Raw genomic sequence first — 57,671 nt, forward strand, 5'->3', positions numbered from 1 at the left:
GAGTAAGTCATGGTTATTTATTGTGGTAATCGTTTAGTTGATTTATTTTATAACATTTTTGTGGTCAGGTGACTATATAGTATATTCGATTAAAATCTGTTAAGTGAAGCTGCCTGACTCAAGTAAATTAACCTCCGATATAGTCGGGGCGGTTCAGTTTTGACTTTATCAGGCAACTTGGCATATACCGCAATATCTTCAATAATACCTTTTAGCTGCTGAGCAATGAAATAAGAGGTTAGGACGGTTGTATAGTAATTAAGCCACTGAATGAAGATTCTGGCACGTACTTCTTATCTTTAAAGGGATTGAAGCGATGTTGTTATTGCAAAATGTTCTACCCATTCTCCATTAGCTAACCTGTCAGACTCTATGCAAAATGGAACAACCCAAAGTCGCAAATCGTTGTCTAGCTTAAAGTAAGGTAGGGGCAGGGCAAAACCCTTATGCCTAGGATAAATCAGCATCAACTCACCATTACCAGATAGATACTTATGCCCGTAGGCAAACATTTGATAAATATCACTTTGGCTCAGATCAAAGTTTTTTTCGCTATTAGAGCTATTAATTAACTTCCATTTTGTGTCCATTACGTAGCGGTGCTCACCACGATGATCAATCAGTAAATCGGGTTTTAAATAGAAGCGGTTTTTATCTGTATCAGACAGCTTGTCTCTAGCTTCAATCATATACTTACTAGAGGCTTGAGTTTTAAGCTGCCATGGAGACGTAACCAGTTTTTTAAGACAAGCGGCAACGTGTTCTTCGAATAAACGTTCCATTGGAAACAGTAGAGAGATACCTCTGTGTGAGCCTTTTTGGAAGTGAGGGTTCATTTTTTCCAAAATGAGCTCACACCAAGGTTTTATAGTTTGATAGTTATGCAGGGTTTTGCTGTTCGACCATTTAGCCATTAGCCTCATAGGATTAGCAAGGCTTTTAACTGGGCTTAAAATATGTGATAGCTCATTTGCTAGACGCCAGTTTTCAGGACTACGACAGTTATCTTGGATGTAATCTAGTGCAGATTTTATAAGGCGATTTTCTAAACGATTAGGATGATAGATATCATGTCTTATATGAAAAAGGTGGGCACGCTCAGCAGGTTGACGCTGCTGAGCAGTCACGTTTAACTGACCACGTATAAACCTACTTTCTTCTTCCACTCTTAGATAGTCAAACCTTAAGCCTGAAGCAACCAATCCGTTTAGTTGAGTTAAGAATTGATTATAAATCCATTCATGTATAGGCAAGTTCATGCGGGTGAGCTGAGCTGCATGAGCTTCCTTGTAGGGAAGGTTCAGCGCTGAGCACAGCATCTTACACAATACAGCTCTGCAATTCTGTGGGTCATACTCTGAATTACCTATCTTAGGTAAGACTTCTATACCTTCACCAGCAGGACTCTGTAGATACCCTACATAAGAATGCAGCCTCAGGCAGTCAGGTTTTTCAAAGCTAATAAATCTACCAGAATTTGGCTGCTCGCTTAAGCTCACCAGCCACTTAAAAGTATCGGGCTTTATGACCGCTAAATCTGGAGTAGGACTAACCGATGTGTCAGTAGTGAGCCTAGCGTACTCTCTGACCTGAATATGTTTTAGCATTACTCAGCCTGTAGATCAGCAGAGACAATTCCTGCATAGGCTTTGGCACGATTAAAAGCCTCATTATTGATACGATAACGTCTGTCCATAATTTGGTCGGTCACACTATCATGAAACAGCGATTTAACATCGGGTGTTAAGTTATCAACTTGAATGAATCTATCATTGCTATCTTTTGCAGGGTCGTTAAGTACCCAGCCAATACGTTCCCAATCTGAAAAGAAGTACTCTTGTAGTAGAGGGATAATACGGTTCTCAAATATATTGGCGAGCTCCTCTTCTCTTTCCTCATCTGATTGTAGTTCCATAAGTGACCAGAAGTAAGCATGACCTATAGTGTGCTCTCGATCTAATAATACTTCGATACGTTGATTTATCACTTCAAGTATTTCAGAAACTGGAACATTATGAACTTTAACTTCCTTCAAGTGCGAAGGTTCTGGTAGCAACTCAATGAATTCAAACCTACGGCGGAGTGCGAAGTCAATTTGCGCCAACGATTTATCCGCAGTGTTCATCGTACCAAGTACGTATAGGTTTGAGGGTACTGAGAACTTCTCCTTAGAGTAGGGCAACGTAATTTCGCGTGCATCGCTCCCATCTTTACGTTTATCAGGTTCTAATAATGTAATCAGCTCACCAAATATACGCGAAATATTACCTCTGTTTATCTCGTCGATTATGATTAAATGAGGTTTATTAACTGAGCTTTCAGTTGAATGTACAGTAAGTAGCTCTTTAAGTTTGTCTCGGTTAATCGTACTGTCTTTAAGGTTGTACAAAGTCATTTGCGACAGGGATTTTTCAAACAGCTTTTCTTTAGGAAGGCTTGTTTCATACACTCGTAGCCATTTAACCTTTCTTGACTGTTGATAGCCAATACGATCAGGCAAGTCTAGAAATTCATAGTTTCCAGTGACCTCTGCTATTGCGCGAAATTTATGGTTGCCATCAGAGATGATCACTAGGTCGCCAGCTTTAATCACGTTCTTAAAGCTATTAACGGCAGTTGCTAGATAATTGTAAGGGTCATCCGAAAGAGAGATGTTACGGGTAGACTCAAACTTTGAAACGACCTGCTTTCTATTCTCGCAACCCGTAAAGTTGATATCTTCGCCCCAGCCTAGAAGGATATAGTTATTCTCAATACACTCATTGAAAATATCTTCACCCTCATCTTCTAGTGTATTACCAAGGGACAACTTCCAAATTTTCTTACCATCAATATTAACTGACTGCGTTGATCCAGTTCTTTCTTTCGCATTGGTATCGGCTAAACTGCATATACTCTTAAAAATACCTGGTATAACGTCATAGCTGATCATTGATTGGTTGTCAGGTCCTTTATTGACGGTAGGTCTAATGCCCTCAATAAAGTCTTCATAGGCAAAGCTTTGATGAAAGGTTGTGAATGCAATGCGCCCTTTACTAGTTAGCTCATCATACTTTTGCTTCAGCAGGATACGCTTTTCATCATCTGGGAGGTCAAAAGAATGCCATGACGCATACCAAGCAGGATCAACACACTCTACAGCAAGCTTTGTAGTTCTATAGGTTTTACCTGTGCCAGGAGGGCCGTATAAAATACGGTTCAACGGCTGTGATATAGGTTCATCCTTTATTGTGTACTCGCTAGCTTTAGACGACACTATTTTAGGACTATCATTACCTTTTTGATTTGATAACCATGCTTCATATGAAATTTGATAGAAGGGCTTACTACTATTCTTAGCTACTCTTTCTAACGTTTTTATATAATCTTCCCAACTCTCTTTTGGATTATCAATATTATTTTCTGCTAGCCAATCTCGAGTTTGTTTATCTATTGGGAGGTAGCGCGATGGATTAAAGTAAAATATATTCTGGGTGAGTTTAGTAAAACCTGTATGTTTAATTTTTAGCGCAGAGTTAAATGTCTCGGATGTTATTTCAGATTTTAGAACTTGTTCAAAAAGCTCCCACAATAAAGGTATAGTATCTGGATCACGTTCAAATCCATATGGGAACAACCAGGCACTCTGCGCCTGTGCTGTAGGAACGCCATCAAGATCTTTAATCGCTTGTACATTTAGCTCTATTTTTGCAATCAACCTATTAAAAATATTAATTCTATTCTGCAGGTTTTGATATTTCATTAGTAATGATACAAAAGTAAAAGGGTCCATTACTTTTACCTTTTCTGGCTCACCCTTTTTAATTCGATCGTTAAGGCCATTCTCAACTCCAATATCATCTAATATATCAACCAGGTCTTCTTGCCGATCTTTATATTCTAGCAACCATTTTGCAAGAGCCGCAAAGGCGGGTATCCATGTGAACTGTTTCTGCTGGTTTTGATTTGACACTATTCCTATACTCTTATAATTGGCACTCACAAAGTCTAAGTCTTCTATCGCCTCTACCAGCTCATCTCGCATTGTCCACTCAAATAAATTGCTAGAGTCATATCTGCCTGTCATGACAATTCTCCAATAGATTTGACTACCGTCATTACTGACGATTTGGAATCTATTTAACTCTTTTTGGGCCTGCTTGCCGAACTGAGTGATAGCGCCATTGAAAGTATTGTGATGTAGATTGTACTTGTCACCAAGAGCTTTGCAGGTAGACTTATGACCAGGTTCTAAATAAAAAGCTATTAAGGCATCTATATAGCTACGCTTCATTATGTCTTTACTAGAAAGGATTTGTTTCCATTCATCTTTGGTAACAAAGGCTGGGGATTCGTAGTCGCCTTCTGTGACTGTTATTGTTTCCATTGATAATTCCGTTAGCATTTAATAGTTTATAGTGAAAGTTGGTGTTGTTTATTAAGGATGTAGCACACAAGATTGAGCTCTTTAAACATTGAAGCTTTCTCTTGATAACTATTACTCATTCAAATAAAACTCAGCCATGCTATCGAGCTGCGTCTTAACTTCTCTCCAATGAGGCATGACCTGAGTGAGCAGTCGCCAGAATCGGTCACTGTGATTGTATTCAGCAATATGACACAGCTCATGCAAGATCACGTAGTCGATACATTCTTTGGGGGATTTAACCAAATGCGGATTGAGGACTAAGTTGCCTTGAGTGGAGCAGCTGCCCCATTGTTTTTTCATCGATAGTATTTTAAAGGTAGGGGAGCTATTTACCCAAATAGCTTGAGGCAATACGGCAGCAAGGCGCTCTGCGAATATCGTTTTGGCCTTGATGTGATACCAGCTATCTAACAGTGACTTAACTTTAGTGGCTCGATCGCTTCCGTCACTGGCATTACTGTCATCATGAGTTAAGGTAACCGTGAGCTTGCCACGAATGAGCTTCACACCAGCGACTTGCTCAGGGTCGACAATCACTTTGAGTACGTATCTGCGACCCAAATAGAACTGGGTTTCGCCACTGACATAGCGTCTGGGTAGCACGTCACTTTTTTGCTTGACAAAGTCTTGTAAGTGCTGCCATATCCAGCGAGCACGTTTTTTTACCGAGTTATGTATAAAATCATCTGTCACTTGCATCGGTACAGTGACCACCACCCGCTGATCAGGATGCACCTTAATACGTAGCTTACGAGATTTGTCTTTCCGTATCACCTCATAGCTTATTTTGTCTTGTCCATAGTGCAAATGGTGCAGCAGACCATCAGCTTTGGTAAGCCTGCTATCTTCGATAGGCTGCTTGTCATTGTTTGCTGTAGTGTGCTCTAAGCGACTTGCCATGATTAGTTGCCTCTAGAGATACCATGGCGAGTGATATCTATTACTTTATCAGATAGCTTTTTAGCATTATCGGTACCGATGGCTTTGAACAATAGCTTTAGCAGTCCAACCCTGATATCTTTTTCCATTTGTGACGGATTCAGTGAGTTCTCAGCCACCGCTTTATTAACGACTTCATCGATATCATAGGCACAGCTGACAAGTGATTCATTGTCTAAGTCGTTTTCTTCTAGGAAGCTTGCAGCAAATAAGTGTTTGAATAACCCAAAGTAGGCTTGTGCATGCTTATTATGTTTGCCTGACTCATCGATAAACTCATTAGGAACCTCAGGCACTTTGCGAGCTTTGACGTCTTGCTCGAAGTCAGCAAACATCATGTACTGCTTGACTGGTGCATCGAACATGGCCTTAGCATCTTCAATGGCTTTTTTGAGAAGCTTGGAGAAATGCTCTTGCGCATAGGGATCATCAGCCAAATCTTGCTCAATCATCTTAGTGACACGGCTGGTGATCTTATCGGTTTGGTTACGTGCTTCATCATCACTCAGCGCTTCAGGCTTAATGTCTTTGCCCATATTGCCGACTAGGTAAGCACCTTTAGGTTCTCTGACTTCTATGCCTGCGATATGTTTGTTGAGTAGGGTGCGAATATCGTCTTCAAACTCATCAAAGTTAATAGTCTCATTGGCATCTTCACGCACTTGCTTACGCAGCTCAACGAAGGCCTTTAAGTCCTTTTTATAACGATCTCGCTTACCGTCAAAGAAGCTGTCTTCAAAGTATGAAGCAGACTGTAGTGCGACTTTCATGACGTTAGCAAACTCAGTTAAAGCGGCATAAAAGTCATCACGCTTTTTAAGGCGCGTATCGATGAATACACCCTCTCTTTCTTCTATTTTAGGCGATAGAGATTGGCGAAGTGATGGACCATGTTGCTTGTTTGCGACATCAGAGAAAATGCCCCAAACCTTTTTGTGAAGCATCGGCAGTTTTTTGTACTCAGAGTCCATGGCATGGTACATACCAGCCAAGTCTTCAATGTCAAAGCCACCTTGGGTGCGCTCAGCAAGATCTTGGTATTTTTCAATAGTGATATCTAGCTCTTTTAAGATACCTCGATAATCAATCAAGTAACCAAACTGCTTTTTACTATGCAAACGGTTAACGCGAGCAATGGCTTGAATCAGGTTATGACTCTTTAAAGGCTTGTCGATATACAGAACGGTGTTTTTGGGCTCATCAAAGCCCGTCAACAGCTTATCCACCACGATCATAATGTCGGGGCCATCGTCTTGACTAAAGGCATCGATAATGTCCTTAGTATATTGGGTATCGTCCATACCGTATTTGGGAGCGACGTTATCCTGCCACCAGTTTTGTACGATGTCTTTACTCTCGGCATCGACGACTTCATGCCCTTCACGAGTATCAGGAGGTGACATAGCCACTACTGAGCTGACCTTACCAATGGTATCTAAGGCTTGCTTATAGCGAATGGCAGACACTTTTGAGTCACAAGCCAGCTGACCTTTTAGGCCTTGTTGTTTGAAGTTCTGAAAATGATCGGAGATATCATGAGCGATCAGCTCAATACGGCCTTCAACTTGATAGACCTGTCCTTTTTTAGAGAACTTACGTTTGAGATCCGCTTTTTGATCGCTCGTCAGCTTTTGGGTAATGCGGTCAAACCATTTATCGATAGCGACATCATTGGTATTGAGCTCAGGGATGCGTTCTTCGTAGAGTAGGGGCGTGACGGTTTTATCGGCTACGGCTTGCTGCATGGTGTAGGAGTGAATGATGGTACCAAATTTGTTTTCGGTCTTATCATCTTTTAATAGTGGTGTACCAGTGAAAGCGATAAAAGCCGCATTCGGCAGTGCTTGCTGCATACGGATGTTGTTTTCACCGTTTTGGCTACGATGCCCTTCATCGACTAAGACGATGATGTTGCTACTTGGGTTATAAAAGTCATCGTATTGCGCCGCCGCGCCAAATTTATTAATGATAGAAAATATAATACGCTCGTTGGTCTTGCCAATCTTTTTCGCTAAGTCTCGCCCTGATAGCGCTTTGGCTAGGCGACGATCTATATCGCTTAGGGCACCTGCTGATATAAAGGTACGTGCGATTTGGTTCTCTAAATCCACACGGTCAGTGACCACAAACACACGGCATTTAGCCAACTCCTCAAGCCAAATAAGTGCCTTGGATAAGAACACCATAGTGTACGATTTGCCACTACCTGTGGTATGCCAAATTACGCCACCCTCACGGCTTCCTTGCTCGTCAAAATTACTGATTCGCTTAACTAGGGCTTTAATACCAAAGACTTGCTGATAACGCGCTACGATTTTACCTGCTTTACTATCAAACAGCGTGTAGTAACGGGTCATGTCCAGCAGTCGATCTGGGCGCAGTAAGCTTATGATTAGCCTGTCTTGATCGGTCACGGCTAACTCGCCAGCAGCAAGCAGCGACTGATATTCATGCTTATCATAAGCGCTACGCTGAGCAAATAGATGGTCGATTTGAGCGTCATCTAAGCGCTGGTTTTTTAGCCGATAAAACTCAGGCTCGCTGATTTCTTCTTCAATCCACTTCGACCAAAACTTTTCAGGGGTGCCACAGGTAGCGTATAAACCCTCATGACCATTCACAGCAAGCAGCAGCTGACTATAAGCAAACAGATGCGGAATGTACTTTTGACCTTGATTGCGGATGTGCTGCGAGATGGCTTGCGCATTGGTCGATTGATGCGGATTGTTTGAGTCGGGGCGCTTGGCTTCTATGACCACCAGTGGTAGCCCATTCACAAAGCAGACAATATCAGGTATGACATTACCCGTCGCATCAGCGTTTTGTACGACCATCTCTTCGGTCACGTGATAGTCATTGTTTCCAATATGCTGCCAATCGATGAGTTGAATAGTTGGTGAGGCCTTTTTACCATCGATAAATTCGGTGACGTTGACGCCATAGAGTAGGGCATCATACAGCATCTCGTTAGCTCGCGTTAGCCCTAGGTTCATCGCAGGGTTTAGCTCGCTAATGATCTTATCGATGGCGCTATCTGACAGGTGGTGCTGTTGACCTTCAAAGGGGAAGGTTTGACGGGTTAGGTACTCACGTAATACAGGCAATAGCATGACTTGGTTGCTGCTATTGGTTGCCGAGTACGCTGGGGCTCTTGCGCCTTTAGGACTACGCAGCTTTAAACACTGCTCAGGTGAAAGATAGCGATAGCCCAAATTCATTAGTAGGGTAAGGGCAGGAATCTTTGAGCTGAATTCTTCTCTGAAGTTGATGCGGGGATTGGTCATATCTGCCCGTCTCGATTACATTGTTCATAATCTAATTTGATTACATCCGATAAGGGTGTGAATCTTGGATTCAAAACAACTTCTCTTTCCCCAGCTCTTATCCAAAAAATATCAGAATTACTTACAGTAGTTGTGATAACAACTCGATCTTTTTTATTAAATCCATAACGGTTAAAAGCAAATTCTTTTGCTGTATCGAAGTCAGTAGTCCAAGACTGCCTATTCCTATAGCTATTATCTTCAAATGATTTTAAAGAACATCCTCTATATACAGTTATCTCAGCTGGTTGTTCAGAATAATCATCTACAGGTGAAGATATTATTACTATAGGAAACCAACCACTTTTGCCACGCTTTTCATGTTCATAGATATCTTTATATGCGTCTAGCTTTTTCGAGATATTCAACTGTTCAAAGCAGCTAAACATTGCGTTTATAAATTCATTTTGTTTATGAGTTCCATCTTCATAAAAAGTCACATCTTTGCTAAATGAAGAAGATGTTTTTGAAGCGATTAGCATATTAATAAGCAATCCATTTGCTGTTGCCTTAAATCTGTCATTAAAACTATCGTACTTCTTAAAGAAATGATCCATCTCAATCTGCATCTCATTTTTTAAGCAATTTAGTACTGACGATGGAAACGTAACTATAATCATTTGACACTACCCCTAAATAAAGAAAAACCGCCAAGGTTGCGCGTTGCCTAAAGGCACTAAGCGTGACGGTTACGTTAAACAAAGAACAAGTAGCAGAACCTATTATTGTAAGTCCCTAAAAAACTCGTAAATCAAAATTATTCAATTAAAAGTAACCATTTGATTCATAACTGCGAAAATCTTTCAACAGTGGTATAGGTGTATAGAATTTTTTAGTTTGTGTGGCTGCGGTTATTCCAAATATCTATAGCTGCTTGTTCAAGTTTGTCGTATGACCCATCTACTAAAGGTGTTCTGATACTTGATTTTTCATGACTCCAGTCGAGAGTTTTTCCAGTTTCACGATCTTTTCTTTTTAGTTTATCTCCTACCCCAAGGCTCATTGAAAATAGATCTAAGAAACGTCTAGGACCAACCCCAATAAAAGGCTCGAAGTTAACTTTGTTATAATCGTGCTCATTATCTATTGATTTAAGAGTAATTGAATCATTGTAAAATTCAAGAGCCTTACTTTTAGGGTAAGGTTCAACATAAACAACGCGCTCAACGCCACTGGCTATAATATGCTTGGCACAGTTGTGACAGGGGAAAGTCGTACAGTATAGACTAGCACTTTTAGTGGAGATACCTTCTCTACTACAAGATAAAATTGCTTCCATTTCTGCATGAACCACTCTACCAAACTCTGTTAAGTCACCTATCGTACTTTCTATAAGGATCTTTTTTAATTCTTTTTCATAGTCATTAATTGATTGGAGCTGTTCAAATTTAACTTCAATTTTGTTGATTATATCTTGAACCATATCTAACTGTGTTTTTTTATTCGAGTCAATCCCGCGAGTATAATCCTTTCCTTCAGGCGCATCATCCACTTTACCAGTTTTAGAAACTATTTCTGACCAATAAAGTCCACCACCAGCTTTTGGTACATCGTTAGCACCAGTCGCTATAATCTGTTTGTTTTTCGCTACGACCGCACCAACTTGACGAGATAAGTCGCCTGACCTTACAGAACTATTAAAGGCCATAAACATGGCGTATTCATCAAAGGTTGGCGTTAAGTAGGGACTTGAGAAAATAAGGTCTAGAAAACGTTGTAACGTATTATTAATTAGATCTTGATTACTACCCAAATAAACATAAAAATCTGACAAATGATAGGTGTCGCGAGTTCTTTGACCATGTCTAAATCCTTCGCTTTCATCTATGTCAATCAGGCGTTGAGCACTACCTTCTACGACACAACCTCTCCTATCTTTGAGGTACTCAAGTCTTCGTTCTTCATCAGCATAGATACCTAAAAGATAAAAACCATCACTATAAACTTTGCGTAGAAACTCTACTTCTTCAGGATGTTTTAATGAATCTATAATAAAGGCCATCTTCTTATTTTTGTCACGCGCTTTCTCTATCAGAGTTACTGCACCAGCAGCTAAAATTGCATTATTACTGTTCTTTCTTAGCTCATCACCTGCTTTGATATAGCTATTGATACGCTCTTCTTCATTTTCAAAATCTATGTGGTTTTCTAAATTAATTAATGAAGAAAGCTTAATCTTTTCTGCCGTATAACCAAATTTTAAAAGTCGATGGACTAATGGTTCAGTAACAAGGCTTGAGTCAGTACCAACGGCACTTACAACACCAATAACTAAATCACTATCATCTATACTTATTTTCCCAGTTAAATAATCAGTCAAAGAACTATTGATATTTTTTGAGGTTGAAGTAGGAGAGTCTAGAGAAGCAGTAAAACTTTGCGAGGATATAGGCTGCTCAACTGTCTGTGTGATTGTATTTGATTGAGTTTCATCATTTATTACTATTACATCATAAGCTTTAAAAAACCCATTTGTTTCTTGAAGTTTAAACGATACTGGTGTGTCTTCATCTAGTTCTTCATAAACCAAGTTACTAGACTTACTTAAGCTACTCGGATATAAAGCATAGTCTCTAGCGTGGTTTTCATCTATCTTTCTAATATAGCCCCAAGATTCATCTTTATTGATGACTTTGATCGTGCTAGTTACTCTATCGCTCATAGCTAAATCCTTTTGATCAAAAAAACTTTCCATAAAGTATTATCTATATTAATAAAATAAGCAAACCTTTGTTTATATTAAACCACCACCCGAACCTTACCCGTCAACAACACCTGCATCAGCGCCTTCTTCTCTTGCTGCAAATCAGCCAATTGCTGCTCAAGCAACTCAATTTCTTTATCGGCGGTGGTTAACACAGTGGCGATTTTTTGTTGTTCTTTAAGATTTGGAATTTTTATTACTAGTTCAGATATAACGCCCCAATCTGCTCTAGGCATTTTTGATCCTGATGATTTATTTGCCTCAGATACAAACTTATCGGTTTGTACAAAATGGAATAAATACTCATCAAGTAATTTAGAGGTAGTCTTAAACACCCATATCTCAGTCGAACAAACTCCTTCAAAATCTGGTCTAGCATACTTTCTTAGATATGGACGTAGCTTGCCAAACAACACACTTCCAACTTCAAAGTGGTTTTTTATACTTGCTAATTCGCTAGCATTTGCACTTCCAATTATTCGTCCTGAAGCTTGATCTAAATGCTCTAGCTCAATACAAGGCAGACACTGATTAGCCTTTAATGGGTTATATTTTTTAGATGACAATTTAGCAACTTCTCCAAATATAACTTGTTTCCACTCACTCTCAAACCTTTTCCTCGACTCATCAAGCAACCGCTTTTTACCCGTTAGTAACTGCTGCATCAAGGCTTTTTTCTGCTGGGTACTATTCTCAATTAAACGCTCGGTCGTGCTAATCGCTTTATCCCAAGTCGATAGGATGTTGGCGATTTTTTGCTGTTCGGGTAGGGGTGGTACTGGTACTTTTAAAGCTCTTAAAACAGTTAAATTAAGTGCTGATTGAGAACTTCCTGAAGATGAGATGCCAAATCTGTTTTTAGCAATATCTGATTGCAGATAGTGGTAAAGAAATTCATAGTTTTTAGCACGTATACGCCCTAAGTTTCTATGAATATTAGCGTTGTCCAGTTGCTTTGGAACAATAGCAATACGACCAATTGTTCCTACCAATGATATTAAAATATCGTTGGTCTTGATTTTAGAGCGTCTGTATTGTTCATCTAATTCTTTCGAAATACGATGAACACTTTCGAGGTCGCTTAGATTTAACAATAAGTCTTTAATTTGAAGTAATGGAACACCATCAGCAACATAATCACCAGGTTTCAAAACTCCATATGTAATAGGGGCATCTTTCTCACATAAAGATTCTAAAGTTGAGTAATCCCATCCATTAGGCACCATAACCCAACTCCTTTAAAAACTCTGCCATCTCAGTCTCTAAACTCTCCAATTCAGCTTTTAACTCAAGACGCTCAGCACGCACCGCGACCAGATCAATCTCCGCTTCTTCCTCAAAGGTATCGACATAGCGTGGAATGTTGAGGTTAAAGTCATTCTCTTTTATCTCATCAAAGCTCGCTAGATAAGCATATTTATCGACGCTTTCTCGCGCCTTATAGGTTTCAATGACTTTAGCAATATTGGCATCAGTAAGCTGGTTTTGGTTTTTACCGGATTTAAACTCATTGCTGGCATCGATAAACAGTACTTTGTCGTCAGACTTATTCTTTTTAAATAGTAATATCGCCGCTGGAATCCCCGTACCAAAGAAAAGCTTTTCAGGTAAGCCAATCACCGTATCAAGCAGGTTTTCTTCGATGAGTTGCTGACGGATTTTACCCTCAGATGAGCCACGGAATAGCACACCATGTGGTACTACCACACCCATGCGACCCGTGTCATTCTTCAATGTCTCAATCATGTGGGTGATAAACGCATAATCCCCTTTGGTCTTAGGCGGTACACCACGATGATAGCGACCATGCGGATCATCCGTTGCATCTTCATGACCCCATTTACTAAGCGAGAAGGGCGGGTTGGCTGTGACCACATCGAAGCGTAATAGATTGCCTTTGTCATCGAGTAACAACGGATGGCGCAGGGTATCGCCCCATTCAATGCGGTGGTTGTCTTCCCCGTGCAAAAACATATTCATCTTTGCCAGTGCCCATGTCGAGCCAATCGCTTCTTGTCCAAACAGCTCATAATTTCTGCTACCAGAGTTTTTACGTGCCATTGCCCCGCATTTGATGAGCAAAGAACCTGAACCACAGGCTGGGTCACATATCGCATCACCAGCGACAGGATTTAGGATAGTCGCGAGCAGGGTAGACACCTCAGGCGGGGTGTAGAACTCGCCCGCACTAGCGCCCGCATCGGCCGCGAAGTGCTTGATCAGATACTCATAGGCATTACCAATCACATCAAGGCTACCGACACGCGACGGGCTGAGGTTCATCACCTCTTTGCCGTAGTCTTCAAGCAAATGCCGCAGTAGCTCGTTTTTCTTCTTCTCATTACCCAAGCGGTCGGTGTTAAAGCTGATGTCTTGAAACACGTTTTTCAGCTTATTACCGTTGGCTTCCTCTATCGCATGTAGCGCCTCATCGATACGCTGACCATTGCCCGGCTGATGACGCTGCTCGTATAGATCCCAAAAGCTGGCACCATCGGGCAACACAAAGCGCTGGTTGCTCATCAGCTCTTTGACCAAATCGGCATCGCCATACTCATCCAGCAGGCTGTTGTATTCATCACGGTACACGTCCGACAGATACTTCAAAAACAGCATGGTCAAAATAAAGTCTTTATAAGTATCGGCGCTGATCACACCACGAAAGGTATCGCAGGCATCCCAAACGGCTTTGTTAATCTCAGATTGACTGATAGGGGTGGTATTGGTTGCAGCCATGTAAGTGTCTTTCCTTAATTGAGTTTTTGATTATTCTTTATTAAATTATTGGTTTAATGCTTCATAGCAGCTGTCTATGTTCATGGTAACTTTAGCAAGTGGTCGGTAATCTTGATCAGAGTAGGAATAAACCAATGTGTAATTGTTCGCCAACATAAAGTCGTTAGGTATGTAGTAATCAATACAAGCTATTTGAAGTGCTTCCATTGAGGATAATTCTTGTATAACTGCTTTTCTCTCAGTGGCATCAAACGGTACTGTGTAAATGGCCTCAAAATTACCAAAGTGCGGGGTCATCATAGCGCTTTCAATTTGTATATAGCTATTTATGTTCATTGGCAAAGATTGAGCGTACTGATTGGTTGATAAGCGAAAAAACTCCGCCGCTAACTTAGTATCTGTATAAACATAGTCTGCGTCTACAATACCAGCATATTTTAATAAATCATCTAGCTCTGATTCAGCATGGCCCACATTAGAAACAGTTGCAAACAGCATAGCTAATAGAATTTTTTTCATTTTACCTAATGAACTCCAAACCATTATAAATAGTCCACTAGCTGGCGCAAATGGCTACAAAAAAGAGGCAGTTTGAGACGATATTTTATTAATGTTGAGCAAAGCATTACCAAACTGATCATTGGTTCAATGGTAAGCTTCCATAAAGGATTGGTCTAACATAAGAGGATAATCCCAATTATTATTGTAATAGATACTATCAGAAACATTCTTTAAATTAACCTATGTATCTAAATCAGTCATTTAGCCTTTTTAGTAGATAGTATATTGCTCAATAAGTTTTTAAATCTTAGTCTGAGACTTTACCACTAAGCATTGCAAGCACCTTATCCTCTCCTAGCTGATCAATCAATGCCTGAAGCTGAACGGAAGGATCAGTTTTTGTTTGCCCATCCGCCCTAAACTCTGCCGTATCTCTACCTTCACGCAAAGCATCTAAATAGTCCGCCCATTTCTGCATCATCTCCGCACGATCATCAATATACTCAAATCGACCATATGCGGCTCCATTAGGATCTTTAGTCGTATGACCCAATGCCATCTCTACAAGCACAAGTGGATACTTGAGCTGCTCTTGCAGTATGGTCTTTGCTGTTGCTCTAAAGCCATGAGCGCAATGTATGTCTTTATAGCCCAAATCCTTTAAACGCTTATTAGCAGTAGCGTCAGATATGATCTGATGCTTTTTTGCCGTCTGGCTAAAAAATACGTATTCAGTATGACCGTTGATTTTATGCTGCTCACCTAATATGTTAACAGCTTGACGAGATAGGGGAACCACCATGTCCTTGACCATATTTACCTTGCCTTGACCTTTCAATGGCTTTAACTGCCACCTGCCAGCCTTTAGATCTAAATCAGTCCAGCGCATGCGCCTTAGATCACCGTTACGAACAAAGAGAAGCGCTAATAGCCTAAGGGAATTAATGGTGTTTGGATCACCTTCTATTCTTTCAATATCCCGCAGTAGCTTAGCAAGCTCTTTGGGCTTGGTAATAGCAGGACGATGACCGTAGCTCGATTTAGCCAATTGGCTTTTGATTAATGCCGCAGGATTACTACTACAAAACCCGCGAGCACCAGCATAGACAAATACATCGCTGGCAATGCCAGCGCAGCGTTCAGCCTTATCCGTAGGCTTGCCATCTTTATTCAAAGTCTTAGCTTGGATGTCCAAAAAAACTTCAAGCATTCTAGGAGAGCTAATCTCGCTGATTGGCTCATTGCCAATATAGGAGCAAATCAGCTCCAACCGACCTTTCTTACGAATAAGGGTGTTATTCTTCTGAGTCTTATCTAGACTGTCAAAATACTCCCAAGCAAAGTGATCAAAAGAGTTTTTAGTTTTACTAATAACACTTTTCTTTATTTCTTCACGATGAACTTTAGGGTCAATACCTTTGCTTAATAGGTCTTCATATTCACGCCAAACTTCACAGGCACGAGCATACGAGATACTTGGATATATACCGATGGAAATAATACTTTGCTTAGGATTTGAAGGCGGGTAGTAGCGATACATCCATGACTTAGTCTCAGTAGGACGTACCATTAAGAATAGTTTGGGGTGGTTTTTGACAGCAACGAAGTACTTCTTATCTTCAGGCTTATGGCTGCTGATACTTCGGTCTGAACTGATCGCTTTTCTTTCCATAGCCTAGATCTCCATGAGTAGACTCAAAACTCGGTATACTTGACAGTATACTCAAAGTGCATGGATTAGGATAGATTCATAGGACAGTATAAGACGCCAGATACAACAAAGCCCCTGATATCAGGGGCTTTAGCTGTTCTATAAGATAGTATAGGACTATGTAATGGTACCCGGAGCCGGACTTGAACCGGCACGATCTTTCGATCGAGGGATTTTAAATCCCTTGTGTCTACCAATTTCACCACCCGGGCAAAACTTGTTTTATCTAAAATGTAAGCTAGCTGATAGACCATCTAGTTACTAGATAAGTGGTCGCTATTATAAGCTGTTGTGCTAATAATGCAAGCCTAAATTAACGTAAAGTTAATAAATAATTGGAGGCTGGAGTCGGAATCGAACCGGCGTTAACGGAGTTGCAGTCCGCTGCATGACCACTCTGCCATCCAGCCAATCAAGGTGGACTATATTAGCAAAAATAATTTAAATTACAAGTCATTTTTTAGCTAAAAACAGGTTATTTACTAGCGCAAGCCAATTTAATCATTATTTACAGATATTTGAGCGGTTATTACCTTATCAATAAGTGCTCATTTGATAATAAGACATGAATGCTGCAAAACTTTTTATGAGCTTTGCAGCTAAATTTGTCTAATAATCTGTCTATAAGATGTCTTTGTTATTGCGTTTGGCTTTTTTGACGTCACGATAAGTTGCAGTACAAATCAAAACCAGTACACCAAGCGTAATCGCAGGCCAAATTAAAATATATAAGCCATAAATAAAGACGTTGTCCATGATATCTCCTTATAGTATTTATAAATATGGTATTTAAAAGCAATCAACGGTCAGCTATCTATCTACCGACCATCGTTGCCCAACCATCATTACCTAAGATGATCTATACTTTCGCATTTGATGCTTTTGTTACTTTAGCTTTTTTATCATAATTACCAACACGCTCTTTGATCAGATCAAAATCAAAACGTTCATTACCCATCAAGCTGACGACTACACAGACGATGGTACTAGCACCATAAGCCGTTAGTGAGGCGAGTAAGACCATATATTGACGTAAGAAGCCAGTAGCGAAGATGAGCATCAATACCAGCGTAATGGCTGCCGCTAACATACCGATTTTACGGCCTAAGAAGCCAAATACCATTAGTCCAATCACGACTGCGGCGCCAACACTTGCCAATACTTCAAAAAATAAAGCTGTGTAACCAGTGATCGGCAAAAGCTCAAAGCGAGCAATGCAGAAAAACAGCAAACCGATAATGACAGCGGAGGTAAAAGCAGTATTGGTCACGCGACTCCAAAACACACTAGCGATTACAGGGAAGACAATAGCACCCCATAAGGCACCTACGAAAACCAGCATCACTAAAATATCTAGCTTGAAGCTAGCAAAGATTAGACCGAGAGCGGTAGCAATGATCATCGTACTACGACCAACTAGCATCATGGTCTTAGGTTTGACTTTACCTCTAGCGATGTTTTTACCGTATACATCTGCCATCATAATGGTCGATAATGCCGACAAATCCGAATCAGCAGTTGATGATAACGAGCCAATGACCAAGATAAAGAATAGGGCGATAAATACAGGGTGCAAATAAGTACTGACCATTTGCGGGATCAAGTTGTTCATATTGCCATCAAGAGGTTCGATACCAATGGTCAAGGCCATCAAACCAATCATACCAAGACCGATGACGATGCCTGCATAGCCAACTGTGGCAGTAACGAATGTGGCTTTAATCTTGGTTTTATCAATCGCAAATAAGCGCTGCGTAATGGTTTGATTACCGATAGCATAAGCCAATACGGCAACAAAATAAGGCGCACCTTGTTGGAAAAAGGCTTCAGACGAAAAGAAGTTCTGCTGCTCAAGCGTCAACTTGGATAGACCGCTTACCATAACTTCGGGTCCACCCATTGCAAACAATACTGCTGGTATAATAACGATACCAATGGCCATAAGCGCAACTAATTGGGCAAAGTCAGTAAAGACAGAGGCACGAAACCCTGAAGTTAGAGTATAGCTCAGTACCCCGACACCCGCGATCATCACACCTGTTTGGAACGATAACGGTGATAATACGGACACCAACGCCCCAGCCGCAGTGAAATTGACCATCAAGCTAATTAAGCTGCCCATAAGGTTAGATATGGCTAAAATTAATTGGCTTGATGAGCCATGGCGGGCGTGAATAAGCTCACCTAACGTATGACCATCGGGCGCAAGCTCACGAAAGCGCATACCAAAAGGGTAGATGAATAAAATCATCAGCGCGCCCCAAAAGCCATAATGTATCGGCCCTGATACGCCATATTTATAGCCAGAAGTGGCTGCGGCATAAAATGATGCTGCCCAAATCCAGGTGGCAGTCATACTGGCTGCACCCATACCAAAGCCGACACCATGACCTGCGACCATAAAGCCTGACGTCGTCTCTTTGTCCTTTTTAATTAACAATGATAATAAATAGGTGCCACCATAAAACGCTAACAACAATAAAATAATAGTCAACGATGAAAATTGGAACAATGACTCAGTTTTCAAATTCATACCTCGCGATTGTTTTAGATAAAAAAAGTTGGTACTACGCTTTATAGTCCCAACTAATTATGAATTGAGTAATCAGACTGATACTGCTATTGCCACACAAATCTGTTGTTTCGTTAACAGTCAGTCAGCAAAACATGCGATGAAGAAGCTATATACCAAGAACCAAACGTCAAACAATATGGGGCACAGTAAACAGTAGCCCCCATAATGACTGGCGTCTAATAATGGAGTTACCATCACGCTCATACAGTCGCATGTCATAGTAGATGTTACGGATAAGTACTTGTTAATAAAGTACTAACGAACACGAAATAATAACTAATACTTCGTATCAGACATAGACAGCTAAAGTTGGCACTCATTTTTTATGCAAAATATTTTCTTAGTAACATTTAAACTTTGAACATATTAATGATGTGAGAGCCATTTAACCGCTATAAGCAAGTTGGCTAAATATAAAACTAGCCAATAGCATGTGAAAAACGTGTGAATAGCGACTGACGCTGTATAAGTCTAAAACAGACGCTCTATACTATTCACAAATAAAACTTACAAATAAAACTTACAAATAAAACGACATCCATGTTAAATATAAGTAACATTTACGTGCCATAAGAGTAACACTAATAAGCGTCAAATCTCAAGTTTATAGGCAATCTTATGATTCAATGACTAGTGACTGCTAAGTTTTGGTCGTAAGTGATAATTTTATCTACGTTAATATTTCTTATAAGAGTTATCAGAGAATTTACAACATCTGAGAAGCAATACTGATTGATGACTGGGATTTTGGTCGCAAAATAGGTACAATACCTTGCTTAGTACAGTGTCTGCTTTTTAAGAGGTTTATCAGCATAATTGCTACCTCAATTGTCCTGATGATGTGCAAAATGCGGGATATATACGCTCATAGTAAGCCACTGCTCACCTATGTTTACTGAGCAAAATAATGGCCGACACTGTTTCCCTCTTATTTATTGCTTTATTTATTGGAGTTACCATGTCAAATGCCTCGTCAACTAAGACGACGATGACGTCAGATAATCAATCTGCCACATTATTAGACGGCAAAGCACTTGCTAAGCAAATAGAGCAAGAGTTGCGTACACGCGTTGATACTCTCAAAGAGAAGACTGGTCGTACGCCAAGTTTGGCAACGATATTGGTTGGTGATGATCCTGCCTCTGCCACTTATGTGCGTATGAAAGGTAATGCCTGTAAGCGCGTCGGTATGGATTCAATTCGGGTTGAGATGCCAAGTACGACGACCACAGAGCAGCTCAAAGCCAAGATAGATGAACTTAATAACAATCCAGATGTCCATGGTATATTGCTACAGCATCCCGTTCCTGATCATGTTGATGAGCGTGCATGCTTTGAGCAGATTGATTTGGCAAAAGACGTCGATGGGGTCACTTGTCTTGGGTTTGGTCGTATGGCGATGCAGCAATCTGCTTATGGTTCATGTACGCCGCAAGGCATCATGCATTTATTGGATTATTATAATATCGAGCTTGCAGGTTTGGAGGCAGTGGTTGTGGGGCGTAGTGCCATCTTGGGTAAACCAATGGCGATGATGCTATTAAATGCTAACTGTACAGTAACCATGTGCCATTCAAAAACACAGGATTTGGCTGCGCATATTAAGCGTGCTGATATTGTCGTTGGAGCCGTAGGTGTACCTGAGCTGATCAAAGCAGAATGGATCAAAAAAGGGGCGGTGGTCGTCGATGCAGGTTTCCATCCAACCGATAATGGCGGCGTTGGTGATATCGAGATGACGGGCGTGGCTGATATTGCTAGTGCCTATACGCCAGTACCAGGCGGTGTCGGGCCAATGACGATCAATACCTTGATTCGCCAAACCGTTGAAGCTGCAGAAAAGGCTGCAGGTTTGTAGACTGGTACAACTATTAAATAAATGATAGATTCGAATATTCATTGCTCATAGATAAGGCGTCTGATGCTATAGATTATCAGACCAAATCAACCAAACAAAAAGTTGATAGGTTCCCACATGTCTAAAAAAAATGTAGATCTTCATGAGCGTTTACAGCATATTGGCAGAGAGTTCGTCGATATTTGCCACTATATTATTTTATTTTTGATCAGTTTGGTGGTGATCTGGACAGCAGGTAAAGAGTTTATTGTTATTATTCAAAAAGGTTCAGCGGCGCTAAAAGATATTTTGATGTTATTTATTTATCTAGAGCTGCTTGCTATGATTGGCATTTATTTTAAGACCCATCGCTTACCTGTACAGTTTTTAATCTTTATTGCCATAACAGCACTGTCACGACATCTAGTAGTAGATGTTCAAGCGGTATCTGACTACTTTCACTTGTGGCTACTCGCAACGATTTCTGTAGTGATAATCTTACTAAGTGCCTCGATAGTTGTACTCACATGGACAGCCCGAACCTATGGTCGACCAGAGGATAATTTAGATAGTGCTCACGTTAATTCTACTACAAAAGCGTTACTACCTGACAACGCTCAGGCACCTAAGAGCAACACGAAGCATCGCCGTGAATAGAGAAGTAATTGCCACAGTTAGACCATAAGAACAGTTAGACCATAAGAAAGGACGGAGTTCTGTGCAATACAGAACTCCGTCCTTGATATGAAATTAGCTCGTCTAAGATTTGTATGGCTTTACAGCCATTTTACCTTTTTAAACTTATAGTATAAGTAGCTACAAGTCGTCGCAATCAAAAATAGAATAACAAAATAAGAGTATTCCCAATGCAGCTCAGGCATAAAGTCGAAGTTCATGCCATAGAGCCCAGCGACGGCAGTCGGTACTGCCAGTATACCGGCCCAAGCAGCAAGCTTTCGCACCACCTCGTTTTGACCCATATTGACCATAGCCATATAGGTATCCATAGCTAAGCTTAGCATCTCATTGAGGCCATTAACTGCATCTAGTGAGCGCAGCAGATGGTCATTAATATCTCGAAAGTAAGGCTTAGCAGCGTTAGGGAAGGCGGGTACTAAATCGCTTTTTTGATGATTAATGAAGAAGCTACAGATGTCTTGTACGGGCAAGATAATCGCGCGCATATGTACCAGTTGCGACTTGAGCTCATATAGGTTTTTTAACGTGCTTTTATTAAACTCATAACTAAAGACATAGCGCTCTTGCTCACGTAAATAGCTACCTAGGCGATCAGTGACTGGCATATAGTTATCGACAATAAAATCGAGAATAGCATGTAGTACAAATATGGGTCCCATGCGTAGCTTTTCAGGGCGACGGTTGCAGTGCTCACGTACGGGTGCATAGGAGTTGGAGGGTCCATTACGAATCGTAATCAGATAGTTTTTACCCATAAATATGGCAGTAGTACCATAGCGAATAATATTGTCTTCTAATTTGGCTGTACGTAGCACCACAAATACCATGTCATTATCATAGTTTTCTACTTTGGCGCGCTGATGATCGGCAAATGCATCTTCGATCGCAAGCTCATGTAAGTCAAAGGCATTTTGGACTTTAATCATGGTCTCTAAACTGGGATCATACAGTCCAAGCCAGATAAATTGACCATTGTTGCTAAGGGCGCGACTGACGTCATTGAGCGCCACTTGGCTCAGTTGCTCGCCTGTCTTGTGCGAATAAGCATAGCAGTTGACCACTTCGTCATCGCTAGACAAATCGATGTCTTCATAACGCTCAGAGTCAGGATCATACACCGTCATCGTCTCGATGGTATCTTCGGCCGTGGCATCCACATCTCCGTAGATATAGCTGTCATAACTATTTAGATAGGGATGACTGTCGCTGATATCAGAATAGATGCGACTAATATTAGAGTCAGGTGTAATGCGGGTATTTGTCTTGATTGATAGATCGTCATTGCGGTCCATACACCCTCCCTTGTTGTTTTTATAAAATCTAAATGGCTACTTTCTGTTCAAAATGGTCCAAATGAATTCAGCCTAGAAAAGCCCAACGATAAACCATGTCGATGTTATATCGCATAGCGTTTTAAAGTTTCAATATCGACCAGCGTCAATAAACTCTCATGGCAACCTTCTAGTTTCAATTTTGGTGCAATATCGAAATCTAATGCTTCAACCCAGCGTAGCGCACAGATACACCAATAGTCACCAGGTTTTAGACCTGGAAAATTATATTCTGGTAAAGGCGTAATCAAATCATTACCGCGACTCGATGAAAAGTTAAGAAATTCACTGGTCATCTTGGCACAAACGGTATGCTGGCCGACATCATGATTGCCAGTATGACAAAAACCATTACGATAGTAGCCAGTAATAGGATCAAAGCAGCAGCTGGCAAGAGCAGTACCTAATACATTGGTCTGATTAATAGCAGGGTTAGGGTGGTAGTCAGATGACATAAGGTCTCCGAAATTAAGTGATTGTATAGAATGGGAGTTGATAAATTTTTACCGTAGTTTGTATATTGTTAGTCGTGGTTTTTGTAGGTAAACGAACTGGAATAAATTTGCTGTAATATCTGCAGTTTTAGCAAGCAAAAAATTATACCAGCTGTGCGTGGCTACTAATGTATCGACTTTATCTCGAGATAATTATAGCCTGTCTACTAATAGCCTAAAACATAGGCTAGTGTAACATGGGTCTATTAAAAAGATGTGAACCAAATCATTCATCATGATTTAATAGAGGATGAAAGCGATCATAAACGATCGTTTTGGCTAAGAATAAATCGCCATAATGCAATAAAGTATTTATGACTAGATAGAACGTATTGATATGAATTGTGACTAGGCGAACCCTAGTTGCTATGCTAAACTAAAACATAAAGTGCGCTGATCATTTACTATAATTAGCGCATAAAGATACTCGTCTTATCATCCTAACTTATACTTATTACTCACCCTTTTGCGGTTACCTAGTTTGTTTATAAATAATTGGGTCAATGGTGTTGCGTGCTAAAAATGTGTCAAAAACATACAGTAGCCATCGTTGATGTAATCATAAACAAAACCTTACTATGCCGCGTTTTTTGGTAAGCAATACGCCAAACAAGGATTTATTGTGTCTGTCAGTTCTTATTCAGCTGTACCCGTCCAATCACGTTCTGAAATCAATCCCACCTCTCAGCATGCTGATGATAGTAGCGTACCCAATCATCTGCCACATTTAAGCAATTTTCATCTCAGTAATTTTACCGCAGAAGTTGCCAATAGCTGGCTGCTACCTGATGGTGTGGTTGATGTATTGTTTGAAGATGCGCAAAAGCAAGAAGTGCTGCGACATCAGCTAACTCAGCAGCTGATCACTCACGGCTATCAGCTGGTTAACCCGCCGATGATTGAGTTTACAGAGTCATTATTAAGTGATGCATCAGAAGATCTTAAACGTCAAACCTTTAAAATCATCGATCAGCTTACAGGTCGTTTGATGGGTGTGCGTGCGGATATTACGCCGCAGATTTTGCGTATCGATGCCCATCATGGCGGGACAGGTGTTGCGCGTTATTGCTATGCAGGTGATGTCATTCACACCTTACCCTCAGGACTGTTTGGATCGCGTACGCCATTGCAGTTAGGTGCTGAGATATTTGGTTGTGCATCGCTTAGTGCAGATTTTGAATTGATAGATGTCTTATTTACGATGGTCAATGACCTAAATATGAGTGCAGCTTTGCATATTGATTTGGGTCATGTGGCGATATTTAAACGGTTGGCTTTATTGGTTGAGTTATCAGACAGTGATACCAAGCAATTGATGCATTTATATGCCAATAAAAACCTACCAGAATTAAAGCGCGTCTGCCAAACATTACCTATGGGTAGTGATTTTTATGCTCTAGCACGCTTTGGTCATGATATGACGCAGCTATTGTCTAAGCTATCAGATACCGCTCAACAAGATACCGAAATTGTTACGGCAGTCGATGAGTTACAGCGCTTAAAAACGCATCTGCAGGAGCAATGGAATTGTGATGTCAGTATTGATGTCACGGAGCTGTCAGGCTATCACTATCACACCGGTATTGTGTTTAATGGTTATATCAATAGTGAGACCCAGCCGTTGGTACGTGGCGGACGTTTCGATGGGATGCAAAGTGGTGGTCACTTAACAGATAACCAGCTACGTGAAGCCACGGGCTTTAGTATGGACGTCAGCCGCTTATTGGCACATGTCGGATTGGCTGCTCCGATGGTAGTGGTGGTTGATTATGATGCAATCAACAATATGGATAGCGAACAAAAACAGACGCTACGCCAGCAAGTAGATAGCTTACGCCAGCAAGGTTACCGAGTCACTGTACCACTAGATATGCATGACTGTCCTCAAGACGTCACGCATCGATTAAGCATCGTTGACAACCAGTGGCAATTAACCGCTGTTAAATAAAGCTGTTTTGTCAAAAAATCGTATCAAAAGATGGGTTTATCAAAAGACAGTATTGTCAAAAAGCACTATTTTTCGTTTAGTTTTAAATTGTTATCGTATGGCTGTTTGATAATGAACAGGCCATGCACCTTAATACATCATTGTAAGGATTAATCATGGGTAAGAATGTCGTAGTTTTAGGTAGCCAGTGGGGCGATGAAGGTAAGGGTAAAATCGTTGATTTACTTACCGAAAAGGCCTCAGCAGTAGCACGTTTCCAAGGTGGCCACAATGCTGGTCATACGTTAGTTGTCGATGGCAAAACCACTGTCTTGCATCTTATTCCATCAGGTATCTTACGTGAAGGTGTTACTTGTTTTATTGGCAATGGCGTCGTGCTAGCGCCTGATGCTTTGTTAAAAGAGATGAAAGCGCTTGAAGACAACAACGTACCAGTACGCGAGCGTCTACGTATCTCACCTAATTGCCCACTTATCATGCCTTATCATGTAGCCCTCGATCAAGCTCGTGAAGCCAAACGCGGTACAGGTAAAATCGGTACCACAGGTCGCGGTATCGGTCCTGCGTACGAAGACAAAGTTGCGCGCCGTGCTATTAAGCTTGCTGACTTATTCCGTGATGATTTAGAAGAAAAGCTACGTAACCTTATCGAATATCATAATTTCCAATTGACTCAATACTACAAAGTTGACGCCATCGATTTTGATGAGACGTTTAAGCTGTGCCAAGAGTGGAAAGAAGAGATTAAGGGTATGGTAACTGATGTCACTGAAGACCTTAATCAGTTGCGTCTGGCTGACAAAAACTTAATGTTTGAGGGTGCGCAAGGTACGCTACTTGATATCGATCACGGTACGTATCCGTTTGTGACCAGCTCAAGCGTCACGGCAGGCGGTGTATCGACTGGTACTGGCATCGGTCCATTATATTTAGACTATGTGCTTGGTATTACTAAAGCTTATACCACACGCGTTGGTAGCGGTCCGTTCCCAACAGAATTGTTTGATGATGTTGGTGCTCACTTAGCCAAAGTCGGCCATGAGTTTGGCGCGACCACTGGCCGCGCGCGTCGCTGTGGCTGGTTCGATGCCGAGGCATTACGCCGTGCTGTTGTACTGAACTCTATGTCAGGTATCTGCTTGACTAAGCTTGACGTATTAGATGGTTTAGAAGAGTTGCTAATCGGTGTGGGTTACGAATTACCAGAGACTGAATGTGCAGGCGCGCATGATGCCGAGTTTTATGAGTCAGTAACGCCTAAGTACGAAACGATGCAAGGTTGGAGTGAGTCTACCGTTGGTATTACCAACTATGATGACTTGCCAGAGAATGCTAAAAAATACATCAAGCGTATCGAAGCACTGATTGGCTGTCCTGTTGATATTATCTCAACGGGTCCTGACCGCGAAGAGACCATCGTATTACGTGATCCGTATGATGCGTAGATAAATAGAACAAACTATTGAATGACGAAACCCTAATGTCCAGCTTAGAACTAACATTAGGGTTTTTTATAAAGATTAATAATATTGGTAGATATACAATATATAGTATGTACCTCTTACTTTTAGTGAATGCAAAATTTACGTTTAAGTAAGCTGGTATCAGAATTACCCCTATCATTTATAGCGTCAATCATTATAATAGGCAGCAATCATGTGTTGGCGCTTATGTTTTCATATTGGTAAAACATGAGTCATTTGAATCAGTCCAAGTCAGCATTGTGGTCAAAGTTTAAATCATATTTTTAATTCTTATTTAACTTACCCTTTATTAGGAGATTTTTTATGGCTAACGAACGTACTTTATCTATCATCAAACCTGACGCTGTCGCTGGCAACCACATCGGCGCTATCTATGACCGTTTTGAACAAGCTGGTCTAAAAATCGTTGCAGTCAAAATGCTACAACTTGATGATGAAAAGGCAGGCGGTTTTTACGCTGAGCACGCTGAGCGTCCATTTTACAATGACCTAAAGTCATTCATGATGTCAGGTCCAGTATTGGTTTCAGTATTAGAAGGCGAAAATGCTATCGCTAAGCATCGCGAAATCATGGGTGCAACCAATCCAAAAGAAGCAGAAAAAGGCACTATCCGTGCTGATTTTGCTAGCAGCATCGATGAAAACGCGGTTCATGGTTCAGATTCAGCTGAATCAGCTAAGCGTGAAATCAGCTACTTTTTCAATGATGATGAAGTTTGTGCACGTACGCGCTAATAACAACGATTATTGATATCAGCTTATGGTGTTGATTATCAGTAGTTGGTTTTGCAAGGACGGCTTATACTCTATTGAGTATAAGCCGTTTCCACTATTATTGAAAAATTTTATATTTTGTTGATTATCTTTTTTTTGACAAACCATTATTAAGCTTATTGGTTGTTTTTGTTGAAATTTATTACTATGTCCCTCATTATTGGTTTTCAATCATTTAATTAGCGTTATCAACCCCTTATCAGCACTTTATCGATATGAAAATTATCTGCATTCTATATATGATAAGTTTTGCGCTCATAACGGATTGCTCAATGCAGCATTTAATTGTATTACTACGCTCATGGCTTATGCCAAAAGGTTACCTATTATGTCAACGATTCAAACACCCACTCAGCACATACCCAACAAGCGCACTGATAGCATCAAGCTGGTAGATGAAGCGCAGGCAAAAACCAACCTATTAGGTATGACGCAAGCACAGCTCGCTGATTACTTTAAGAGCATCGGCGAAAAGCCATTTCGGGCGACGCAAGTGATTAAGTGGATATATCAGCATGGAGTGACCGACTTTGAGCAGATGACCAATCTAAGCAAGTCGTTACGCGATAAGCTGTCTATGCATGCATGTGTGACCCCGCCAAAAGTCATTCATCGTCAATACAGTGATGATGGCACGCGTAAATGGGTGTTTGAGGTGACGGGTGGCTCATTGGTTGAGACGGTGCTAATACCAGCAGATGACAGTAAGTCGAACGGCCGCAAAACTCTATGTATCTCATCACAAGTCGGCTGTGCACTGGATTGTAGCTTTTGCAGCACAGGTAAACAGGGCTTTGAGCGTGATTTGAGCGTCGCTGAGATTATCGGGCAGTTGTGGGTCGCCAACGCTTCTTATATGGCGGACGAAAACGACAGCTTAGAGAACGTCGATCATAGCTTATGGGAAAACAACGTGACCAACGTTGTCATGATGGGCATGGGCGAACCATTATTAAACTATAAGCCAGTGGTCAGCTCTATGGAGCTCATGCTTAGTGATCATGCTTATGGTCTATCGAAACGCCGAGTCACTTTATCGACGTCAGGTGTGGTACCCAAGATGTATCAGTTAGCAAAAGATATTGATGTAGCCTTAGCTATCTCACTGCACGCACCCAACGACGAATTACGTAATGAGCTGGTGCCAATTAATAAAAAATATCCGTTAAGCGAGCTGATCGCTGCGGCAAAAAATTACGTCTATGACGTTAATCCGCGCCACAAAAAACACGTCACGATTGAATATGTCATGTTAGATGGCGTCAATGACAGCAATGAGCACGCCAAACAGTTGGTTGCATTACTTGATGGTCTCCCAAGTAAAATAAACCTGATACCGTTCAACCCGTTCCCGCATGCGCCTTATGATAAATCAAGTAACAACCGTATTCATGCGTTTAGCAATATTTTGAGCGAAGCTGGCTTTGTTTGTACCATTCGTCAAACACGCGGTGACGATATTGACGCAGCATGTGGTCAATTAGTCGGACAAGTCGCTGATCGAACCAGACGGTCAGCAGCATGGCAACAAAGCATTAAAGATCGCGATGCTAAGGGTAACGCTGCTGTCTAATGAGTGACGGAGTGACAGTAATAGTGGCTCAGTCTAAGACAAGAAACAGATAGGGTTACGTTCCTATTGGTTTTAGTAAATAATATTTATAACCATAAAAATGCAGTCATAGTAACTAAATTGTACTTAAGGGGTCCAAATCCATTAAACTAATGGCTCATTGGAACTCTAGTGTTAAATTCACAGTACTAAAACTCAGTTTTATGATGGCGGCTATGATGATGTTTGAATATTTTTGTCAATTTAAGACTCAGCGTAAAACTTCTTTAATAATGAATGAGCCCTCAGTTGCGAGTGCTTATCAAAAAACAAACTATACTATCTCTGGTAATCCAAAGTCTAGTAGCCCAAAAAGTCGGCTGATGGCTAGTGCAATAATTGCCTTATTACTAGCAGGTTGCCAAAGTACATCAACAGATGGCTTAACTGGAAGTACGCGTTATCAAACGTCTACTCAGCCAAGCGATATTCGTAATCTTGACAAGCAAGAGATCGCTCGCGTACGTACATCGCTTGCCGCGCAATACATTCGCAAAAATGAGCTTGATACCGCGCAGCGTCAACTCGAAAAAGCTTTTGCTGCTGATAGCCGATACGCGCCAGCCTATGATATGATGGGCGTTTTGTTACAGCAAGAGGGCAGCCGCCTCAATCTTGAAAAGGCCGATCAATACTTTAAAAAAGCCATCTCGCTTGACAAGGATTTTGATCAAGTGCGTAACAACTACGGTGTCTATTTATCACAGATGAAGCGTTATAGCGAGGCGGCAGAGCAGTTTGAGATTGCAGGTGCAGCACTTGGTTACGAAGGACGTATTGGTGCACTTGAGAACCTAGGGCGCACTTACCTACAATTGAATAACCATCCCGCGGCAGCCAAAGCATTTTTACGGGCTTTAGATGGTAATCGTAATAGCTTGATCGCTCATATTGAGCTGGTCGATTTGTTGCTTGAGCAGCAGCGTGTACAACAAGCACAACGGCTTTATGATGAGACTTTATTGCTTGTACAAGGCCAAGGGATTAGTCCTAGATTGCTTCTGCAAGGTATTAAGCTTGCCGCCGTTCAAAATGATAGAACCACGCGTCAACAATTAGCACAACAGCTATTATCTGCTTATCCATTAAGTGATGAAGCAAAACAACTTAAGACTTGGCTTAACAATCCAGAGGCATCATGGAAATGAACAACCCATCATCAAATCATCAGTCTAATGCTCAGGGATCATTTGGTGCCACGCTGCAGCAAGCCCGCAAAAGTAAACAGATCAGTTTAAAAGAAGCCGCCAGTGAATTATTCATCTTAGAGCGTCATTTAAAAGCACTGGAAGAAGAGGATTTTGCCGCTTTACCGCAAGTTACCTTTGCGCGTGGTTTTGTCATTAATTATGCAAAATTTTTGCAGTTGGATCCCACAAAAATCGCGAAAAGCTTTGATGCAGCGTATCCAGATGAAATGAGAGCGCAGTCGGTGAGTAACATTGATACACCGCTGCGCCCAATGGGAACCTTACAACGTGATAGTCGTAGCCGCATCCGCTTTAACCCGTTGTTGATTCTTGCAATCATAGGGCTTATTGTATTGGCGGTATTTTTATTCCGTATGGTAACCAATGCCAGTCAAGATAATGCTACATCTATAACAGCCGTTGAAGACTTATCAGCATCAGAACAAGCGCAAGGAGCAGCGGTTGATACTCAGTATGATAGTACTGGTTTAGATAGTGTGGGCGCGTCTGGTTCTGCACTCAATCTGGATAGTAGTAGTGATATCAGTGCGGTCACATTGGACGTTGAGATCACAGACACTACCAACGTAAATATTACGGATGCGTCTGGTAACAGTCTGATGTCAGGCAGCCAAACCAGTGGTAACTATAAACTGCTTGGTACACCGCCATTTAACATCCAGATTGATAATATCGACAATGTAAAACTATTACTTAATCAAGACTCGGTTGCGTTAAATGAGTATGCAACCGATAAACAAGCAAGCTTTGCTTTAGCGCCGTAATGATTTGATCGTTACAGGTTTAATAATCTGTCATGATGATATTATTACCACTTTAAGATTGCTTATATTTTTTTATCTTTTGTTCTGATTAAAGGATTCTTTATGTCCACGTCATCGCCTATTACTCGCCGCCCTACTAAAAAGATCTATGTCGGTGATGTCGCGATTGGCGGCGATGCACCGATTAGTGTGCAAAGCATGACCAACACTGACACTTGTGATGTAGCCGCAACAGTCGCTCAGATTGAGCGCTGCGTTGATGCTGGTGCTGACTTCATGCGCGTCTCGACTCCGACGATGGAGACAGTTGAAGCGTTTGGTAAGATTCGTAAACTGGTGAGCGTACCCTTGGTTGCTGATGTGCATTTTGATCATAAGATTGCACTGGCAGTTGCCGAAGCGGGAGCAGACTGTTTGCGTATCAATCCAGGCAATATCGGTAGCGATGCCAAAGTACGTGAAGTTGTGGCCTGTGCCAAACATCATAATATTCCAATTCGTATTGGGGTGAACGCAGGCTCCTTAGAAAAGGACATTCAGCGTAAATATATTGAGCCAACAGGCGAGGCGATGCTTGAGTCAGCGATGCGTCATATCGATATATTGGAGCGTCTAAACTTCGATCAATATAAAGTATCTGTCAAAGCGAGTAATGTGTTTTTGACTTTGGATGCGTATCGTTTAATATCGGCACAGATTGACAATCCGCTACATCTAGGGGTCACTGAAGCTGGGGTATATCGTACTGGCGCTGTCAAATCTGCAATCGCGCTTGGTGGTTTATTATTAGATGGTATCGGTGATACTATTCGTATCTCTTTAGCAGCAGAACCAGAAGAAGAAATTAAAATCGGTTTTGATATCTTAAAATCACTCAATATTCGTTCTAATGGTGTAAACTTCATCGCATGCCCAAGTTGCTCTCGTCAAGAGTTTGACGTGATTAAGGTAATGACTGCGTTAGAAGCTCGTTTAGAAGATGTGCGTGAGCCCATGAATCTATCAGTGATTGGTTGTAAAGTGAACGGTCCAGGAGAGGCAAAAGAGTCCGACATCGGAATCGTAGGCGCAGCTCCCAAATCACTGGTATACCGCATGGGTGAAAAAAGTCATCTTATCGATACCAATAATCTGGTTGATGAGATTGAGAGTATGGTACGTGCTCATGCAAGCGAGCTAGAAAAGTCACGTGAAAATGAAATTATTAGAGTTAAATAGCTGACACCAAAACTATTCATCGCCCATTGTGAATCTGTGAGTAGTAAATCATTAGTAAGCATCTAAGCGCTAGTAGTAACGATAATAACAATACAGACAGTCGTTATAATATTTGAGGATATAACCGAATCATGATCAAAGCTATTAAAGGGTTTAATGACATTCTGCCAGAACAGGCAGCGAAGTGGCTACAACTAGAAGCTGTGTTGGCAAATGTATTGGCTCGTTACGGTTACGAAAATATTCGTCTGCCCATCGTTGAGCAGACTGATCTCTTTGCTCGCGCTATTGGCGGTGCGACTGATATCGTTGAAAAAGAGATGTATAGCTTCGCTGATAAGTCTGAGCCACCAACACCTCTGACCTTGCGTCCTGAAGGTACAGCAGGGGCAGTGCGTGCAGTGCTTGAGCATAACTTGCTACGCGGTGATACGCCAAAACTTTGGTATATCGGCCCTATGTTTCGTTATGAGCGCCCGCAAAAAGGACGCTACCGTCAGTTTCATCAGATAGGGGTAGAGAGCTTTGGTAGCGCGTTGCCAGATGCTGATGCTGAGCTGATTGCGATGACCCATCTGATGTGGCAAGAGCTGGGTCTCAAAGATGAGATGCGTTTGCAATTAAACAGCTTGGGCGAAATCGATGAGCGCCGTGCCTATCGAGATGCTCTAGTTGCCTACTTAACGGACAAGCAAGATCAGCTTGATGAAGACAGTAAGCGCCGTTTGACTACCAATCCGCTACGGATTTTGGACAGTAAAGAGCCAAGCACCCAAGCACTGCTTACTGATGCACCTAAGCTTGCTGACTTCTTAGGGACAGAAAGTAAGGTCCATTTTGAACAAGTTCAAGCGTACTTAACGACGCTTGGTATAGATTACGAAATCAATCCGCACTTAGTTCGCGGTCTTGATTATTATAATAAAACGGTTTTTGAATGGGTTACTGATAAGCTTGGTAGTCAAGCAACTGTCTGTGCTGGTGGGCGTTATGATGGTCTGATTGGACAGCTAAAGTCTGTCGGCACACGTAACGACAAGCCAGTTAAGTCTGAGCCTGCTGTTGGTTTTGCAATGGGTCTTGAGCGTTTATTGCTACTTATTGAAGCGGTAGCTCCTATGCCAAAAATGTCAGTCTGTGATGTCTTTGTCGTTGCGCAGCCAGAAGTCTATGGGTTTGGTATCAATTATGCGCAAAAGTTACGTGATAGCCGTCCAGATTTGCGGGTTAAGATGGCAAGTGCAACCAGTATGAAAGCACAAATGAAAAAAGCGGATAAGTCTGGTGCAGCCTTAACGGTTATTATTGCACAGCAAGAGCTTGACAATAACACAATCAGTATTAAAGACATGCAAACTGGCGAACAGCAATCAGTTGCCCAAGAGTGGCTGGCAAGCACAAAGAATTTTACACGTCTGTAATTACGTTAGTGGTAGCGTCTGGTAGAATGACCAGCGCTCACTTGCCGCTCAGTAATTAGATTTTAGCAACTAGATTTTATCAGGTAAACAAACATGGTTCAAAATACCCAGTCGCCAAATACAGACAACTCTATGCAAGCGCTCAAGCAATATGGTAGCTATATCTTAACAGCTATTTTATTGGCCTTAGCCGGTTATTTTGGCTGGACATATTGGCAAGAGAATCACGCACGGGTAGATACCGTAGCCGCTGATCAATATGCTGATATTCAAAGACTTAACGAAGAAGTAAGTCTGGCAGCACAGAACCCAGATCTAGAGGCTGAAGCATCCACAGCACTCGCTGCTAGTCGTGCTCAGCTAAATGATGACATCGATGCATTAGTCAGCACGCATGGTAAGTCGGTTTATGCTTGGCAAGCCTTGATGATCAAAGCTCGCCAACAAGTCGATAGCGATGATTTTACGGGTGCGACTGAGACTTTAGAAAAGGCATTGGCCATAGATTTAGGGGATGCAGGTTTAAATGCGATTACGCGTTTGCGTTACGCTGAAACATTGTTGTCAGCAGGAGACATAGATGCAGCACTAGCAGAAGCTAATAATGATATGCCAAGCTCATTTGAGGCCAGCCAACAAGAGCTACTAGGTGATATTTATTTGGCAAAAGGTGACGAAGATGCTGCTATTAAAGCTTATACTAATGCTTGGAGTCTGATTGGTAAACGTCAAGAGACTAGAGCAGTACTGGCATTAAAAATGGAGAGTCTGGGTATTGTACCTGAACCCATCGATGAACCTGCTAGTCTTATTCAAGCAGCTGCCATACCAGAACCAACAGCAGCGCAAAATGCCAGTGCAGATATTCAGAGCGACGTTAACAATAGTAACGATTCTGACCAAGCAGCGCAGTAAATCCGTATTATAATCAACAATAATGTATATCGTAGACAATGATAATGCTACCGGTGACAGCTTTTTAAGCCAATAGCATAGTCCGTTTATTGATAGTTAATTTATTCGTAATGAGAGCAGACAATGACCCTATCTAATCGCTTCAGTAAAAGAACCAAAAATAAGACCATGAAGTCGACCGTCATGAACGTGGCGGCTTTGGCGCTGATGACGACTGCTGTTGTTGGTTGTAATCGCGGTATTAAGCCGGTGGTAAACGATCCAGTTGAACTGGTACAAATTGCCCAACCTATTAGTGTGCTGCAGCCGGTATTTAGCGTTGATGTTGGTAATAAAAAGGCAAGTAAGAAAGATCCTCTCGCCTTACAAGTTGGCTACAGTAATACCCAAACTGTCGTCGCCTCACGTGGAGGTGAGTTGACAGGTTTTAATAATGCAGGCCAGCGTTTATGGTCAATAGACGTCGGTGAGCAAATCACTGGTGGTGTAACAGTAGATCCACTGAGTCAGACTGCTATTATAAGTACACGCAGTGGTTTGGTAATGGCTTTTGATAGCACAACTGGTGCTAAGCGTTGGCAAAAGCAGCTGTCAGGTTCAGTATTAACGCCTGCGCTAATTAGTAACAATCGAGTCGTTTTGTCTGCTAACGATGGTTTTTTACATGGCTTGTCTTTACAGACCGGTCAGTCGATTTGGCAATTTGCGACTCAAGTGCCGGCTATTAGCGTGCGCGGTAGTGCAGCACCAACATTGTTAGATGACAAAACTGCATTACTTGCTACTGCTGATGGTCGTCTTCATGCTATTACGATTGATAATGGCTTGCCGCAGTGGTCAAGACGTGTTGGTGTCGGTGCTGGCAGTAGTGAAGTTGAGCGTATGAGTGATGTCGATGGTATGCCTGTTGTCGATAATAATCAGCTATACGCGATCAGTTACAGCGGTCAGTTGTTAGGGATTGATTTAGCGTCGCGCCAAGTCATGTTCGTAAACGATCTGGCCAGCTTAAAATCACTTGCTGTAAACAATCAACAAGTCATTGCTACCAGCTTAGAAGGTAAAGTTGTCGCTTACGATCGTAATAATGGTAATATGTTATGGGAGAGCGAAGCGCTTGCTTATCGCGATTTGACAAATCCTGTCATGATTGGCAATTATATTGCTGTCGGTGATCTTGAAGGAGTCGTGCATCTGTTTAATCCTGCAAACGGTGATATCGTGAGCCGGGTGCAGACTAAGGGCGCATTGACTAACCTACAAGTGCAAGGCAGTCGGTTGATGACGCAAAGTACTTCTGGACAAGTAGCTATCTGGCAATTAGCACGCTAAGTAGCAAGTGATAACGCTATCTTGACTTACTTTTACATTGTTAGTGTGCTTTATTGAGCAATCGTTGTTAATAAAGATATTATGCTATAACGCTTAAACGCTGCTTTGTCAGCGTTTAATGCCTTGTATAGACAGTGCGTTTCACGTACTCTATGCGCCTTTATGATAAGTGCCATGATTTACAGTTGATGGGATGTTTTTTACTATTAGTCCATCATCTACCCCACTAAAAGACTATTATCTTTTATAATAGGTTCTTCGTCTTTATCATTCATTTAAGTTTGCGGTCATATGACACCTATTTGTTGTTATTGACCATTATTGAGAGTAACGCATGAGTATCAAGCCCGTGGTCGCGCTAATTGGTCGCCCCAATGTAGGTAAATCTACTTTATTTAATCAATTTACCAAAAGTCGTCAGGCTTTGGTTGCTGATCTATCCGGTTTGACTCGTGACCGTCAATATGGTGATGCTACCTATGAAGGCAAATCGTTTATCGTGGTAGATACTGGCGGTATCGGTGAAGCCGATGATGGCAGGGGAGACATCGATGACTATATGTCTGAGCAGTCGCATACTGCAATTCATGAAGCTGACATCATCGTATTTGTGGTTGATGCACGGGCTGGTATGATTGGGGCTGATGCAGAAATTGGTAAGTTTTTGCACACCCTAGGTAAGCCAGTATATGTTGTTGCCAACAAAGTTGATGGGACGCATGATTCTGCACCTGCAGAGTTTTATGCACTAGGATTGGGTGAGCCTTATCCAATGGCTGCCAGTCATGGTCGCGGTGTCGGTAATTTACTAGAAGTCATCACAGCTGATATGCCAGAAGATGTCGATACAGGTGAGCCGGAAGGGCTTAAACTGGCTATCATTGGGCGTCCAAACGTAGGTAAGTCAACTCTTGTTAATCGTCTATTGGGTGAAGACCGAGTCGTTGTATTTGATATGCCTGGTACGACGCGTGATAGTATCTATATCCCTTATAAGCGTGATGGCAAAAACTACGTATTGATTGATACTGCTGGTGTACGTCGCCGTGGCCGTATCGATGAAAAAGTAGAAAAATTCTCTGTTATCAAAACCTTGCAAGCGATAGAAGACTCTAACGTCACCGTCATTGTAATCGATGCGCAAGAAGGCATCGTTGATCAAGATCTTCACATGATTGGTTATGCCCTCGATGCAGGTCGAGCATTAGTTGTTGCGATTAATAAATGGGATGGGCTAACTCATGAGCAAAAAGACTATATCAAGATTGAGATGGAGCGTCGTTTTAACTTTATACCCTATGTAAAAGTGCATCTGATATCTGCGTTGCATGGTACTGGCGTAGGTAATCTGTATCCTTCTATTTTACGCGCCTACCAGTCTTCGATGTTTGAGGTATCTACCAACCGCTTAACGCAAATATTGCAAGACGCAGTCATTGCAAACCCGCCGCCAACTGTTGGTGGTCGCCGTATTAAACTGCGTTACGCCCACATTGGTGGTCACAATCCGCCAGTCATTGTCGTCCATGGTAATCAAACAGGGTCATTGCCTAAAAGCTACCAGCGTTATCTTGAAAATCAGTTTCGCCAAGTATTTAAGCTTGAAGGCACGCCGTTGAATGTGGTCTTTAAGCTGAATGAAAATCCCTATGCTAACAAAAGCGATACGCCAACTAAAGCCAAAGCTCAGCAACTGCTACAGCGTCAACGTAATCGTAAGCAAAAGTACTCAAAAAGTCACAGAAAAACAGATAAAAAACGATAATTGAAACCTCTAAAGACTTCTGCAATAGAGGTCTTTAGGTCAGTTGCCTGAAAATTTACTGATAGAGTTTATTGGTTTTTTTATATTATTACCATTTATCGTAAAATAAACAAGCCATACACTTATGAGGTATTATAAGTCAAAGCCATCATAAATTGATTGATTGACATGAGTATAAGTTCTTCTAAAAACATACCCACGATTATTCGTAGTTCTGTATTACAAGCTATCGTTGTGGCCGTTTTTGCAGGCTTCTTATTGTCTTTTGTTTATACATTCGTCTATAACTATCAACAAAAACGTCTACACGTTCAGCAGTTGGGAGAAATGCTTGCAAATAGTGCATCAACCCCCGATGGCGCAAACTTAGTTGCTCGGCAAGTCAGTATATTGCTGGATAATGACCCATTCTTACAAAGTATTTTATTCTATTCAACTGATCAACCTATTGATTCATTGAGTCAAGGCAACATCGATAGTGTGAGTAATAATTGGTATAGCGCTTGGTTTGCCGATACGGTCAGCTTTAATTATCCAGTCACCAGTCGTTACCTTACAGGTAGTAGTATCCAACGCGCCAACTCCTCCCAGCGTCTCACTAACGCATTGCCTATCAATGTGAAAGATACGTCAATATCAACCACTCCGTTAGCTGCGCGTAATACGTTGGTCGGTTATATTAATATTACGTTGGACATGACGCAGCTACGTTGGTATTGGGTACGGGTTAACCTATTGTCATGGCTTGCAACTACTATTTTAGGAGTTGTCGTTATTTGGTATATCCTGCGCAAACTTAACTGGCCAACCAAAGATATTATCGAGCTTGCGAAAGTGTGTGAGATAGCAGCGAACAACCCTGAGCTTAAGCAGCTACCTACTATTCAACAGCGCTTCGAATTCGAAGAGCTTATACGTATAAAAAAATCTTTTATTATTCTATTTGAACGCTTAAGAGTGGCGCAGCAGGATTATCTCGATCTTGCAGACTTTGAGCGCCAACTTCACAATAAAGACTTGTCCCTTGATATGCAGCGCTCAAACTTTCAAAACATGATTACTCATGAGCTAAAAACTTCTCTTAATGCCATTACGGGTGGTTTGCAACTTTTAGATAATCAATATCTTAATGATGAACAAAAAGACACATTGGCTATTATTCATAAAGGCAGTCATCACTTAGAGCTGACTCTTGAACAGATTATTCAGTTAAATAGAATAGAAAAAGGCCAACTGGTGGTAAGTTTAAGTGAATTTAATCCACTAAAAGTGATCGCTAATCTGATAGAGAGGTTTGAGCCTGCTGCCAGACAAAAGAATCTAGAGCTTATTAGTCGTCTTCATCATGCTGAGTATACTTTAGAAGGTGATATAAGTAAGATTCAGCAAATTTTGACCACATTGATAGATAATGCAATAAAGTTTACTCATACAGGCCAGGTTATTATCGACTCTCAACTGACGCATTTTAATGAAAGTATTCGCTGGCAAGTTAAAGTTATTGATACAGGTATTGGCATTAGCACAAGTTATCTAGAAGATATATTTACTCCGTTTTTTCAAGTTGATTCGTCAGATACTCGTGAGAATGAAGGAGTGGGAATAGGGCTGTCAGTGGTCAAACAAATTGGTCAGCTTTTGGGCGCAGCAATTGAAGTAGAAAGTGAGCTTGGTGTAGGCAGTAAGTTCACCGTTACGATACCACTGCGCCATAAGAGACATACACAGCATGAAGATCTCTTAAAGGGGGTTAACATAGTGTACTATCATCATGATGAAGTAAGCTCGATGGTAGATATGCTAAGAAGACTTGGTGCTAATGTCAACTCACAGCGTAATGGACAATCGATGATGGATTATATTTCAAAAGCGAAAGTAAACGTCATCATGTTTGCAGAAGAGGTGCTACCTGAACAAGTTGCTCAATTAACTAAATATATTCGCAAGCGAGAAACCACTCGTCGCGCATTGTTGGTTTATTGGTATCCGCTACATAAAGAGCGGTATGTAGAGAGCTTTGAATACGATCTAAAAGCTGCGGGTGTAGACTACTGCCACAGTACGGTGCAAGACCCTAAGCTATTGACTGTGTTATTGAAGAAGTGGCTGACATAACTTGATATCATAAAAATTCTAATGAGCAGGCTTCAATCGTTATTAGGTGTAGAGCGTCAAGTCAACATTACGACGCACGCTTTTGGCTGTATATAGAATAAAAAGAATATAGAACAAAAAAGACGCTAATCATTAGCGTCTTTTTTATTTATCAGCCTACTTAAGACAATGGAGCCGCTACTATTTTAATAAGCTTAGAATAGGTTCTGCGCCCAGCGTACCACATGCTGCCACATCCGGCTCATAAAGCCTGATTGTTCGATGTCAGTGGTGGCTACAATAGGTACTGAAGCTACTGCCTTACCATCAATAACTGCTAGCATTTTGCCAATCTTTTGACCTTTTTTGATAGGAGCTTCTATACTTTCAGGGATATCGACGACTGTAGTAATCTTATTTTTTTGTGTTTTAGTGGTTAAGACCTGTAGGGTATCGCCTGTTGCCAGCTCTACCTCGTCTGCCTCACCAAACCATACTGGCAGCTTACTGACAAACTGATTGGACGGTGCTTTTGTCACTGTGGTGAAATGGCCGAAGCCCCAGTTAAGAAGCTCTCGCGACTGATCTGCACGTGCTTGTGGACTTTCGGTTCCCATAATCACAGATATGAGACGCATATCATCACGATTACTAGAAGCAACTAAGCAGTAGCCTGCTGCATTAGTATGTCCTGTTTTTAGACCATCTACTGTAGGGTCTGTAGCCAGTAGCGCGTTACGATTGCCTTGAGTGATACCATTATAGGTAAACTCTTTTTCAGCATAGATGTCATAGTATTCACCACTATTTTTTATAATAGCGCGAGCAAGCTTTGCCAAATCAAGTGCTGAAGCTTGGTGACCTTCATCAGGCATGCCTGTTGCATTCACAAAATGCGTATTATCCATGCCAAGCTTTTCGGCTTGCTCATTCATCAATATTGCAAATGAGCTTTCGCTACCTGCAATATGTTCAGCCATCGCTTTTGAGGCATCATTGCCTGATTGAATAATGATACCGCGTAGCATATCGATGACACTAGCAGTTTTATTTACTGGCACATACATACAAGATTGGCTGCTACTACCGCGACACCATGCATTCTTGCTCATTAGCACTTGTTCATCTTCGGTCAAATCACCTGAGCTTAGACGTTGCTCGATGATGTAACTGGTCATCATTTTGGTTAATGAAGCTGGAGGAAGAGGCTGGTTGGCATTTTTTTGCGCTAATATCTCACCAGTATTATAGTCCATTAATACGTAGGCGGTATTGTCCATCTCTGGAGGTTGAATAGCAGCATTAGCAATGATTGCACTCAAAGATAAGCTGACACCAACGACTACTTGTACCAGCTGTTGTTTTACACGCTTTACTGTCATAGATTGTTACACCACATCATGAAACCCAATGTATCTATCGCCATTCATACTTATAAAAGTATTTGAAGATGACGATTGACATAAAATTAAGGCCTTATCTTAGCAAAATGCTAACCAATGGGGAAACAATAAATACGATAAAAAAGATATTAGCAATATAGAGGAGGGTAGCCGAAAAAAACAGCGTATGGCAAGGCCGTCAAGTCCATACTATAGGATTTAACTGGAATAAAAGAGAGACTATTTAAGTAGTAGGTTAGCGCAAAAAGCTTACTCCTCTCACGATTAATTTTTAAAGTGAAAGGAGCAAGCTTGGTTTATACAAATCATCATGCAAGGCGTATTAGCTATTGGTTAACACTTTTATACTTAGATAGTTAAGCGCTTAGTCAGAGTATTTTATTTTGCGCGCAGTTAGCAGTTAGTATTGTGCATTTGCTAAGTCTTCGCATAAGGCTTTGTTGTCTTGTTTGGAGAACCCAAGCGTCCAGCTACGAATACTTTGCAAAATTTGACGATAATCTTGTTGCGTTGATAAGTACTGTATAGCAGCCTTCGGATCTTCTAAAGACGGCATAAGCTCATGCAATTGTATATTATAAGATTTATAAAAACGTTGTCTTTGTCTTTTGTTTAGCATCGGTGGACAAATTTCAGACAGTACTTGCATAACAGCAATTTCATGTTTAGTAATACTAACGCCAGACATATCCAGAGGAATGGTAGATACATTATTACTAGCTGCATTGGACGTTTGAGCTAACATTGAAGCAGAGGCTATTAACCCAATAATGCCAATCTTTGAAGCTGATTTTAAAACTATTCTTGTCGTTATAGATAATATCGATTGATTCTTCATTCGGTATCACACTCGCTTTACATTATTTAATGGTGTTATGGTAATGGGAAAAAAAATAAAAGTCACATAAAATATTGACTTATGTGTAGATATATTGTGACTTAAGGTCGATTGATAGCAACATATCAGTAGCATCTGTCCCTAAGTTACATAAGCCTTAATAGATAACAGTCTATTGTTGTTCGTTGTTGCCTATTGTAACGAAAAAATAGGCCAAAAGATAACCAACTGGTGTTGGTGCATACATTCATAAAAGCGAATTTTATAAGATTAAACGCATGAACAAGCTTTTGCGAGTATAGTCTCAACTATTTGATTATACTTGATTTTAAGACAGTAAGTGAGAGGTTTGTTTATGACTATGCTTGGTTGAGGTATAATCTTTTTCCATGTCGTATAGTAGTCCGATAAATGTAGGCTTACTTATTGCCACTACTGCGAACCGATAAATCTATTTTAGACCCTGATATGTCATTACATGTTTTTCATTTTTCACTTTCTATATTTTGATTTATTTGTTAAGCGGTGTTACACAAAAGTCGTCTCTTACATCAAGATATCGGTTTATGCTACATGTTTTTAATTGCTAATATCTATGAGATAGCTGGCTATAAGTCAATAGTAATCAGTGATAATACTTAAGTCTGTTGCCAAAAAATAAGTTATAACTATATTGAGCTGCCATGAAGTTTTTAATCAGTAATGATGATGGAATACACGCGCCAGGATTGTTGGCGTTATACCAAGCCCTTTGCCAAATCGGAGAAGTTATAGTTGTTGCACCCAATGAAGAGCAGAGCGGCAGTGCCAGCTCGCTTCATATTTCTCAGCCCTTGTATCCTCATGTCTTGCCATCAGGGTTTATTGCGGTTAATGGCTCACCTGCAGACTGTGTCTACCTTGCGCTCCATGAGCTTTATCCTGATACTCAATTCGATTGCGTCATCACGGGTATTAATTCAGGCGCAAACTTAGGGCAAGACGTCTTGTTTTCGGGTACCTTTGGTGCCGCGTTGACCGCTCAGCTCTTTGGCGTCCCAGCGATTGCAACTTCATTGGTGGGTCATAGGATTAAAGGCAATGGACAGGATCAAACCAGCCACTATCAAATGGCAGCAAACGAGATCGTCAAAATATTGACCAAAACGCCTATATTGGAGGAGCTCAAACGTTTGCCGTATCATGTGCTTAATATTAATATTCCAAACGTAGATACGGCTGAGGGTATTATGGGACGCAAAATCACGCGTCTGGGACATAGCCTAATAGAAAAGCCCGTATATCATATGGTCGATCCACGTGGCCGTGATGCTTATTGGTTGTGTTTGAAAAAATGCCAGAATCTGCCGACCAAAGAGTATGTGGACGCTTCTATTAATACGTCTATTGATAGCTCTGTGAATGATTGTGTCAGTGACAATCCTAAGCTTGAAGGTCAACCGAGAGCAGACAGTAATGACATAAATATTTATACAGATGATAAGGCGGTAGCAGCAGGTTATATCAGCTTATCCCCCGTACGCTTGCATCATACACCAGCGTCTACGCTCAATAAGTTTTCGGCTTTAGCATTATAATTTATCATTAGGATTGAGGTTTGATGAAACAGAGGCTGCTTTTAGCTGCTTTTATAAATAGAGTCGTATTCTATAAATAGAGTCTTATTATGGTTATAATAGCGGCGGTACAACTCTATAAACGGTAAAGATAACAACACGATAGACGTGAGCACTATATTGTGAGTACTATAAAGAACGTGAGCACTATAAAGAATAGGAAACCTTGTATGAAGAAGCTTATTTCTGGGTCACAGTTAGCGACTGCTGCTTTAGTCGGAACGCTGGCAGTTGCGATAACAGGCTGCGCCACTAAGCCGACCTATCAAAATTCTGCACGACCAGCCCCTAAAATTATTACCAATAGTCAAGGTGTCCCCAACTATCATCTTGTAAAACGTGGCGATACGGTTAGCCAGATTGCTTCACGTTATCGCTTAAATTATCGTCAAATCGGAGCGCTGAACGGCCTTGATAGCAAGTATACTATCTATAGTGGCCAATGGCTCAAGCTTTGGCATGGTGAACAAAGCGCGCCCACACGTCCTGCTAGTAACAACAACTATAACGTTGCCACTACGCCTACGACACCGCCGCCTACGACAGGCTCGGCACCTGTTTATGAAGTAACTGCCAATTCGACCGCTGGCTACGAGTATCCTAGTCGTAATCAAGTCCTTCGTAATTTTGATGCTGCATCTGGCAACATGGGCATGTGGTTTGCCGGTAGAGAAGGTGATCCAGTACTTGCCAGTCAAAGTGGAACGGTACTATACGCGGGTGATGGGCTAACCGAGTATGGTAATCTTATTATGATTCGTCATAGTGGTGATTACATTACCGCTTATGCGCATAATAGCCAACTACTGGTTAGAGAAGGCGAAGCGGTACAGCGTGGCCAACGTATTGCTAGTATGGGTAGTAGTGGCCAGACCAATCAAGTAGCACTACAGTTTCAAGTACGCCTAAATGGTAACCCTATAGATCCGCGTGCCGTTTTAGGACGCTAAGGCGTTATTCAACTAAGCTGCTGTTTAGCCTAGGTGTTATTTAGCCTAAGTTAAAAAGAAGCAAATTAAGAGCTACCGTATACTTATAACCTGTCACTACTTTTCATATCGTTGCAAAGCTTTATGAAAAGTGGTGATAGGTTTTTTTATAGAGTGTCGAAATGCTTTAGAGATAACCTGTTAATCAAGCTTGTTTTTTTGTCTAGACAGCTTTTGACCGAAATTTGAGGCCATATTTTATAATGACTACTACGATTTTTGACACGCAAAGCTATACATATCCGCAGAATTTTGAGGAGATACAACCTAAGCTTACGCGTCTGCAAAAAGCGATTAAAAAGCTCGAGGCAAATCTAATAGATGCTAATAACGATGCAAGTATTGAGCTGCTAAATCAAAGATTGAGTAGTGATTTGGAATTAAAAGTGGACTATGTCAGTGAGCTAAATCCAAACCAACTGCTTGCAGCCACTACTATTGAAGGAAAGGTGTTGGTCATCGCTGGTGCTGGCTCTGGTAAAACCAAAACGTTAACCTATCGCACAAGCTATCTGTTAGAAAATAGCGTGAACCCCAAAAGTATCTTGCTACTGACCTTTACTCGCAAAGCGGCGAATGAGATAAAAAGTCGCGCTAAAGTCTTATTAGCTGATACGTTATCAGACGATGACTTGGCAAAAGACAGACTACCGACCAGTAAAGCATTAAACGATATCACCAGTGGCACTTTTCATTCATTCTGCAATATGCTATTGCGTCAATACTCAGGACTGCTCGGTATCAATCCACGGTTTACTATCTTGGACACAGGCGATAGCGAGGATGCCATCGATTTAATTCATAAAGAAAAAAAGTATCCTGCGCAAGCCAAAAGCCAAGCCTTTCCTCGTAAAAAGACCTTACAAAACATCATCTCTACTTCTAGAAATAAACGCATTCATATCCGCGACTTAATCGAAAGTAATTATCCTGATATCGCCGTACATATTCCCATTATTGAGCAATTAGCAATTGACTTTCATGAGTACAAGCGTGCCAATCATCTCTATGATTTTGATGACATCATTAGCCAAGTCGTGCGCCATTTAAAGACCAATGACACCTTTCGCCAAATGCTACAAAGTCAATATCGTTACATCATGGTTGATGAATATCAAGATACCAATATTCCGCAAAAACAGCTGATAGATTTGATTTGTGAGCCTGAATCGGTATCACTGATGGTGGTCGGTGATGACAATCAAAGTATTTATGCGTTTCGCGGCGCAAACTATGAAAATATTCTACTGTTCGGTGAGACTTATCCCGAAGCCAAGCTCATTAAGCTGAAGCAAAACTATCGCAGTACGCCTGCTGTTTTAAATTATATCAATGCCTTGTCCGCGCAAATTACCTTGGGATATCAAAAGCAGCTCTATTCGAATGCGAGCATAACAGGTGACAAACCAGTGTTTAGTCGTTTAAGTGATGAAACCCGCGAGGCCAAATATATCGCTGATAAAATCATAGAGCTAAAACCAGATCACGATTACAACGATTTTGCGGTACTTTGCCGCACCTCTTTTCAGTCCAATTATGTACAGTTAGAGTTTATGGAGCGCCGCATTCCATTTATCGTGGTAGGTGGTATTAAATTTATTGAGAGACGGCATGTCAAGGACGTATTGGCTTTTGTCAAAATACTCTATAACCCAAATGACACCATTGCATGGCATCGTATTTTAACCTTGTTTAAAGGTGTAGGGGCAGTCACCGCGACTCGGTTGACCCAAGCGATTAATGCCGATAATAATTCATTTGATCCCTTACTCACGACAAAGTTTGCCAAAAAAAGTGAGCAACTTGAGCCTTTATATCATACTTTAACTAAGGCAAGTCAAGCAGAATCAGTCGAGACTATCATTGAACATGTTGTAGAGTTTTATGTCCCTATTCTAAAAACGTTAGAGGAAAACTGGCGTGAGCGCAATGAAGACTTTCGGGTACTTAAAAACTTAGCGACAGAGTACAGCAGCCTTGATAATTTTTTAGAAAATCTGGCGCTCGATCCACCCAATGACTCAGTAGCGTCGACCAGTCAACCAGAAGAAGATGACAAAGACAAAGTGACGATTTCGACCATTCATAGTGCCAAAGGGCTAGAGTGGCCAGTAGTCTTTGTCAACTCATTAGTCGATGGTATTACGCCGCACCATCGCTCTTTGTCTGACTTTGAGGAGCTAGAAGAGGAGCGTAAATTATTCTATGTGGCTTGTAGTCGTGCTAAGAGCAGATTGTACCTGACTGCTCCAGATTATTTTGCCAGTTATTCAGGGTATTTTGACAAGCCGTCACGATTTATCGCTGAGTTATCGTCTGATGAGGTGGAGGTTAAGCGCTCTAGGAAGTCGTTAGAGATGCTGGCGAGTGATGATCCCGTGTGGTGGTGATTGTTAAAAGCTTTAAGGCATTTAGTTTTTATTCTAAAAATGAAATATACAAGTATCCCTTCAATACTAATACTTGACAATATTTCAGTACTCTCTATACTTTTCTCATTGGACAGTTTAATAACTTTTGTTGATAAACTGTTAGTTTTGCTCTTACTGTAGCAATGATGAGACTTTACTTATGCCCTCACAAACTGCACGTCTGCACCAACTCAGCGTTGGCAGTGACATTTTAGCAACCACATCCCTTTATCCAAGTGCCTTTTTTTGGACAAGTAGCCTCAATCAAAGCGCCATTAGTCATATACTTGTGTTCAGTTATGACTTTTTAGATTCAAACGCTTGTTTATCCTTAATCAGCACCCCCGTCTGTTTAACCACGCTATCTGCAGCTCGAGAGCCTACTTGTCGCTGTGGACTCATTCAAGCCGTGCGCTACCATCGCTCAGATGGGGCCATGTACTTTTACACCCTTAATATCGTCACTCCTGACTGGCAATTGACCCAGTCCATCCATACCCGCAGCTTTACCCATCAATCCACCCTAGATATCATCACCAGCATCCTTAGCGATTACGATTTTGACTGGCAGCTCTCAGAGCAACTACTCTCATCAGAGCCACTAACCACACAGCTCGCTATGCGTATCCAGTCTGATGTCAGCGATTATGACTTTATTACCAGCTTGCTTGCTGATATTGGGGTCACCACCTATTGGGTATCAGGTGACTCAATAGATGAGCTGGGCTATTGGTCTTTAGTCAGTGCGCTAGACGAGAATGAATTATCACCACTTGACTATCGCTACGAGAAGTCTTCAGTACAGTCTGGTACAGACTCTGTTGACGAGCTACAGATGATCGCCAAGCAGTTAGGCACTCGCACCGTGGTGGTACGAGCGGATGGACTCGCTACTGATACTATCTATGAAGGCGTGGCAGATGACGACTCTCAGCTGGCACTAGATGATACTGCTGTCTTATTAGGGGCACCATCTCGAGTATATAGCGATGAATCTGCTACCCGCTTAGCTGAGCAATGGGTACGCGCCAATGGCTGCAATAGAGAATACTATAGTGCTACAGGTGCCATGCGTGGCATAAGTATCGGTAGCAGGGTTAGCATCAACAACTTACCTTCTATTGGCTATTTATCTACGTACTGTACCAGCATGACGATCGTCGGTATCGAACCTAACAGTGATAGCGTCTCCTACCACAACCAAGTGCTGATAAAAGACTGGCTTACGCGTACCACTAAGCAAACAACGCAAACAGCGCAAACAACACTTAGCGCCATACCTGAGCATGGCTACGATATCGCACAAGACACCGGCATCTGGGTATCCGCCACACTATTAGACTCTGCTATTCCATACTGTCCTTATCCAAGCTTGCAGTCCTTTGTCAGCAGCACCTATACTGGTGTCACCCAAGCCCGTACCGGTGATCAGTCTGCCTCAAGGGCGCCAAGCTACGCTTCACAAGTGACCGATGACGGTCTGCAGCGCACCATCTCTACCCCCGTGTCCGCAGGTATCAGCCCACATGATGATGAGGTAACCCCGCCACTAAGAGCACTACAACTGTCCTCAGGTGCCACTCACGGTTGGCAGTTTGCCCCAAGACTCGGACAATCCGTCCTTTTAAACTACTGGTATGGCGATATCGACAGCCCCGTGATCAGCCGCGCCCTCTATGACGGGATCGGCATGGGCGATAGTGACGACAATGACATCACTACCCGTGATGCCGGACTATCCAACAGACATAACCTACAAGGCGGATCCTCGCCAAGATGGCATGGTGGTGGCCTTGGATACTCGCAAATCTGTGAGGATGATACTCATAGTGGCTGGATTTCTGGTATTTCTCAATACGGACTGACCTCTGACTCTGAGGTTACACTAAGTTTTGATGACAGCCCGAACCAGATCGGCATGCAGTGGTCGGTCAACACTGCTAGTCGTGCCAACGCGCAAAACCCAACGACAACAGACAAAGCCACCTTTGCTCCTGATGAGCATGTGCTTGAATTAGGCGTGCTCCGTCATCGTTTTAGCAACCATCAATCCAGCAATAGTGGACAGGGGATTAACCTCGCCACTGACCATGGACTACAAGCCACAGCGGATAGCGGAGTCTTGCTCTCCACCTTTGGTATCAGACACATGCAAAGCGAGCACGAGTCGGCTTGGGTGAATGATGCAGGACAACGACAGTTAAAACTCGGTGCTGAGCTGAGCGAGACCCTGATGGAAGCCAAACAAGCGCACTTGCAATCCACCCAAGAGATCAGTAGTGCTAACGCGTCTATAAAAGCCTTTGAAAACGCAGCGCAGGTGATCGATGAGACCCTACAAACTGAAGTCTTAGGTGCGTCCGATGTACTAGTAGTCAGCAAAGACAGTATTCTGGCATCAAGCAACAACACCCTAACCACAGCCGAGACCATCGTTAGACAATCTGGCAGTACGCAGTCCGATGTGGTGGCAGGCAACTATACCTTAACGGCAGATCGTATCGAGTCATTATCAGGTATTGCCGGACAAGCCGCTCTATCAGGACTGAATATTAGTGCTAATACCAAGCCCGTGGCGATACAAGCACAGGGCGGTGAGCTGCAATTGCACAGCCAACAATCCATGACCATCGGCAGTGAGTTGGGTCAGGTAAATATCGCAAGTCCTAAACGCATCAAGCTGCAAACCAACGCGGGGGCGTCACTGACCATTGATGAGAGCGGGATTAAGCTAGTGGCGCCTGGTGAGATTAAGATTAAGGCTGTTAAGAAGGCGTTAGTGAGTGGGGCTAGGGCGAATTATTCTGTACCGATGATGCCTGAAACCATTCCATTATTTAGTAATAAGTTGGATGTTTATGATTTATTTTATCAGCATAACTTTGATGACATTGAGTTTCAGATGCTACGACCTGATGGGCAGTTGATAGAAGGGGTGTTAGATGAGCATGGACGCACCGCTCCTGTGATTAGTGATAAAGAGGAAGAGGTTAATGTTTTAGTTGGCTTTAAAGATGTGGATTGGGGTATTGAATTTGCACCTGATGAAGAAAGTTCAGAATCTACCAAAAATAAAGATGACGAATTAAAACAAACTTTAGATCAGAACACTTCTCAGGAGAATAATAATGACTAAAGCTAAAAGTGTTGTTATTAAAATTCGTTTTGTTGATTTGATGAATAAACCATTTCCAAATTTATATCATCTTATTAGAGAATCAAAAAAATTAATTAGTGAAAATAAATCAGATACTTCAGGTCTTGGCGTACCTATTAGTAGACCTCCCGGTACCATGCTAACTGTTAGTATCAAGCATCCATTGACAAACAAGATGATTGATATTCAACGTCCTATTGTTGTACCGACACAGAAAGGCACAATGACTATCAAAGCGCCATTTTCTATTCAGATAGTTAAGCTTCGAGCCCTAAACAATGGTGGCTCATACAAAAGAAGCACTCATAAAGTTGCTGCAGGTAAAGATAAATATGAGGTTAAAAAAGGCCAAGATCTATACACTATTGCTAAAATGCATAACACCACATGGCAGATACTAGCGCAGCTGAACAAATCGACTATTAAAGACCCTGATGAAATAGTTCCAGGGCAGGTAATCAAAGTGCCACCCAAAGGTAGTAGCTTAACAAGCATCACCAATGACAGACCTGATTCTCTAAAAAATCAAACTCATTATAAGGTAAAAAAGGGAGAGACATTATCTGACATCTCACAAAGAAGTGGAGTGTCAGTAGAGCAGCTGAAACGTATTAACGGCATTACCGACCCTACAACACTACAAGCAGAGCAAACTATTAGATTACGTGGCGCTGGTTCAGCACGGACTCATACAACACCTAAATCCACCCCCACTGCGAGACCTACACCAAAACCTTCATCGAAACCGTCTTCTTCTGACGAAGGGGAAGGGTCTTTCGGTGGTGTTCTTGAAAGTATAGGAGAGGGTTTAGGCGCTTTAGGTAACAGGGCAAAAGAAGGTTTAGAGAGTATTAATGATGCTATGAGCGGTGGCAAAAATGATAAGCCAGCTGGAGGAGCGCCTGCGGCTGGTACTGTTTCAGGTAATAGCTCCTTATCTACATCAGGTGGTTATATCGTTAAAAGAGGCGATACTTTGAGCAGTATTGCGCGAAAGCATGGCGTTGATACTAATGATTTAGCTCGTACTAATGGCTTGAAACTGATTGGTACTATCCGCCCAGGTGATAGATTAACGATTCCTAAAGGTGGCGCTACTTCTTCATCCACAGGTAGCTCTTCTCAATTAAGTAAGCCAGATAAACCTGTAAACGTAACTACAAAACCTAGTAATAGCTCTGATGGTACGCCAAAGGATGTCGCTACCACTAATGGTGCTTGTATTTGTAAGGCGCATGATTTGATTTGGGGTGCAAAAGTAGACTGTGATTTTAGAAAAAAGGTAGTTGAGATAAGCCAAGACTTATGGCCTGATGACTATTTAGCAATGGCTAATAATTTAATGGCATTAATGCATCTAGAAACAGGTGGAGGTTTTGATCCTTCTAAGGTTAATTCTCTCGGCTATGTTGGGTTAGTTCAAATGGGTGCAGCTGTACGGGAAGATTTAGGAGTTTCTAGTAAAGAATTGCTCAATATGTTAGCTGTAGAACAATTAGATTGGGTTAAGAAGTATTTTCAATTGTATAATAATCGATATAAGAAAATTGATAGTTTTCTTGAGATGTACTTAACTATACTTTATCCAAATTCTGTCAGACCTGCTGGTGATGATGTAGATGATAATGACGTTATATTCAAAGACAATGGACAAGTAAAAGGAAATGCTTATAAACAGAATCCAGCGTTTATGAAAGAAAAAGGAGAATGGCAAAAAAGAGGGTTTTCAGGTGGTGTGACTTACGCATGGGAAGTTAAAAAAGAGATCGCGCATCATTATAATGACGGGGAAAAACCTGAAAATAGGGTATTTAAATCTACTTACTCTCAAGTAGTACAACCGCCATCAGAACAATTTAATAACTTAAAACTTAATCCACTAGCTTGCGGCGGTAGAAAACATTACAAAAGAACTATGAATAATATTGCTGCTTTACATCCAATTTATCAACCATACGTAATAAAATTGATTAATGAGGGTTATGAAAAAACTGGTATAACCTGGGTAATTACTGATGGTTATCGAAGCCCTAAGGCGCAAGATCAGCTTTCTTCAAAAGTGACCTCAGCTGGAGCTTTACAAAGTTATCATCAATACGGTCTTGCTATAGATGTAGTATCTGTAACTAATGAAGAAATTACATACTTAAAAAGCAACTCTTTATCGATAGAACATAGTAAAAAGCTGGGACCAATTGGTATAAGTTTAGGTCTAGAATGGGGGAGGAAGTTGGACGAGAAAAAAAGACTACCCTCACTTCCAAATAAAACCCAAAAATAAGACATGGAGGAACTTAAAACCTCAGCTATTAAAAATAGGTATTGGAAATTATAAAAAACTAATATTTGATTAAGGAGAGAAGTATGAATAAAGCACTAAAATTAATAGCCATATATATTGTCGCTCTTTCAGGAACCGCTTGTATAAACACAAGTACAAACATTGAAAAAACAAAGAGTAAGGTTGTCGATCAATTTTCTTCTGGTCTTGAAATTAATACAGGATCTATTCCTCTACAAATATTGAACGATAGCTTCGAAGTAACTCCTGATGATGGTCTTGTTCTAAATCAAACTGTTGAGGTATTTAAACTAAATAATGGAGAATGTCTTTCATTAGTTACATTGTATAATGAGTCTGGTTTTGGAGGATATGAGGATCTGTTGGTTTTTAAAGATAGTAAAATAACAACTAGCTTACAAAGAAATTTATTTTTCTTAAATGAAAATGGAGCAGTCATGGAAGCAGATATAGAATACGATGTTAATGTTGACAATTCAGAAGAAACTCAAAATATTCTAATAGAAGACTTTAATAGGTATAAACAAAAATTTAACTCTAAGGTGATTTCTGTATGTAAGTAATTATTCATATTCGTAAAGTTAAAATTATATTTGGTAAAACTATCTTTTATCAAGCCTTGTGTCTTTAATATCTTGCTTTATGACTCGATTAATCATTCTATTGAAAAATAAAAAGAATCAAACGCTACTAATAGATAAAAATGAAAACATATAAAGTGCGCTTTTAATAATTGGGTTAACAAGGATTTATATGAGAACAACCATACTACTTATATTTGTAGTTGGAATAGCATCTTGTTCCAATTCACCAGTAATTGATAGCATTTCAAGCAATTCAAAAAATTACGTTTCTCAATTTTATGGTGTGTACAAGTATAATAATTATCAAACTGACAAAGATCTTGGAACTGGCGTTGGTGTTTTTTATAATTTAAAAGTTTTTAAAAATATTTGCAAAATTGATATGGAGGGGTATCAAACAGACAAACAATTAAGGTGTTATATAAAGTTAGCCGATAATAACAGTATTGAGATTTATGACATAGAAAAAATAAGAAATTTGGTACAATTCGAAAAACTGATGAAAATGAATTTTCGATAGACATGAGCTATTATTTAGAAGGTGACAACTATTCTTACTCTATCGAAAAGATGGAATAATTTTCTTTTAATATAATTAAAGGTATTACACTCCTAAACTTGAAAAAATTTATTATATTCAAGAAATCAAAAAAATTACATATTAAGATGTTAATATTTTTTCTCAATCAATATTTAATTTATTTAACGTTGTTTTGAAGTTAAAAAATTAAGAGTAAAAGCTTACCCTCAAAATAAAATTGATCCTAACAATGACGGTAAGGTCATGAAGTCTGAAATAGCAGAAGCAGTCAGTCATTATTTGACAAATGGCCTAAAGTATAAGGATTTCAAAATCACCTGTTCACAAGTTGTTCAAATCCCCACAAACAATAGCTCAATTGATATTGCACCATGGATGAGAATAGCTATTCGTGAAGATAAACAATGGAAAGGCACTCATGAGAAGAATATAAAAGACAATTATCATAATTTAGTAGGTATCAGTAGCTATCAATCACTTGTAGGTACTGCTCAAGCTTGGTGTGCATCTTTTGTGAACTACTGCTTAAAAGATTCTGGTTATTCAATGGTCACCACTAACGATCCTTATAATAAAGTAAGAGCTAAAGCCTTTAAGAAAGATACTGTTAACTTCGTAAGAATTGAGAATCCAGTGTATGGTGCAATTGCAGTGAGCAAAGAAGTTAGTCATGTATGCTTTGTAATAGGTAGAAAAAATAAGGATAGATTCTACAGGTTGGGAGGTAATCAAGATCAAATGATAGCATTCGATAGTAGAAAAATTAGTACGTATATTTATTACTATCCTAAAAAAGCTTGGGGTTCACACTCTCAGCAACCAGCACCTATAGTTGATACCCAATCTTTAATTGATCAAGGACTAAACTCCCATGACTCTACCTCGACTCGATAGTGTAAAGAAAACGGTTAGTTGGATTGTACTTCTACTGCTAACCACATCTACCAGTACACAGGCAGAAATACACGATAATCAATTGAACTCAAGTGAAGTGATTGATGTTCAATACTTAATAAGCGAATCTACGTTGAACTGTTCTTTTAACACCTCAAGTGGAGAACTAATAAGCTTTTACACGAATCTTTTGGAAAATTCATCAATAAAGCAAAGAAATAGCCAGTTTATCATTGGAAATAGATATAAAGTAAAAAATGTAAAATCAATAAATAGTACATTTAAGAAAACGAAAAATGAAATATCTAAAAATATGGATACCGATTTCAATAAATTCGGTGTGAGAGTACTTAGGATTTCTAGTTTTGCTCAAAATGGAGATAGTGAAAATTTTGGATATTATATTGTTTTAAAAGGTAAGCCTTCGATCAATAAGAGTATTTTACAGAAGCATAATGTAGAATTAACCTATTCAACTATAGAAGAGACAGTTGGCGGTAACACACGGGTTCGATGTATTTTAGTCGGTTAATAGTTATATTTAAAAACATATTGTTGGTAATTTGAAGGTTAGAATCATGTTTAAGGTATCAATTTTCCTATTAGGTCTTTTATTTTTAGTATCTTGCACCCATGATGCTGTTAATCATAGTATTGAAGAAGAGAAAGAGTTAAATACCATAAATGATTTATATAAAAACATAGTATTAGAAGTAAAAAATTTACTTTGACAGTAAAGATATAGAGTCATTTAGCACGTCTGAATATATTATTAGGCAATCAAATACAAGTAATCCTTTAAATTTTTCTATAAGATCTTATCTTGACAGTGTAAGTGAGGAAGAAGTAGATTTAGGTTTTAAAACAAAAAACTTAGGGATTAGATCTTTTGAAATTGAAGTTAAAGATAGGACAGCTTTGATAAACTTTATAAGTAAAGACCTAAATATTAAGGGTTCAGAACAAATCTTGAACTTTGACTATAATATTTATAAGACAGCCAAGCAATTTGATTATATAGATGATGTGAAAATATGTATTAATAGTATTTATAATTATCAAATGGCTTTTTAGTTAATGAAAAACCTATTGAATGTCCTTTCTAATTTTAGATTTTATTCTTATTTAAACTAAGTCTGCACGTATAGGAAATACTAATCCATTTACAGCATGGCATTCCCTGTCACAGGTGACTTAAACGGACAGACTAAAGTACTCAAAGTCCCAGTTGTAGCCTTTAGCATCAAATTTGTCGACAACAACAATCAACCCATACCACATTACGAGTTTAAAACCCTATACCGTGGCAAACAATCTGCTATAAAAAGAGCAAACAACCAAGGTATTAGCACTATAAAAGCCCTTGTTGGTCAAAAGCTTACCGTTATCGATGGACAAGATAGAGCTAAGACAACCGCCATCGTTACCTATGGCTCCAAACAATGGACTATGATAATAGGTATAAACATCACCGAAGAAGATATTAGCAATGTACCAGATATCTTAAATTAAGAAGCATCGACTACTCCAGAGACCAGTAAACAAGATGACAAGCCAAAACCCCAAACAGAGCAAGACCCTGTCATCAAAGTAGAAAAGCCAAAGGTAACGGAGGTTGAAAAAAAGACAGAAACAGGGCCGACGCTTGAGGTTGCCTCAGATGAGGCTAAAATCACCATAAAGTTCGTTGATGAAGCAACAAATAAGCCACTATCGGGGCTTTCATATATCACTCAGTCTGCTAAATATGGTAAGAACACTTCTGTGACCGTAAATGATGGTACGAGAGGTAGAACACATGATTCGCTAGTAGGTGTTGATATAACCGTACTGGTGTATGAAGACGGTAAGGAAGTTAAGAAAGATGTCATTACAGCAAGTGCTGATCGAAACGGTATTCCTTATGTTTATAAGGCTAGAAAGCCTAAAAACTACTTATACCCGTTGCCAATAAATGCAACTGCAGATTACAAATCAGACATGAGATCTTTTGGAAGTAATCGTTCAAGCGGTAAACGCAAACATGCGGGAGCAGATTTATATGCGCCAACTGGAACAACTGTAAGAGCAATGGAGTCAGGTGTCGTATTAAGTACTGGTAGCTTTTATGCGGGCACCGATTTTGTGACTATTAAGCATCAAAACCATATTATTAGATACGGAGAATTGGCACCGGGTTCGATAAAAGTCAAAGCAGAAGATGAGGTAGCTAGAAGTGACCTAATCAATCCTAACTCTTTTTTGGATAATGCGGATAAATAATCATGAAAAACTTTTCTTTTTTCTTTCTTCTATGTTGATACTGTCTTCTTGCTATAACAGTGGTACAACTACAGAACCAGCTAATCCAAGTACAAATTTGAACGAAATCGAAGTAACATCAAAAATACTCATTTCTAACTTTACATCGGTATGCTCACATGACGAAGCGAAGCCTATGAGTATTAGTAGTAGCTTAACAGTTTGGGGCTTTGAGCCATTACTATCTGACAAAGAGCGAAAATGTGAAAAACTTAATCTTAAAGACTTCTCGGCAATGAACTGTAAATATGATGAAGACTTAATACAAAACTCAGGTATTCATCTGTATAAGGATTCTGAAGGTTGGTACAAATTTATATATGAAACCGCTGATATGTGCACTAATGCCTTAAACACTTATGCAGCACAAAGTGAAGAGCTTTAGATAGACTTCATAATAAATGTATACTATTTGCCACTCAGGTAGCCTTCTAACCCCTGCCGTCAAATCCGTACAACTAAAATTGGAAGGTTTTAATTACGCAGCTTGACAATAATAATCAAATCTCATCTGTCTTGGCGTCTTATAGCCCAAACCTGTCTGACCATGTATTAACTGATATGATGGGCTTGCTCTGCAAGATGAGCATGCAATCGCTCACAGCCATAGTGCTGTTTAGTTTCATTATGAGCCATGCGAACTAGCTTCCGCATCAAATATATATCTAATGACCCTATTATTCCTACCAATTTACCTCTCTTTAGATGCTCATAACCAAAAGTACCTAATAGCAAAAAAATCCGTCAAATATGGGTTTATTAATTATCAGGTTCGCGTTATTATCACCCCCTAATTTGCAAGACTCTACTACCTATCAAGAAAGGATGTTCTATGCGCT

The 57,671-nt window shown here is 40.7% G+C and carries 44 protein-coding genes and 2 tRNA genes (1 of these 46 running past the window's edge); 27 read left to right on the plus strand and 19 right to left on the minus strand.

From position 1 onward, the window contains the following. Window positions 1–299 precede the first annotated feature (299 nt). The 14 genes from BTV98_RS04240 to BTV98_RS04300 form a co-directional block, all read right to left on the minus strand. Window positions 300–1,607 carry an McrC family protein gene (locus BTV98_RS04240; protein ID WP_075103007.1) on the minus strand — a complete coding sequence of 436 codons (1,308 nt, stop codon included), beginning with the start codon at window positions 1,605–1,607 and terminating at the stop codon, window positions 300–302. Further along, the gene (locus BTV98_RS04245) at window positions 1,607–4,366 is read right to left on the minus strand and encodes an AAA family ATPase (protein ID WP_178379353.1); all 2,760 of its coding nucleotides are present in this window, start codon (window positions 4,364–4,366) and stop codon (window positions 1,607–1,609) included. Before BTV98_RS04245 ends, BTV98_RS04240 begins: the two co-directional genes overlap by 1 nt. A gap of 111 nt (window positions 4,367–4,477) precedes the next feature. After that, complete coding sequence (locus BTV98_RS04250) at window positions 4,478–5,308, minus strand: M48 family metallopeptidase (RefSeq protein ID WP_083606100.1); 831 nt, start codon at window positions 5,306–5,308, stop codon at window positions 4,478–4,480. 2 nt (window positions 5,309–5,310) lie between these two features. Continuing rightward, on the minus strand, window positions 5,311–8,631 hold the full coding sequence (locus BTV98_RS04255; protein WP_075103008.1) for a type I restriction endonuclease subunit R: 3,321 nt from the start codon (window positions 8,629–8,631) through the stop codon (window positions 5,311–5,313). Further along, window positions 8,628–9,227 (minus strand): hypothetical protein, encoded by a 600-nt coding sequence (locus BTV98_RS04260; protein ID WP_143505642.1) that lies wholly within the window; start codon window positions 9,225–9,227, stop codon window positions 8,628–8,630. Before BTV98_RS04260 ends, BTV98_RS04255 begins: the two co-directional genes overlap by 4 nt. 275 nt (window positions 9,228–9,502) lie before the next feature. Continuing rightward, complete coding sequence (locus BTV98_RS04265; RefSeq protein ID WP_256713834.1) at window positions 9,503–11,365, minus strand: anti-phage dCTP deaminase; 1,863 nt, start codon at window positions 11,363–11,365, stop codon at window positions 9,503–9,505. 44 nt (window positions 11,366–11,409) lie between these two features. Continuing rightward, the gene (locus BTV98_RS04270) at window positions 11,410–12,600 is read right to left on the minus strand and encodes a restriction endonuclease subunit S (protein ID WP_075103010.1); all 1,191 of its coding nucleotides are present in this window, start codon (window positions 12,598–12,600) and stop codon (window positions 11,410–11,412) included. After that, the gene (locus BTV98_RS04275) at window positions 12,590–14,110 is read right to left on the minus strand and encodes a type I restriction-modification system subunit M (protein ID WP_075103011.1); all 1,521 of its coding nucleotides are present in this window, start codon (window positions 14,108–14,110) and stop codon (window positions 12,590–12,592) included. Before BTV98_RS04275 ends, BTV98_RS04270 begins: the two co-directional genes overlap by 11 nt. A 45-nt stretch (window positions 14,111–14,155) precedes the next feature. Then, on the minus strand, window positions 14,156–14,653 hold the full coding sequence (locus BTV98_RS04280; RefSeq protein WP_256713835.1) for a hypothetical protein: 498 nt from the start codon (window positions 14,651–14,653) through the stop codon (window positions 14,156–14,158). 265 nt (window positions 14,654–14,918) lie between these two features. After that, complete coding sequence (locus BTV98_RS04285) at window positions 14,919–16,283, minus strand: integrase arm-type DNA-binding domain-containing protein (protein ID WP_075103013.1); 1,365 nt, start codon at window positions 16,281–16,283, stop codon at window positions 14,919–14,921. A 164-nt stretch (window positions 16,284–16,447) separates the two neighbouring features. Then, window positions 16,448–16,534, minus strand: a tRNA-Leu gene (locus tag BTV98_RS04290). A gap of 124 nt (window positions 16,535–16,658) precedes the next feature. Next, a tRNA-Cys gene (locus tag BTV98_RS04295) sits at window positions 16,659–16,732 on the minus strand. A gap of 211 nt (window positions 16,733–16,943) precedes the next feature. Further along, window positions 16,944–17,078 (minus strand): putative transporter small subunit, encoded by a 135-nt coding sequence (locus BTV98_RS13705; RefSeq protein WP_218612946.1) that lies wholly within the window; start codon window positions 17,076–17,078, stop codon window positions 16,944–16,946. A gap of 103 nt (window positions 17,079–17,181) precedes the next feature. Continuing rightward, window positions 17,182–18,855: a sodium:solute symporter family protein gene (locus tag BTV98_RS04300; protein ID WP_075103014.1), complete on the minus strand. Its 1,674-nt coding sequence runs from the start codon at window positions 18,853–18,855 to the stop codon at window positions 17,182–17,184. A gap of 1,030 nt (window positions 18,856–19,885) precedes the next feature. Here BTV98_RS04300 and folD point away from each other — a divergent pair. Both folD and BTV98_RS04310 read left to right on the plus strand, forming a co-directional pair. Then, window positions 19,886–20,755, plus strand: a complete 870-nt coding sequence (folD, locus tag BTV98_RS04305; RefSeq protein WP_143505666.1) for a bifunctional methylenetetrahydrofolate dehydrogenase/methenyltetrahydrofolate cyclohydrolase FolD — start codon at window positions 19,886–19,888, stop codon at window positions 20,753–20,755. Between the two features lie 117 nt (window positions 20,756–20,872). After that, on the plus strand, window positions 20,873–21,391 hold the full coding sequence (locus BTV98_RS04310) for a phosphate-starvation-inducible protein PsiE (protein WP_075103016.1): 519 nt from the start codon (window positions 20,873–20,875) through the stop codon (window positions 21,389–21,391). 119 nt (window positions 21,392–21,510) lie between these two features. Here the strand turns inward: BTV98_RS04310 and corA are convergent, their stop codons facing one another. Next, window positions 21,511–22,725: a magnesium/cobalt transporter CorA gene (corA, locus tag BTV98_RS04315; protein ID WP_083606104.1), complete on the minus strand. Its 1,215-nt coding sequence runs from the start codon at window positions 22,723–22,725 to the stop codon at window positions 21,511–21,513. 104 nt (window positions 22,726–22,829) lie between these two features. Further along, on the minus strand, window positions 22,830–23,219 hold the full coding sequence (locus BTV98_RS04320; RefSeq protein ID WP_058368385.1) for a DUF2237 family protein: 390 nt from the start codon (window positions 23,217–23,219) through the stop codon (window positions 22,830–22,832). Between the two features lie 661 nt (window positions 23,220–23,880). On the opposite strand from BTV98_RS04320, the gene BTV98_RS04325 reads away from it, so the two are divergent. The 12 genes from BTV98_RS04325 to BTV98_RS04380 all read left to right on the plus strand — a co-directional run bounded on the left by BTV98_RS04325 (window position 23,881) and on the right by BTV98_RS04380 (window position 39,817). Further along, complete coding sequence (locus BTV98_RS04325; protein WP_075103017.1) at window positions 23,881–25,206, plus strand: ATP phosphoribosyltransferase regulatory subunit; 1,326 nt, start codon at window positions 23,881–23,883, stop codon at window positions 25,204–25,206. Window positions 25,207–25,361: 155 nt separating this feature from the next. Further along, complete coding sequence (locus BTV98_RS04330) at window positions 25,362–26,651, plus strand: adenylosuccinate synthase (protein ID WP_075103018.1); 1,290 nt, start codon at window positions 25,362–25,364, stop codon at window positions 26,649–26,651. Between the two features lie 342 nt (window positions 26,652–26,993). After that, window positions 26,994–27,425, plus strand: a complete 432-nt coding sequence (ndk, locus tag BTV98_RS04335; RefSeq protein ID WP_075103019.1) for a nucleoside-diphosphate kinase — start codon at window positions 26,994–26,996, stop codon at window positions 27,423–27,425. A gap of 367 nt (window positions 27,426–27,792) precedes the next feature. Further along, the gene (rlmN, locus tag BTV98_RS04340) at window positions 27,793–29,037 is read left to right on the plus strand and encodes a 23S rRNA (adenine(2503)-C(2))-methyltransferase RlmN (protein WP_075103020.1); all 1,245 of its coding nucleotides are present in this window, start codon (window positions 27,793–27,795) and stop codon (window positions 29,035–29,037) included. A 215-nt stretch (window positions 29,038–29,252) separates the two neighbouring features. After that, a complete protein-coding gene (pilW, locus tag BTV98_RS04345; RefSeq protein WP_256713836.1) occupies window positions 29,253–30,224 on the plus strand; it encodes a type IV pilus biogenesis/stability protein PilW in 972 nt (323 codons plus the stop codon). Next, window positions 30,221–31,051 (plus strand): helix-turn-helix domain-containing protein, encoded by an 831-nt coding sequence (locus BTV98_RS04350; RefSeq protein WP_075103021.1) that lies wholly within the window; start codon window positions 30,221–30,223, stop codon window positions 31,049–31,051. Before pilW ends, BTV98_RS04350 begins: the two co-directional genes overlap by 4 nt. Window positions 31,052–31,153: 102 nt before the next feature. Next, a complete protein-coding gene (gene ispG, locus BTV98_RS04355; protein ID WP_075103022.1) occupies window positions 31,154–32,269 on the plus strand; it encodes a flavodoxin-dependent (E)-4-hydroxy-3-methylbut-2-enyl-diphosphate synthase in 1,116 nt (371 codons plus the stop codon). Between the two features lie 131 nt (window positions 32,270–32,400). Then, window positions 32,401–33,690 carry a histidine--tRNA ligase gene (gene hisS / locus BTV98_RS04360; RefSeq protein WP_058368391.1) on the plus strand — a complete coding sequence of 430 codons (1,290 nt, stop codon included), beginning with the start codon at window positions 32,401–32,403 and terminating at the stop codon, window positions 33,688–33,690. 93 nt (window positions 33,691–33,783) lie between these two features. Next, window positions 33,784–34,605 (plus strand): tetratricopeptide repeat protein, encoded by an 822-nt coding sequence (locus BTV98_RS04365; RefSeq protein WP_058368392.1) that lies wholly within the window; start codon window positions 33,784–33,786, stop codon window positions 34,603–34,605. A gap of 123 nt (window positions 34,606–34,728) precedes the next feature. After that, window positions 34,729–35,937, plus strand: coding sequence for an outer membrane protein assembly factor BamB (bamB, locus tag BTV98_RS04370; protein ID WP_075103023.1), 1,209 nt, complete (start codon window positions 34,729–34,731; stop codon window positions 35,935–35,937). Window positions 35,938–36,271: 334 nt separating this feature from the next. Next, on the plus strand, window positions 36,272–37,702 hold the full coding sequence (gene der, locus BTV98_RS04375) for a ribosome biogenesis GTPase Der (protein ID WP_075103024.1): 1,431 nt from the start codon (window positions 36,272–36,274) through the stop codon (window positions 37,700–37,702). A 168-nt stretch (window positions 37,703–37,870) separates the two neighbouring features. Further along, window positions 37,871–39,817, plus strand: coding sequence for a HAMP domain-containing sensor histidine kinase (locus BTV98_RS04380; RefSeq protein ID WP_075103025.1), 1,947 nt, complete (start codon window positions 37,871–37,873; stop codon window positions 39,815–39,817). 194 nt (window positions 39,818–40,011) lie between these two features. Here BTV98_RS04380 and BTV98_RS04385 read toward each other — a convergent pair whose 3' ends face one another. Together BTV98_RS04385 and BTV98_RS04390 are read right to left on the minus strand one after the other, a co-directional pair. Next, complete coding sequence (locus BTV98_RS04385; protein WP_075103026.1) at window positions 40,012–41,178, minus strand: D-alanyl-D-alanine carboxypeptidase family protein; 1,167 nt, start codon at window positions 41,176–41,178, stop codon at window positions 40,012–40,014. A gap of 421 nt (window positions 41,179–41,599) precedes the next feature. Next, window positions 41,600–42,037: an MCR_0457 family protein gene (locus BTV98_RS04390; protein WP_058368561.1), complete on the minus strand. Its 438-nt coding sequence runs from the start codon at window positions 42,035–42,037 to the stop codon at window positions 41,600–41,602. A 683-nt stretch (window positions 42,038–42,720) separates the two neighbouring features. Between BTV98_RS04390 and surE the strand changes: the two genes are divergently transcribed. The 10 genes from surE (at window position 42,721) to BTV98_RS04440 (ending at window position 56,043) form a co-directional block, all read left to right on the plus strand. Next, window positions 42,721–43,614 carry a 5'/3'-nucleotidase SurE gene (gene surE / locus BTV98_RS04395; protein ID WP_058368560.1) on the plus strand — a complete coding sequence of 298 codons (894 nt, stop codon included), beginning with the start codon at window positions 42,721–42,723 and terminating at the stop codon, window positions 43,612–43,614. 209 nt (window positions 43,615–43,823) lie between these two features. Next, a complete protein-coding gene (locus BTV98_RS04400) occupies window positions 43,824–44,603 on the plus strand; it encodes a peptidoglycan DD-metalloendopeptidase family protein (RefSeq protein ID WP_058368559.1) in 780 nt (259 codons plus the stop codon). 242 nt (window positions 44,604–44,845) lie between these two features. After that, a complete protein-coding gene (locus BTV98_RS04405; protein ID WP_075103027.1) occupies window positions 44,846–47,032 on the plus strand; it encodes an ATP-dependent helicase in 2,187 nt (728 codons plus the stop codon). 181 nt (window positions 47,033–47,213) lie between these two features. Beyond that, window positions 47,214–50,189 carry a contractile injection system protein, VgrG/Pvc8 family gene (locus BTV98_RS04410; RefSeq protein ID WP_075103028.1) on the plus strand — a complete coding sequence of 992 codons (2,976 nt, stop codon included), beginning with the start codon at window positions 47,214–47,216 and terminating at the stop codon, window positions 50,187–50,189. Beyond that, a complete protein-coding gene (locus BTV98_RS04415; protein ID WP_058369008.1) occupies window positions 50,182–52,491 on the plus strand; it encodes a LysM peptidoglycan-binding domain-containing protein in 2,310 nt (769 codons plus the stop codon). The genes BTV98_RS04410 and BTV98_RS04415 overlap by 8 nt, the downstream gene beginning before the upstream one ends. Before the next feature lie 83 nt (window positions 52,492–52,574). Then, complete coding sequence (locus BTV98_RS04420) at window positions 52,575–53,075, plus strand: hypothetical protein (protein ID WP_058369007.1); 501 nt, start codon at window positions 52,575–52,577, stop codon at window positions 53,073–53,075. Window positions 53,076–53,265: 190 nt separating this feature from the next. Further along, entirely contained in the window at window positions 53,266–53,616 is a 351-nt protein-coding gene (locus BTV98_RS04425; protein WP_058369006.1) for a DUF5991 domain-containing protein, read from the plus strand. 264 nt (window positions 53,617–53,880) lie between these two features. Further along, window positions 53,881–54,531, plus strand: a complete 651-nt coding sequence (locus tag BTV98_RS04430; protein WP_058369005.1) for a TIGR02594 family protein — start codon at window positions 53,881–53,883, stop codon at window positions 54,529–54,531. Continuing rightward, window positions 54,509–55,063: a hypothetical protein gene (locus tag BTV98_RS04435; protein ID WP_058369004.1), complete on the plus strand. Its 555-nt coding sequence runs from the start codon at window positions 54,509–54,511 to the stop codon at window positions 55,061–55,063. Before BTV98_RS04430 ends, BTV98_RS04435 begins: the two co-directional genes overlap by 23 nt. Before the next feature lie 638 nt (window positions 55,064–55,701). Next, on the plus strand, window positions 55,702–56,043 hold the full coding sequence (locus BTV98_RS04440; RefSeq protein ID WP_058369003.1) for a hypothetical protein: 342 nt from the start codon (window positions 55,702–55,704) through the stop codon (window positions 56,041–56,043). Here the strand turns inward: BTV98_RS04440 and BTV98_RS13610 are convergent. Then, window positions 56,040–56,210 (minus strand): hypothetical protein, encoded by a 171-nt coding sequence (locus BTV98_RS13610; protein ID WP_178379354.1) that lies wholly within the window; start codon window positions 56,208–56,210, stop codon window positions 56,040–56,042. The two genes, BTV98_RS04440 and BTV98_RS13610, sit on opposite strands and share 4 nt — an antisense overlap. A gap of 85 nt (window positions 56,211–56,295) precedes the next feature. Here BTV98_RS13610 and BTV98_RS04445 point away from each other — a divergent pair, with 85 nt between their 5' ends. The 3 genes from BTV98_RS04445 to BTV98_RS04460 form a co-directional block, all read left to right on the plus strand. Next, window positions 56,296–56,793, plus strand: a complete 498-nt coding sequence (locus BTV98_RS04445; protein WP_058369001.1) for a M23 family metallopeptidase — start codon at window positions 56,296–56,298, stop codon at window positions 56,791–56,793. Between the two features lie 175 nt (window positions 56,794–56,968). After that, window positions 56,969–57,217: a hypothetical protein gene (locus BTV98_RS04450; RefSeq protein ID WP_058369000.1), complete on the plus strand. Its 249-nt coding sequence runs from the start codon at window positions 56,969–56,971 to the stop codon at window positions 57,215–57,217. A 447-nt stretch (window positions 57,218–57,664) separates the two neighbouring features. Continuing rightward, a protein-coding gene (locus BTV98_RS04460; protein ID WP_058368999.1) for an FAD-binding oxidoreductase crosses the window boundary here: on the plus strand, window positions 57,665–57,671 show its 5' portion. It continues 1,241 nt past the right edge of the window; the window shows 7 of its 1,248 coding nt (coding positions 1–7); the start codon lies at window positions 57,665–57,667; its stop codon lies off the right edge, out of view.

Origin of the sequence: Psychrobacter sp. Cmf 22.2, from assembly GCF_001921745.1 — a bacterium.
GTDB lineage: Bacteria > Pseudomonadota > Gammaproteobacteria > Pseudomonadales > Moraxellaceae > Psychrobacter.

Bases quoted from the DNA above. Each gene is read 5' to 3' on its own strand.
- BTV98_RS04270 (WP_075103010.1), bottom strand. From the start codon at position 12,600: ATGGTGCCTAATGGATGGGATTACTCAACTTTAGAATCTTTATGTGAG.
- BTV98_RS04300 (WP_075103014.1), bottom strand. From the start codon at position 18,855: ATGAATTTGAAAACTGAGTCATTGTTCCAATTTTCATCGTTGACTATT.
- BTV98_RS04435 (WP_058369004.1), top strand. From the start codon at position 54,509: ATGACTCTACCTCGACTCGATAGTGTAAAGAAAACGGTTAGTTGGATT.
- hisS (WP_058368391.1), top strand. From the start codon at position 32,401: ATGATCAAAGCTATTAAAGGGTTTAATGACATTCTGCCAGAACAGGCA.
- BTV98_RS04420 (WP_058369007.1), top strand. From the start codon at position 52,575: ATGAATAAAGCACTAAAATTAATAGCCATATATATTGTCGCTCTTTCA.
- BTV98_RS04310 (WP_075103016.1), top strand. From the start codon at position 20,873: ATGTCTAAAAAAAATGTAGATCTTCATGAGCGTTTACAGCATATTGGC.
- der (WP_075103024.1), top strand. From the start codon at position 36,272: ATGAGTATCAAGCCCGTGGTCGCGCTAATTGGTCGCCCCAATGTAGGT.
- BTV98_RS04425 (WP_058369006.1), top strand. From the start codon at position 53,266: ATGAGAACAACCATACTACTTATATTTGTAGTTGGAATAGCATCTTGT.
- bamB (WP_075103023.1), top strand. From the start codon at position 34,729: ATGACCCTATCTAATCGCTTCAGTAAAAGAACCAAAAATAAGACCATG.
- BTV98_RS04410 (WP_075103028.1), top strand. From the start codon at position 47,214: ATGCCCTCACAAACTGCACGTCTGCACCAACTCAGCGTTGGCAGTGAC.
- BTV98_RS04250 (WP_083606100.1), bottom strand. From the start codon at position 5,308: ATGGCAAGTCGCTTAGAGCACACTACAGCAAACAATGACAAGCAGCCT.
- BTV98_RS04350 (WP_075103021.1), top strand. From the start codon at position 30,221: ATGAACAACCCATCATCAAATCATCAGTCTAATGCTCAGGGATCATTT.
- BTV98_RS04245 (WP_178379353.1), bottom strand. From the start codon at position 4,366: ATGGAAACAATAACAGTCACAGAAGGCGACTACGAATCCCCAGCCTTT.
- BTV98_RS04285 (WP_075103013.1), bottom strand. From the start codon at position 16,283: ATGGAAAGAAAAGCGATCAGTTCAGACCGAAGTATCAGCAGCCATAAG.
- ndk (WP_075103019.1), top strand. From the start codon at position 26,994: ATGGCTAACGAACGTACTTTATCTATCATCAAACCTGACGCTGTCGCT.
- BTV98_RS04275 (WP_075103011.1), bottom strand. From the start codon at position 14,110: ATGGCTGCAACCAATACCACCCCTATCAGTCAATCTGAGATTAACAAA.
- BTV98_RS04450 (WP_058369000.1), top strand. From the start codon at position 56,969: ATGAGTATTAGTAGTAGCTTAACAGTTTGGGGCTTTGAGCCATTACTA.
- BTV98_RS04240 (WP_075103007.1), bottom strand. From the start codon at position 1,607: ATGCTAAAACATATTCAGGTCAGAGAGTACGCTAGGCTCACTACTGAC.
- surE (WP_058368560.1), top strand. From the start codon at position 42,721: ATGAAGTTTTTAATCAGTAATGATGATGGAATACACGCGCCAGGATTG.
- BTV98_RS04365 (WP_058368392.1), top strand. From the start codon at position 33,784: ATGGTTCAAAATACCCAGTCGCCAAATACAGACAACTCTATGCAAGCG.
- folD (WP_143505666.1), top strand. From the start codon at position 19,886: ATGACGTCAGATAATCAATCTGCCACATTATTAGACGGCAAAGCACTT.
- BTV98_RS04385 (WP_075103026.1), bottom strand. From the start codon at position 41,178: ATGACAGTAAAGCGTGTAAAACAACAGCTGGTACAAGTAGTCGTTGGT.
- BTV98_RS04430 (WP_058369005.1), top strand. From the start codon at position 53,881: ATGAAGTCTGAAATAGCAGAAGCAGTCAGTCATTATTTGACAAATGGC.
- BTV98_RS04400 (WP_058368559.1), top strand. From the start codon at position 43,824: ATGAAGAAGCTTATTTCTGGGTCACAGTTAGCGACTGCTGCTTTAGTC.
- BTV98_RS04280 (WP_256713835.1), bottom strand. From the start codon at position 14,653: ATGGTTTGGAGTTCATTAGGTAAAATGAAAAAAATTCTATTAGCTATG.
- BTV98_RS13610 (WP_178379354.1), bottom strand. From the start codon at position 56,210: ATGGTGATTTTAGCCTCATCTGAGGCAACCTCAAGCGTCGGCCCTGTT.
- BTV98_RS04255 (WP_075103008.1), bottom strand. From the start codon at position 8,631: ATGACCAATCCCCGCATCAACTTCAGAGAAGAATTCAGCTCAAAGATT.
- pilW (WP_256713836.1), top strand. From the start codon at position 29,253: ATGATGATGTTTGAATATTTTTGTCAATTTAAGACTCAGCGTAAAACT.
- BTV98_RS04320 (WP_058368385.1), bottom strand. From the start codon at position 23,219: ATGTCATCTGACTACCACCCTAACCCTGCTATTAATCAGACCAATGTA.
- BTV98_RS04415 (WP_058369008.1), top strand. From the start codon at position 50,182: ATGACTAAAGCTAAAAGTGTTGTTATTAAAATTCGTTTTGTTGATTTG.
- corA (WP_083606104.1), bottom strand. From the start codon at position 22,725: ATGGACCGCAATGACGATCTATCAATCAAGACAAATACCCGCATTACA.
- BTV98_RS04380 (WP_075103025.1), top strand. From the start codon at position 37,871: ATGAGTATAAGTTCTTCTAAAAACATACCCACGATTATTCGTAGTTCT.
- BTV98_RS04330 (WP_075103018.1), top strand. From the start codon at position 25,362: ATGGGTAAGAATGTCGTAGTTTTAGGTAGCCAGTGGGGCGATGAAGGT.
- BTV98_RS04405 (WP_075103027.1), top strand. From the start codon at position 44,846: ATGACTACTACGATTTTTGACACGCAAAGCTATACATATCCGCAGAAT.
- BTV98_RS04260 (WP_143505642.1), bottom strand. From the start codon at position 9,227: ATGGATCATTTCTTTAAGAAGTACGATAGTTTTAATGACAGATTTAAG.
- rlmN (WP_075103020.1), top strand. From the start codon at position 27,793: ATGTCAACGATTCAAACACCCACTCAGCACATACCCAACAAGCGCACT.
- BTV98_RS13705 (WP_218612946.1), bottom strand. From the start codon at position 17,078: ATGGACAACGTCTTTATTTATGGCTTATATATTTTAATTTGGCCTGCG.
- BTV98_RS04390 (WP_058368561.1), bottom strand. From the start codon at position 42,037: ATGAAGAATCAATCGATATTATCTATAACGACAAGAATAGTTTTAAAA.
- BTV98_RS04440 (WP_058369003.1), top strand. From the start codon at position 55,702: ATGGCATTCCCTGTCACAGGTGACTTAAACGGACAGACTAAAGTACTC.
- ispG (WP_075103022.1), top strand. From the start codon at position 31,154: ATGTCCACGTCATCGCCTATTACTCGCCGCCCTACTAAAAAGATCTAT.
- BTV98_RS04265 (WP_256713834.1), bottom strand. From the start codon at position 11,365: ATGGAAAGTTTTTTTGATCAAAAGGATTTAGCTATGAGCGATAGAGTA.